55 protein-coding genes (1 of these 55 cut by a window edge) are annotated in these 56,856 nt (G+C 58.8%); 30 read left to right on the top strand and 25 right to left on the bottom strand.

Going from position 1 to position 56,856, the window contains the following annotated elements; translation table 11 throughout:
- The 4 genes from ACA055_RS24400 to ACA055_RS24385 form a co-directional block, all read right to left on the bottom strand.
- A protein-coding gene (locus tag ACA055_RS24400) for an NAD(P)/FAD-dependent oxidoreductase (protein ID WP_497680951.1) crosses the window boundary here: on the bottom strand, positions 1–613 show its 5' portion. Its footprint begins 515 nt before the window's first position; the window shows 613 of its 1,128 coding nt (coding positions 1–613); it begins with the start codon at positions 611–613; the stop codon falls past the left edge of the window.
- Positions 614–760: 147 nt separating this feature from the next.
- A complete protein-coding gene (locus ACA055_RS24395; RefSeq protein WP_497680950.1) occupies positions 761–1,708 on the bottom strand; it encodes an ornithine cyclodeaminase family protein in 948 nt (315 codons plus the stop codon).
- A gap of 126 nt (positions 1,709–1,834) precedes the next feature.
- A complete protein-coding gene (gene rhlB / locus ACA055_RS24390; RefSeq protein ID WP_497680949.1) occupies positions 1,835–3,322 on the bottom strand; it encodes an ATP-dependent RNA helicase RhlB in 1,488 nt (495 codons plus the stop codon).
- Between the two features lie 98 nt (positions 3,323–3,420).
- Positions 3,421–4,077, bottom strand: coding sequence for an alpha/beta hydrolase (locus ACA055_RS24385; RefSeq protein WP_497680948.1), 657 nt, complete (start codon positions 4,075–4,077; stop codon positions 3,421–3,423).
- Positions 4,078–4,544: 467 nt separating this feature from the next.
- Between ACA055_RS24385 and ACA055_RS24380 the strand changes: the two genes are divergently transcribed.
- From ACA055_RS24380 to ACA055_RS24365, 4 genes are all read left to right on the top strand, one after another.
- The gene (locus ACA055_RS24380; RefSeq protein WP_497680947.1) at positions 4,545–5,573 is read left to right on the top strand and encodes an amino acid ABC transporter substrate-binding protein; all 1,029 of its coding nucleotides are present in this window, start codon (positions 4,545–4,547) and stop codon (positions 5,571–5,573) included.
- Between the two features lie 65 nt (positions 5,574–5,638).
- A complete protein-coding gene (locus ACA055_RS24375; RefSeq protein ID WP_497680946.1) occupies positions 5,639–6,820 on the top strand; it encodes an amino acid ABC transporter permease in 1,182 nt (393 codons plus the stop codon).
- Between the two features lie 10 nt (positions 6,821–6,830).
- Positions 6,831–7,928, top strand: coding sequence for an amino acid ABC transporter permease (locus ACA055_RS24370; RefSeq protein ID WP_497680945.1), 1,098 nt, complete (start codon positions 6,831–6,833; stop codon positions 7,926–7,928).
- An 11-nt stretch (positions 7,929–7,939) separates the two neighbouring features.
- Positions 7,940–8,704, top strand: a complete 765-nt coding sequence (locus ACA055_RS24365) for an amino acid ABC transporter ATP-binding protein (protein WP_008053474.1) — start codon at positions 7,940–7,942, stop codon at positions 8,702–8,704.
- A 64-nt stretch (positions 8,705–8,768) separates the two neighbouring features.
- Here the strand turns inward: ACA055_RS24365 and ACA055_RS24360 are convergent, their stop codons facing one another.
- Positions 8,769–9,257, bottom strand: a complete 489-nt coding sequence (locus tag ACA055_RS24360) for a type II toxin-antitoxin system MqsA family antitoxin (protein WP_497680944.1) — start codon at positions 9,255–9,257, stop codon at positions 8,769–8,771.
- The gene (locus tag ACA055_RS24355; RefSeq protein WP_497680943.1) at positions 9,254–9,565 is read right to left on the bottom strand and encodes a type II toxin-antitoxin system MqsR family toxin; all 312 of its coding nucleotides are present in this window, start codon (positions 9,563–9,565) and stop codon (positions 9,254–9,256) included. Before ACA055_RS24355 ends, ACA055_RS24360 begins: the two co-directional genes overlap by 4 nt.
- Positions 9,566–9,732: 167 nt before the next feature.
- On the opposite strand from ACA055_RS24355, the gene ACA055_RS24350 reads away from it, so the two are divergent.
- The 5 genes from ACA055_RS24350 to ACA055_RS24330 all read left to right on the top strand — a co-directional run bounded on the left by ACA055_RS24350 (position 9,733) and on the right by ACA055_RS24330 (position 13,634).
- On the top strand, positions 9,733–10,392 hold the full coding sequence (locus ACA055_RS24350; protein WP_497680942.1) for a FadR/GntR family transcriptional regulator: 660 nt from the start codon (positions 9,733–9,735) through the stop codon (positions 10,390–10,392).
- Positions 10,382–11,689 carry a CynX/NimT family MFS transporter gene (locus ACA055_RS24345; protein WP_497680941.1) on the top strand — a complete coding sequence of 436 codons (1,308 nt, stop codon included), beginning with the start codon at positions 10,382–10,384 and terminating at the stop codon, positions 11,687–11,689. The genes ACA055_RS24350 and ACA055_RS24345 overlap by 11 nt, the downstream gene beginning before the upstream one ends.
- Positions 11,690–11,788: 99 nt before the next feature.
- Positions 11,789–12,259 carry a nuclear transport factor 2 family protein gene (locus ACA055_RS24340; RefSeq protein ID WP_497680940.1) on the top strand — a complete coding sequence of 157 codons (471 nt, stop codon included), beginning with the start codon at positions 11,789–11,791 and terminating at the stop codon, positions 12,257–12,259.
- Between the two features lie 39 nt (positions 12,260–12,298).
- Positions 12,299–12,610 (top strand): GIY-YIG nuclease family protein, encoded by a 312-nt coding sequence (locus tag ACA055_RS24335; protein WP_497684480.1) that lies wholly within the window; start codon positions 12,299–12,301, stop codon positions 12,608–12,610.
- An 88-nt stretch (positions 12,611–12,698) separates the two neighbouring features.
- Positions 12,699–13,634, top strand: a complete 936-nt coding sequence (locus tag ACA055_RS24330) for a glutathione S-transferase family protein (protein ID WP_497680939.1) — start codon at positions 12,699–12,701, stop codon at positions 13,632–13,634.
- A 99-nt stretch (positions 13,635–13,733) separates the two neighbouring features.
- On the opposite strand, the gene ACA055_RS24325 is transcribed toward ACA055_RS24330, so the two are convergent.
- Both ACA055_RS24325 and yejK read right to left on the bottom strand, forming a co-directional pair.
- Complete coding sequence (locus ACA055_RS24325) at positions 13,734–14,084, bottom strand: glutaredoxin family protein (protein WP_497680938.1); 351 nt, start codon at positions 14,082–14,084, stop codon at positions 13,734–13,736.
- Positions 14,084–15,088 carry a nucleoid-associated protein YejK gene (gene yejK / locus ACA055_RS24320; RefSeq protein ID WP_007905511.1) on the bottom strand — a complete coding sequence of 335 codons (1,005 nt, stop codon included), beginning with the start codon at positions 15,086–15,088 and terminating at the stop codon, positions 14,084–14,086. The genes ACA055_RS24325 and yejK overlap by 1 nt, the downstream gene beginning before the upstream one ends.
- A gap of 396 nt (positions 15,089–15,484) precedes the next feature.
- Here yejK and ACA055_RS24315 point away from each other — a divergent pair, with 396 nt between their 5' ends.
- Complete coding sequence (locus tag ACA055_RS24315) at positions 15,485–15,766, top strand: HU family DNA-binding protein (protein ID WP_007905514.1); 282 nt, start codon at positions 15,485–15,487, stop codon at positions 15,764–15,766.
- A gap of 145 nt (positions 15,767–15,911) precedes the next feature.
- Here the strand turns inward: ACA055_RS24315 and rlmF are convergent, their stop codons facing one another.
- From rlmF to ACA055_RS24290, 5 genes are all read right to left on the bottom strand, one after another.
- A complete protein-coding gene (rlmF, locus tag ACA055_RS24310; RefSeq protein ID WP_497680937.1) occupies positions 15,912–16,934 on the bottom strand; it encodes a 23S rRNA (adenine(1618)-N(6))-methyltransferase RlmF in 1,023 nt (340 codons plus the stop codon).
- Positions 16,935–17,201: 267 nt separating this feature from the next.
- On the bottom strand, positions 17,202–20,048 hold the full coding sequence (locus ACA055_RS24305) for a valine--tRNA ligase (protein ID WP_497680936.1): 2,847 nt from the start codon (positions 20,046–20,048) through the stop codon (positions 17,202–17,204).
- Positions 20,049–20,253: 205 nt separating this feature from the next.
- Positions 20,254–21,570 (bottom strand): MFS transporter, encoded by a 1,317-nt coding sequence (locus ACA055_RS24300; protein ID WP_497680935.1) that lies wholly within the window; start codon positions 21,568–21,570, stop codon positions 20,254–20,256.
- Between the two features lie 244 nt (positions 21,571–21,814).
- A complete protein-coding gene (locus tag ACA055_RS24295; RefSeq protein ID WP_497680934.1) occupies positions 21,815–23,059 on the bottom strand; it encodes a transporter associated domain-containing protein in 1,245 nt (414 codons plus the stop codon).
- 12 nt (positions 23,060–23,071) lie between these two features.
- On the bottom strand, positions 23,072–23,884 hold the full coding sequence (locus tag ACA055_RS24290) for a cytochrome C assembly family protein (protein ID WP_497680933.1): 813 nt from the start codon (positions 23,882–23,884) through the stop codon (positions 23,072–23,074).
- Positions 23,885–24,094: 210 nt separating this feature from the next.
- On the opposite strand from ACA055_RS24290, the gene ffh reads away from it, so the two are divergent.
- From ffh to ACA055_RS24235, 11 genes are all read left to right on the top strand, one after another.
- Complete coding sequence (gene ffh, locus ACA055_RS24285; RefSeq protein WP_497680932.1) at positions 24,095–25,471, top strand: signal recognition particle protein; 1,377 nt, start codon at positions 24,095–24,097, stop codon at positions 25,469–25,471.
- A gap of 250 nt (positions 25,472–25,721) precedes the next feature.
- Positions 25,722–25,973: a 30S ribosomal protein S16 gene (gene rpsP / locus ACA055_RS24280; RefSeq protein ID WP_007944872.1), complete on the top strand. Its 252-nt coding sequence runs from the start codon at positions 25,722–25,724 to the stop codon at positions 25,971–25,973.
- 5 nt (positions 25,974–25,978) lie between these two features.
- Positions 25,979–26,518, top strand: a complete 540-nt coding sequence (gene rimM, locus ACA055_RS24275; protein ID WP_497680931.1) for a ribosome maturation factor RimM — start codon at positions 25,979–25,981, stop codon at positions 26,516–26,518.
- 2 nt (positions 26,519–26,520) lie between these two features.
- Positions 26,521–27,273: a tRNA (guanosine(37)-N1)-methyltransferase TrmD gene (gene trmD, locus ACA055_RS24270; protein WP_149419047.1), complete on the top strand. Its 753-nt coding sequence runs from the start codon at positions 26,521–26,523 to the stop codon at positions 27,271–27,273.
- 45 nt (positions 27,274–27,318) lie between these two features.
- Positions 27,319–27,669 (top strand): 50S ribosomal protein L19, encoded by a 351-nt coding sequence (rplS, locus tag ACA055_RS24265; protein ID WP_003175895.1) that lies wholly within the window; start codon positions 27,319–27,321, stop codon positions 27,667–27,669.
- 169 nt (positions 27,670–27,838) lie between these two features.
- Complete coding sequence (gene xerD, locus ACA055_RS24260; protein ID WP_497680930.1) at positions 27,839–28,735, top strand: site-specific tyrosine recombinase XerD; 897 nt, start codon at positions 27,839–27,841, stop codon at positions 28,733–28,735.
- Positions 28,736–29,002: 267 nt separating this feature from the next.
- Positions 29,003–29,734: a bifunctional protein-disulfide isomerase/oxidoreductase DsbC gene (gene dsbC / locus ACA055_RS24255; protein WP_497680929.1), complete on the top strand. Its 732-nt coding sequence runs from the start codon at positions 29,003–29,005 to the stop codon at positions 29,732–29,734.
- Positions 29,735–29,868: 134 nt separating this feature from the next.
- Positions 29,869–31,173: a homoserine dehydrogenase gene (locus ACA055_RS24250; protein WP_497684479.1), complete on the top strand. Its 1,305-nt coding sequence runs from the start codon at positions 29,869–29,871 to the stop codon at positions 31,171–31,173.
- Positions 31,174–31,239: 66 nt separating this feature from the next.
- Positions 31,240–32,649, top strand: coding sequence for a threonine synthase (gene thrC, locus ACA055_RS24245; protein WP_497680928.1), 1,410 nt, complete (start codon positions 31,240–31,242; stop codon positions 32,647–32,649).
- A gap of 117 nt (positions 32,650–32,766) precedes the next feature.
- The gene (locus tag ACA055_RS24240) at positions 32,767–34,125 is read left to right on the top strand and encodes a transporter substrate-binding domain-containing protein (RefSeq protein WP_497680927.1); all 1,359 of its coding nucleotides are present in this window, start codon (positions 32,767–32,769) and stop codon (positions 34,123–34,125) included.
- A gap of 163 nt (positions 34,126–34,288) precedes the next feature.
- Positions 34,289–34,576 (top strand): DUF3509 domain-containing protein, encoded by a 288-nt coding sequence (locus ACA055_RS24235; RefSeq protein WP_497680926.1) that lies wholly within the window; start codon positions 34,289–34,291, stop codon positions 34,574–34,576.
- 170 nt (positions 34,577–34,746) lie between these two features.
- Here ACA055_RS24235 and ACA055_RS24230 read toward each other — a convergent pair whose 3' ends face one another.
- Both ACA055_RS24230 and ACA055_RS24225 read right to left on the bottom strand, forming a co-directional pair.
- Positions 34,747–35,715, bottom strand: a complete 969-nt coding sequence (locus ACA055_RS24230; protein WP_497680925.1) for a TIGR02285 family protein — start codon at positions 35,713–35,715, stop codon at positions 34,747–34,749.
- Positions 35,669–36,868: a CaiB/BaiF CoA transferase family protein gene (locus ACA055_RS24225; RefSeq protein WP_497680924.1), complete on the bottom strand. Its 1,200-nt coding sequence runs from the start codon at positions 36,866–36,868 to the stop codon at positions 35,669–35,671. The genes ACA055_RS24230 and ACA055_RS24225 overlap by 47 nt, the downstream gene beginning before the upstream one ends.
- Before the next feature lie 147 nt (positions 36,869–37,015).
- Here ACA055_RS24225 and ACA055_RS24220 point away from each other — a divergent pair, with 147 nt between their 5' ends.
- The 3 genes from ACA055_RS24220 (at position 37,016) to ACA055_RS24210 (ending at position 40,709) form a co-directional block, all read left to right on the top strand.
- On the top strand, positions 37,016–37,558 hold the full coding sequence (locus ACA055_RS24220; RefSeq protein ID WP_497680923.1) for a YaeQ family protein: 543 nt from the start codon (positions 37,016–37,018) through the stop codon (positions 37,556–37,558).
- Positions 37,559–37,624: 66 nt separating this feature from the next.
- Positions 37,625–39,334, top strand: a complete 1,710-nt coding sequence (gene recJ, locus ACA055_RS24215; protein ID WP_497680922.1) for a single-stranded-DNA-specific exonuclease RecJ — start codon at positions 37,625–37,627, stop codon at positions 39,332–39,334.
- A 268-nt stretch (positions 39,335–39,602) separates the two neighbouring features.
- Positions 39,603–40,709, top strand: coding sequence for an NADH:flavin oxidoreductase/NADH oxidase (locus tag ACA055_RS24210; RefSeq protein WP_497680921.1), 1,107 nt, complete (start codon positions 39,603–39,605; stop codon positions 40,707–40,709).
- Between the two features lie 66 nt (positions 40,710–40,775).
- Here ACA055_RS24210 and glpD read toward each other — a convergent pair whose 3' ends face one another.
- The 4 genes from glpD to ACA055_RS24190 form a co-directional block, all read right to left on the bottom strand.
- Entirely contained in the window at positions 40,776–42,314 is a 1,539-nt protein-coding gene (glpD, locus tag ACA055_RS24205; RefSeq protein ID WP_497680920.1) for a glycerol-3-phosphate dehydrogenase, read from the bottom strand.
- Positions 42,315–42,612: 298 nt separating this feature from the next.
- A complete protein-coding gene (locus tag ACA055_RS24200) occupies positions 42,613–43,368 on the bottom strand; it encodes a DeoR/GlpR family transcriptional regulator (protein WP_497680919.1) in 756 nt (251 codons plus the stop codon).
- A 95-nt stretch (positions 43,369–43,463) separates the two neighbouring features.
- Positions 43,464–44,969 (bottom strand): glycerol kinase GlpK, encoded by a 1,506-nt coding sequence (gene glpK, locus ACA055_RS24195; RefSeq protein ID WP_497680918.1) that lies wholly within the window; start codon positions 44,967–44,969, stop codon positions 43,464–43,466.
- 75 nt (positions 44,970–45,044) lie between these two features.
- Positions 45,045–45,896, bottom strand: coding sequence for an MIP/aquaporin family protein (locus tag ACA055_RS24190; protein ID WP_497680917.1), 852 nt, complete (start codon positions 45,894–45,896; stop codon positions 45,045–45,047).
- A 370-nt stretch (positions 45,897–46,266) separates the two neighbouring features.
- Between ACA055_RS24190 and ybaK the strand changes: the two genes are divergently transcribed.
- Positions 46,267–46,737, top strand: coding sequence for a Cys-tRNA(Pro) deacylase (ybaK, locus tag ACA055_RS24185; RefSeq protein WP_007971306.1), 471 nt, complete (start codon positions 46,267–46,269; stop codon positions 46,735–46,737).
- Between the two features lie 90 nt (positions 46,738–46,827).
- Entirely contained in the window at positions 46,828–47,610 is a 783-nt protein-coding gene (locus ACA055_RS24180) for a PhzF family phenazine biosynthesis protein (RefSeq protein WP_497680916.1), read from the top strand.
- Between the two features lie 111 nt (positions 47,611–47,721).
- Here ACA055_RS24180 and ACA055_RS24175 read toward each other — a convergent pair whose 3' ends face one another.
- Entirely contained in the window at positions 47,722–48,831 is a 1,110-nt protein-coding gene (locus ACA055_RS24175) for an ABC transporter ATP-binding protein (RefSeq protein ID WP_497680915.1), read from the bottom strand.
- Positions 48,828–49,748: an ornithine carbamoyltransferase gene (argF, locus tag ACA055_RS24170; protein ID WP_497680914.1), complete on the bottom strand. Its 921-nt coding sequence runs from the start codon at positions 49,746–49,748 to the stop codon at positions 48,828–48,830. Before argF ends, ACA055_RS24175 begins: the two co-directional genes overlap by 4 nt.
- Positions 49,749–50,165: 417 nt before the next feature.
- Here argF and plzR point away from each other — a divergent pair, with 417 nt between their 5' ends.
- The 3 genes from plzR (at position 50,166) to grxD (ending at position 53,138) form a co-directional block, all read left to right on the top strand.
- Positions 50,166–50,456, top strand: coding sequence for a PlzR type 4 pili assembly inhibitor (plzR, locus tag ACA055_RS24165; RefSeq protein WP_497680913.1), 291 nt, complete (start codon positions 50,166–50,168; stop codon positions 50,454–50,456).
- A gap of 134 nt (positions 50,457–50,590) precedes the next feature.
- Positions 50,591–52,699, top strand: a complete 2,109-nt coding sequence (locus tag ACA055_RS24160; RefSeq protein WP_497680912.1) for a molybdopterin oxidoreductase family protein — start codon at positions 50,591–50,593, stop codon at positions 52,697–52,699.
- A gap of 97 nt (positions 52,700–52,796) precedes the next feature.
- A complete protein-coding gene (gene grxD / locus ACA055_RS24155; protein ID WP_007943565.1) occupies positions 52,797–53,138 on the top strand; it encodes a Grx4 family monothiol glutaredoxin in 342 nt (113 codons plus the stop codon).
- 83 nt (positions 53,139–53,221) lie between these two features.
- Here grxD and bfr read toward each other — a convergent pair whose 3' ends face one another.
- Together bfr and ACA055_RS24145 are read right to left on the bottom strand one after the other, a co-directional pair.
- Positions 53,222–53,695: a bacterioferritin gene (gene bfr / locus ACA055_RS24150; protein WP_462021408.1), complete on the bottom strand. Its 474-nt coding sequence runs from the start codon at positions 53,693–53,695 to the stop codon at positions 53,222–53,224.
- Between the two features lie 199 nt (positions 53,696–53,894).
- Positions 53,895–54,113 (bottom strand): bacterioferritin-associated ferredoxin, encoded by a 219-nt coding sequence (locus ACA055_RS24145; protein ID WP_149419067.1) that lies wholly within the window; start codon positions 54,111–54,113, stop codon positions 53,895–53,897.
- A gap of 312 nt (positions 54,114–54,425) precedes the next feature.
- On the opposite strand from ACA055_RS24145, the gene ACA055_RS24140 reads away from it, so the two are divergent.
- Positions 54,426–55,028 carry a peroxiredoxin gene (locus ACA055_RS24140; RefSeq protein ID WP_461953428.1) on the top strand — a complete coding sequence of 201 codons (603 nt, stop codon included), beginning with the start codon at positions 54,426–54,428 and terminating at the stop codon, positions 55,026–55,028.
- A gap of 75 nt (positions 55,029–55,103) precedes the next feature.
- On the opposite strand, the gene rnt is transcribed toward ACA055_RS24140, so the two are convergent.
- A complete protein-coding gene (gene rnt, locus ACA055_RS24135; protein WP_497647070.1) occupies positions 55,104–55,781 on the bottom strand; it encodes a ribonuclease T in 678 nt (225 codons plus the stop codon).
- On the bottom strand, positions 55,778–56,824 hold the full coding sequence (pyrC, locus tag ACA055_RS24130) for a dihydroorotase (protein ID WP_497680911.1): 1,047 nt from the start codon (positions 56,822–56,824) through the stop codon (positions 55,778–55,780). The genes rnt and pyrC overlap by 4 nt, the downstream gene beginning before the upstream one ends.
- Positions 56,825–56,856: the final 32 nt, after the last annotated feature.

Genomic DNA, 56,856 nt, shown 5'->3' with positions numbered 1-56,856 from the left:
CGGCCCAGGCGCCGGCGGCATTAAGGATAATCGGCGCGCTGAAGGTCTGACCGTTGGTTTGTACTTGCCATACACCTTCGGCATCGCGTGTCAGGCCGAGGACTTCATGGTCGGTATGCACTTCGCCTTTATTGCGGCGGATGCCGCGCAGATAGCCCTGATGCAGGGCATCGGTGTCGATGTCGCTGGCGGTTGGGTCGTAGATCGCGCCGTGGACTTTTTCCCGACGCAGAATCGGCAGGCGCGCGCAGGCTTCATCCGCGGTGAGCAGTTGCATCTCCGGCACTGTGGCTTTGGCGCTCAGGTACTGATTGTTCAGTTCGGCCGGATCGCCAGTGAAATCCACGGTCATTTCGCCGCGCGGGGTCAGCAGCGGGTGTTCGCAGAAACCGGCCGGAGGGGCGTCGAAGAAGTCGCGGCTGGCCTGGGTCAGCGCCCGGACCTGCGGTGTGCCATAGGCGGCGGTGAACAATGCGGCCGAACGTCCCGTGGAGTGATAGGCCGGATGGGATTCGCGTTCGAGCACGATGACCCGGGCGTGCTGCGACAACCAGAAACCGGTGGAAGCGCCGGCAATCCCGCCGCCGATAATGATGAAATCTGCCTGGCTCATGAACGTCTCCTGTGGTGCGCATTTCCAGATTTTGTAGATGTCCCTTGTGGGAGCGGGCTTGCTCACGAATGGGATTTCACATTCAACAATGAGGTTGATTGCCAGTCCGCTTTCGCGAGCAAGCCCGCTCCCACAGGGATCGAGGTGTTAGGGCTGCAAGCGATACAGGGCATTGGCCAGCGCGATGTCTTCCAGGCCCAGGCCGATCGAGCGGAAGAACACATGACGGTCGTAGGCGGGGCGCTGCACCTTTTCGCTGAGTAAATCAGGCAGGTCGCCGATGATCGCGCTTTTGTCCCAACCATGCTGTTCACCGGCAAGCAGCATTTCGCCCGCCGAGCCCGGGGTGGTCAGACGATAGTCGCAGAACACCTGCATGTCATTGAGGCTCTGCGGCGGCACTTCGTGGGCACGCGGCGCATTGGTGCTGATGGAGGTGATCAGCGCCGGTTTGCTCAAACTGGACGGGTCGATCACCGGACCTGCGGACGAGGTGCAGAGCATGATCACGTCGGCGTCGTGGACGGCTGCTTCGCGACTGTCCGCGATAGTCAGGCGTGGGTGGAGGTTTTTGAGCTGTGCCAGTTCCTCGGGATTCTTTTCGCTCAGGCTTGGCGAATAGAGGCTGATGCTTTCCCAGTCTCGCAAATCCTTGACGTAATGCAGGTGCGCCTGGGCGACCTTGCCGCTACCAATGATTGCCAAACGCCGGGCTTCCAGCGGGGCGAGGGCATCGACCGCCACCGCTGTCGTGGCTGCGGTGCGCGCCGTGGTCAGTTCCCCGGCGTCGCAGAGCAACAGTGGCTGGCCTGTTTGCATCGACATCAACAGCGTCCACGCCGTGACCAGTGGGCCTTGCTCGCGCACGATGTAAGGCGAAGTCTTGACCCCATAGACGCCATCTTCGGCCAACACTCCCAGGTAGTTGATGAAGTCACCGGCACCCTGTGGGAATTCCACCAGTTGCTGCGCCGGTTGCACCGCTTGCCCGGCGGCCAGGTCACGAAACAGTTTGCGCAGGATCTGCGGCACGTCGACCTGCGCCAGCAGTTCGCGGGCCTGGGGTTGGGTGATCACATAAGGCGTACTGGACATGGTCGGCTCCGGGAGCTGGAAGTAAACTAATTTGTCCATTATGGACTTTTAGTTGTCTCCCGCAATATCCGGGCGAAAAAAAAGCGCAGTCCGTTTCCGGCTGCGCCTCTTTCCATGCGGCCCGTGTTACGGGCGCTTGCGCTCAACCGCCCGCAGTAGATGCGTCGGTGGCGTTTCACAGCTGATCTTGCGACCCAGCAGCGCCTCGATGGACGGTAGCTGGTAGGAATCGTCTTCGCCGGCAAAGCTGATGGACACACCATCGGCACCGGCACGACCGGTCCGACCGATGCGATGCACGTAATCGTCCGGGACTTCCGGCAGGGTGAAGTTGATCACGTGGCTGATGCCGTCGATGTGGATGCCGCGACCCGCAACGTCGGTGGCGACCAGTACGCGAATCTTGCCTTCGCGGAAACCTTCCAGGGTCTTGATGCGCTTGTGCTGTGGCACATCGCCGGACAGCTGCGCAGCGTTGACGCCATCGCGTACCAGGCGTTCTTCGATACGCCGCACTTCATCCTTGCGGTTGGCAAACACCATCACCCGCTCCCAACCGTTGTCGTTGACCAAGTTGTAGAGCAGTTTGTATTTGTCGGCACCGGCCACGGCGTAGATGTGCTGCTCGACGTTTTCGCTGGCCACGTTCTGCGACTCGATCTCGACGATCGACGGGTCGGTGGTCCATTGCTTGGCCAGGTTCATCACGTCTTCGGTGAAGGTCGCGGAGAACAGCAGCGTCTGACGCTCGTTCTTAGGTGGGGTCTGGCGAATGATCTGACGCACTTGTGGGATGAAACCCATGTCGAGCATGCGGTCGGCTTCGTCCAGGACCATGACTTCGACCATGTCCAGATGCACATCGCCACGCTGGTTGAAATCCAGCAAGCGGCCCGGGGTGGCTACGAGAATGTCGCAGTGACGGGCTTCGAGGTGCTTGAGCTGCTTGTCAAAGTCCATACCGCCCACAAACGTCATGACGTTGAGGCCGGTGTACTTGGTCAGGTCGGCTGCGTCCTTGGCGATCTGCACCACGAGTTCACGGGTTGGTGCAATGATCAGCGCCCGCGGCTCACCCATGTAACGCTCTTTCGGTGGCGGGGTTTGCAGCAGTTGGGTGATGATCGAAATCAGGAATGCAGCGGTTTTGCCGGTGCCGGTCTGGGCGCGACCGATGGCGTCTTTGCCCGCGAGGGTGAAGCCCAGCACCTGGGCCTGGATCGGCGTGCAATACGGGAAGCCCAGGTCCTGGATGGCGTGCATCAGTTCAGGGGCAAGCTTGAAATCGTGGAAGCGGGTTTTGCCTTCCAGGGGTTCGACGGCGAAGTCTTCGAGTTTCCAAGGAATCACCGGCGCTTTCGGCTTCGGTTCGCGACGCGGTTTTGCTGGTTTCGGAATTTCGCTGAGCGGTTGTTCAGAGGCTTGAGCCTCAACGGGTTGGACGGCCGGGGTGGGCATCGGCTCGTGCTTCGGTACCGCTACGGTTGCGGTCCGGCCAGACTGATTACCGTCGGTGCGGTGGCTGGGAATGTGAGACGGAGCGCTGGAGACTGGCGCGAGTTGCTCAGTCTCGCTTTTACCGAACATTTTCTTGAGTGCTTTGAGCACGGTCATCTCATCAATTGATTAAGGAATATACGCCGGCCAGTGTAATGCAAGAATCGGGCGCGGCGTAGTGGGATGGATCAATGGGCTGCTTTTCGCATAAACCGTTAACGCAAGCGCTCGGCGAGCCAGACGCCAATGTCGCGAATTTCCTCGGGTAACACTTCGTGGCCCATTGGGTATTCCTGCCATGTCACGGTGACACCATGCTGCTTTAAATACTCGTAGGCGGTCCGGCCCATGGAGTTTTGCACCACATCATCGTACTGACCGTGCAGAGACAACACGGGAATGCGCTGTTGGCTGGCGGAAAGCTCCAGTTCATCGCTGAACGTCGGTGCATAAGTAGAGAGGGCAAGTACGCCACCCAACGGCCCCTGCCATTTCAGAAAGGCGGTGTGCAACACCACGGCGCCACCTTGGGAAAAACCGGCCAGAAAAATCCGCGAGGCGTCTATTCCGCCAGCGCGCTGCTCTTCGATCAAATCAAAGACCCTCTGCGCAGACGCTTCCAGCTGCTCGCGGCTGATTGCGCGCGCCGGGCTCATGGCCAATATGTCGTACCAGCTCGGCATCTCGTAGCCACCATTAATAGTGACTGCGCGCGTTGGTGCCTGCGGAAGAACAAAGCGCGTGGTCAGCAGGATTTCCTGCAGCGCTTCGGCCACCGGCAGGAAGTCGTAACGGTCGGCGCCCAGGCCGTGCAGCCAGATAACGCAGGCGTCTGCGGGCTTGACGGGTTGAAGAATCAAGGGCTCGGTCATGGGTGCTCCATATTTGTGCGTGCGCTCTCAATGAGTGCGAGATCTGAGTGCGCGTCTGGTTGATCAGTTAAGAAGATGTCGCAAGGCTACAAGTTTTGCTATTGACCTGTCTCTGAATTGCTTTGGCGAGCGGTCTGGTACGGGCTTTGCTATGGGAAATCGGTGCAACCCATCTCGCGCCTTGCGGTAACACTATCAGTGTACTGCTGGCTGCGGGATAGCAAAGAATCCGGTGATGGATGTTCGCCAGTGGCCGCTACGGGCTTCGCGAACGTGAAAGGGCTACAGCCCGTTCGGCCGATTGGTGAGAAGTGAGTTGTCCATGATGTGGATTTTCTCCTACTAGACTCATAGCGCAGGTCCTACGTCGGTTGACCCTAAAAAAAGCCAACACGGGTCAACTACGCCTCATAAGGGTGCGACTGGACTCAAGCTCCGACACAACAAGAGCAAAACTGGAGGTTTGAATGAAGATGTTGAAATCCACCCTGGCCGTCGTGACTGCAGCCGCAGTGCTTGGCGTCAGTGGGTTCGCTCAGGCGGGTGCAACCCTGGATGCAGTGCAGAAGAAAGGTTTCGTACAGTGCGGTGTAAGTGACGGTCTGCCGGGCTTCTCGGTTCCAGACTCCACTGGCAAGATCATCGGCATCGATGCTGACGTCTGCCGCGCTGTGGCCGCTGCCGTATTCGGCGACGCGACCAAGGTCAAATTCAGCCAGTTGAACGCCAAAGAGCGCTTCACCGCGCTGCAGTCCGGCGAAATCGACGTGCTGTCGCGTAACACCACCTGGACCAGCTCCCGCGATTCGGGCATGGGCCTGGTGTTTGCCGGCGTGACTTACTACGACGGCATCGGCTTCCTGGTGAACAACAAGCTGGGCGTGAAAAGCGCTAAAGAGCTCGACGGCGCGACCATCTGCATTCAAGCCGGTACCACGACCGAGCTGAACGTTTCCGATTACTTCCGCGGTAACGGTCTGAAATACACCCCGATCACCTTCGACACCTCCGATGAAAGCGCCAAGTCGCTGGAATCCGGTCGTTGCGACGTGCTGACTTCCGACAAATCCCAGCTCTACGCACAACGCAGCAAGCTGGCGACCCCGACCGACTACGTCGTTCTGCCGGAAACCATCTCGAAGGAGCCTCTGGGCCCGGTCGTGCGTAAAGGCGACGAAGAGTGGTTCAGCATCGTCAAGTGGACTCTGTTCGCGATGGTCAACGCTGAAGAAATGGGTATCACCCAGAAAAACGTCGAAGCTGAAGCCAAAGCCACCAAGAACCCGGACGTTGCTCGTCTGCTGGGCGCTGACGGTGAATACGGCAAAGACCTGAAAGTGAAGAAGGACTGGGTCGTCCAGATCGTCAAGCAAGTGGGTAACTACGGTGAAGTGTTCGAGAAAAACCTCGGCAAGAGCACTCCACTGGCCATCGACCGCGGGCTGAACGCTCTGTGGAACAACGGCGGCATTCAATACGCACCACCAGTGCGCTGATGGTTCTATCACCCGGTGGGCCAACCGCCGGGTGATGTTCTGTTCCATTATTTGCGGGGCACTTCATGCAAAATTCAATCGGCGCACCAAAGCAGAGGCTCAGCCTCAGCGATCCAAAAGTGCGTGCGTGGCTATTTCAGATCATCACCATTGTGGCGGTGGTCTCGATGGGCTGGTATCTGTTCGATAACACTCAGACCAACCTTCAGCACCGGGGCATTACCTCTGGTTTCAGCTTTCTGGAGCGCAGTGCCGGGTTCGGCATCGCTCAACACCTGATCGACTACACCGAATCGGACAGCTATGCCCGGGTGTTTGTCATCGGCCTGCTCAACACACTGCTGGTGACGTTCATCGGCGTGATCCTGGCGACGATCCTCGGGTTCATCGTTGGTGTGTCACGGCTGTCGAAGAACTGGATCATTGCCAAGCTGGCGACGGTGTATGTGGAAGTTTTCCGTAACATTCCACCACTGCTGCAGATCCTGTTCTGGTACTTCGCGGTATTCCTGACCATGCCGGGGCCGCGCAACAGTCATAACTTCGGCGACACCTTCTTCGTCAGCAGCCGCGGCCTGAACATGCCCGCAGCGTTGGCGGCCGACGGTTTCTGGCCGTTTGTAGTCAGCGTCGTCGTGGCTATCGTCGCCATCGTGCTGATGAGCCGTTGGGCCAACAAACGCTTCGAAGCGACCGGTGTACCGTTCCATAAATTCTGGGTGGGTCTGGCGCTGTTCCTGGTGATCCCTGCGCTGTGCGCATTGATCTTCGGCGCGCCACTGCACTGGGAAATGCCGGAGCTCAAGGGCTTCAACTTCGTTGGTGGCTGGGTGCTGATCCCGGAACTGCTGGCGCTGACCTTGGCCTTGACGGTGTACACCGCGGCGTTCATCGCCGAGATCGTGCGTTCGGGCATCAAGTCGGTCAGCCACGGCCAGACCGAAGCGGCGCACTCGTTGGGTTTGCGCAACGGTCCGACCCTGCGCAAGGTGATCATCCCGCAAGCCCTGCGCGTGATCATTCCACCGCTCACCAGCCAATACCTGAACCTGGCGAAAAACTCCTCGCTGGCGGCCGGTATCGGTTATCCGGAAATGGTCTCGCTGTTTGCCGGTACGGTGCTGAACCAGACCGGGCAGGCGATCGAAGTCATTGCCATCACCATGAGCGTGTACCTGGCGATCAGTATCAGCATTTCCCTGCTGATGAACTGGTACAACAAGCGCATTGCGCTGATCGAGCGGTAAGGAAAAGCGCATGAGTACTCATACTTTCAAACCTGACATGCCACCCCCGAACCGCAGTATCGGTGTCGTGGCGTGGATGCGCGCCAACATGTTCTCCAGCTGGCTCAACACCCTGCTGACCTTGTTTGCGTTCTATCTGATTTACCTGGTGGTCCCGCCGATCCTGGGGTGGGCGATTATCGACGCCAACTGGGTCGGCACCAGCCAGGCCGACTGCACGAAGGAGGGCGCCTGCTGGGTGTTCATCCAGCAGCGCTTCGGCCAGTTCATGTACGGCTACTATCCGGTGGACCTGCGCTGGCGCGTGGACCTGACCGTGTGGCTGGCGGTTATCGGCGTGGCACCGCTGTTCATCTCGCGCTTCCCGCGTAAAGCGGTGTACGGGCTGAGCTTTCTGGTGGTGTATCCGATTGTTGCCTGGTGCCTGCTGCACGGCGGCGTGTTCGGCCTGAGCGCCGTGGCGACAAGTCAGTGGGGCGGCCTGATGCTGACCCTGGTGATCGCCACCGTCGGTATTGCCGGTGCGCTGCCGCTGGGTATTGTCCTGGCATTGGGCCGTCGTTCGAACATGCCGGCGATTCGTGTGGTCTGCGTGACCTTCATCGAATTCTGGCGCGGCGTGCCGTTGATCACGGTGCTGTTCATGTCCTCGGTGATGCTGCCGTTGTTCCTGCCTGAAGGCATGAACTTCGACAAGCTGCTGCGGGCGCTGATCGGCGTGATCCTGTTCCAGTCGGCCTACGTGGCCGAAGTGGTGCGCGGTGGTCTGCAAGCGATTCCCAAAGGTCAGTACGAAGCGGCTGCAGCGATGGGCCTCGGTTACTGGCGCAGCATGGGCCTGGTGATTCTGCCGCAAGCCCTGAAGATGGTAATCCCCGGCATCGTCAACACCTTCATTGCGCTGTTCAAGGACACAAGCCTGGTGATCATCATCGGCCTGTTCGACCTGCTCAACAGCGTCAAGCAAGCCGCCGCCGACCCGAAATGGCTGGGCATGGCCACTGAAGGCTATGTGTTCGCAGCCCTGGTGTTCTGGATTTTCTGTTTTGGTATGTCCCGCTACTCCATGCATTTGGAACGTAAGCTGGACACAGGCCACAAGCGTTAGGAGCGTAATTTATGAGTGAAGCGATCAAACAGCCTGTGAGCCCTGAAGGCATTATTCAGATGCAGGGCGTGAACAAGTGGTATGGCCAGTTCCACGTGTTGAAAGACATCAACCTGAACGTCAAGCAAGGCGAGCGTATCGTCCTGTGCGGCCCGTCGGGTTCCGGCAAATCCACCACCATCCGTTGCCTCAACCGTCTGGAAGAACACCAGCAGGGCCGCATCGTGGTCGATGGCGTGGAGCTGACCAACGACCTCAAGCAGATCGAAGCGATCCGCCGTGAAGTTGGCATGGTGTTCCAGCACTTCAACCTGTTCCCGCACCTGACCATTTTGCAGAACTGCACCCTGGCGCCGATGTGGGTGCGCAAGATGCCCAAGCGCAAGGCCGAAGAAATCGCCATGCATTACCTGGAGCGCGTACGCATTCCGGAGCAGGCGCATAAATACCCGGGGCAACTGTCCGGCGGTCAGCAACAGCGTGTGGCGATTGCTCGTGCCCTGTGCATGAAACCGAAAATCATGCTGTTCGACGAACCGACCTCGGCACTCGACCCGGAGATGGTGAAAGAAGTTCTGGACACCATGATCGGCCTGGCCGAAGACGGCATGACCATGCTTTGCGTGACACACGAAATGGGCTTCGCCCGCACCGTGGCTAATCGCGTGATCTTCATGGACAAGGGCGAAATCGTCGAACAGGCTGCGCCGAACGACTTCTTCGATAACCCGCAGAACGAGCGCACGAAGCTGTTCCTGAGCCAGATTCTGCATTGATCGGCACTTGGCAGTGAAATAAACCCGGACGTGTTCCGGGTTTATTTTTGTCTGATATTCGAGATCAGGATGCCTGCACCGTTTCCTGTTCCGGGAAGCGTGCGGCGAGTAGCCGCTTCAATTCAGTGCCTTCGTTCATCGCTTGTATTTCAGCGAGTAAGTGAGGATGACGATCCAACAGGCGCATTAGCGTGAACAAAGCTTGAGGTGGGGGAAGTTCCCCGCGCTCGTATCGTGAAAAGGCGTTGTGACCAGCGCCGGAAAGCAGCTTCACCGCTTCCTTCTGCGTGAGGTGCAGTTTGCGACGGATACGTTTCATCTCGGCGCCCATGATCTGAAAGCAATCTTCGAGTAGCTGATCGCCAGCGTCGGAGTAGCGCTCGGCGCTGTCAGTATCGTTATCGAAAATGATCTCACTGCAGACCTTGCACTCCCAGCCGGCAATATCATGCACCCATCGAGAAACGTTCTTGTAATCGACAGCGAGACTGCGACGTTCGAAATGTTGCATTGCGTCTTGAGCGCCACAACTCATGCATTGCCGCGTATTCATAAGTTCTTCTCCTTGAAAGAGATCACCGGAGGCCCGCCGTTGGGGCAATAGGTCACTTTGATGTAAAGCTCCAGGTCATGAAATGCAGTGTGATAAACGTCCTGCCAATTTCGGTGATCGGTATAGCAAGTCATCGACTTGTAGAGCATCCGGCGCTCCAGTGAGCAAACCGCTTGTTGCATGTCTTGAAGGTTCAGCCCCATGCGCTTGCCCGAACTCATTGCGCTTCCAGTAAAGGCTTTGGCTCCTCGCCTGATGACTTCTTCCTTAACGACCGACAAGTCGTAATGGGGTGTGTTCTTTTCCATAAGAAACCGTAAACCCTATCCCTTAAATTACCCTTAAAGGGTAATTTTGACTAATCGAAAATCCCGCCCAATTTCCCTCCCTATGACCGTAGGCGGTTGCCGTCCTACGTGAAGCTGACTAACATGTCAGAAAATTCATCCTATGATTGGATGAAAGGGCGAATCTTATGTCAGACATTTCTCCGTTAATTAAACGCTCCTTGGTCGACCAGGCCCTGGACCAGTTGCGCCTGCGCATCACCGAAGGTGTCTGGACAGTGGGCCAGCGCTTGCCCAGCGAACCTGAGCTTTCTGCGGAGCTAGGCATCAGCCGCAACACCGTTCGTGAAGCCATGCGCGTGCTGGCGTTCTCCGGATTGATCGAGATTCGTCAGGGTGACGGCAGTTACCTGCGGTCCGTGATCGATCCGCTGGATACCATGAAGGCATTGTCCCGTTGCACCCATGAGCAGGCTCGAGAGACCCGGCACATCCTTGAGGTCGAGGCCATTGGACTGGCCGCGCTGCGTCGCACTGACGAAGACCTGGCGGCGTTGCGCGAAGCGCTGGGCGTCAGTGGCAGCCACTACCACGGCGATCTCGACACCTACATCGCTTGCGACCTGGTGTTTCACCGTCGTCTGGTGGATGCCGCGCACAACCCGACACTCAGCGAGCTGTATCGCTATTTCTCCAGCATTGTCGGCGCGCATTTGCGCCAGACGCTGAACATCAACCCCCGACGCCAAGCGGTGTTTGACCTTCATATCGAATTGCTGGATGCCGTCGAGCAACGCGATCCGGAACGGGCCAAAGCCCTGTCGAGGCAGTTGATCAATGAACCTTGAAACCGAGAAAGCCATGTCCAGCAGCCACAACCACATCACCCCACCCAAGCGCACGGCAGAGCTCGAAGAGCTGCTGATCGACGCCGAGGCCGATGACGAACAGGTCCAGCAAAGTCACCCGCTCCTGCGGCGGCCTTGGCTGTTGTTGCTCGGTCTGATTCTGGTGGCGCTGAACCTGCGTCCGGCGTTGTCGAGCATGGCGCCGATGCTCAGTGAGGTTTCGAAAACCCTCGGTTTGTCGGCGGCCCAGGCCGGTTTGCTGACGACCTTGCCAGTACTCTGCCTGGGCTTGTTCGCGCCCTTGGCGCCGCTGCTGGCACGACGTTTCGGGGCTGAACGCGTGGTGCTGGGCATTTTGCTGATGCTGGCCGGTGGGATCATTTTGCGCAGTTCCTTTGGCGAGATCGGCCTGTTTGCCGGCAGCGTCCTGGCCGGTGCCAGCATCGGTGTGATCGGTGTTTTGTTGCCGGGCATCGTCAAGCGCGACTTCCCCAAACAGGCCGGAACCATGACCGGTGTCTACACCATGGCTCTTTGTCTGGGCGCTGCGATGGCGGCCGGCGCGACCGTGCCGCTGAGCGAGCATTTCGGCAAGAGCTGGGCGTTGGGCCTCGGCTTCTGGGTGGTTCCGGCGCTGGTCGCGGCGATTTTCTGGTTGCCGCAAGTCGGCCAGAAACACGGCGCACATCACGTTGCGTACCGCGTCCGCGGGCTGTTACGTGACCCGCTGGCCTGGCAAGTGACCTTGTACATGGGTCTGCAATCCTCGCTGGCTTACATTGTGTTTGGCTGGTTGCCGTCGATCCTGATCGGTCGCGGCCTGACGCCGACCCAGGCCGGCCTGGTGCTGTCGGGTTCGGTGCTCATTCAGTTGGCCAGTTCGTTGGCGGCGCCATGGCTGGCGACTCGCGGCAAGGATCAGCGCCTGGCGATCGTGATCGTCATGGCGCTGACTCTCGGTGGTTTGTTCGGTTGCCTCTACGCTCCGATCGAAGGTCTGTGGAGCTGGGCGATCTTGCTGGGGCTGGGGCAGGGCGGCACGTTCAGCCTCGCGTTGACCCTGATCGTCCTGCGCTCGCGGGACGCCCACGTAGCGGCGAACCTGTCGAGCATGGCCCAGGGTTTCGGTTACACCCTGGCGTCCATGGGGCCGTTCGCAGTCGGCATCGTGCATGACTGGACCGGTGGCTGGACCGCGCTGGGCTGGATCTTCGGCGTCATCGGCCTCGGCGCGATCCTCGCCGGTCTCGGCGCCGGGCGCTCGCTGTACGTTCAGGTGGAAAGCGAAAAGGTCTGACAACCGCGTACTCTCGGTATTCGGGCCACGAATGCCGATAGTTTTTCACGCCGTTGCAGACTATCGTTCAGGCATCTTTCAAACGATCGGAGCCTGTCCATGAGCGATGCCCACAACGCATTGATCACCCAGTTCTACCAAGCCTTCCAGCGGCTGGATGCCGAGGGCATGAGCGCCTGCTACACCGACGACGTGGTGTTCAGTGATCCTGCGTTTGGCGAACTGCGCGGCCGCGATGCCGGTGATATGTGGCGCATGCTCACCACCCGAGCCAAGGATTTCTCCCTGACGTTCGATGATGTGCGCAGCGATGAACGCACCGGCGGCGCTCACTGGGTGGCGACATACCTGTTCAGCCAGACCGGTAATACCGTGGTCAATGACATCCAGGCGCGTTTCGTGTTTCGCGACGGCAAGATCTGCGAACATCACGACAGCTTTGATATGTGGGCCTGGTCCCGGCAGGCGCTGGGTTTCAAGGGGCTGTTGCTGGGTTGGTCGCCAGCGGTCAGAAACGCCGTTCGCGCTCAGGCCTTGAAGGGGTTGAAGGCATTCCAGGCCAGTCGCTGATAAGATCGCGGCTTGTTTCCTTTCAAGCTTGATCGTCACGTGACCACCCTCAGCGAAATCCCCGTCGACGCCGATACTCCGGTGAGCAAACCCTGGTTCGTCTACCTCGTTCGTGCGGCCAACGGTTCGCTCTACTGCGGGATCAGCGACGATCCCGTTCGCCGATTCGCCACTCACCAGAGCGGCAAGGGCGCGCGCTTTTTTCTTTCCAGCCCCGCGGTAGCATTGGTTTACACCGAGATCTGCCGCGACAGAAGCGAAGCGTTGCGTCAGGAACGGCTGATCAAAAAACTCAAGAAAAGCGCTAAGGAATGTCTGGTGGCGAGTGCTGCCAAGGGCTTATCAATCTGACTGATCAGTTCCCATCAGGCAGACCCTGTAGGCTGCCTATGGATTGCGCGCTAAGCTGGGATTCCTAGTCCGTGCGGCGGAGCCGAGCATGTCAGAGTTGATTCTCCATCATTACCCGACGTCCCCTTTTGCTGAAAAAGCCCGCTTGCTGTTGGGTTTCAAAGGGTTGTCCTGGCGCTCGGTAAAGATTGCGCCGGTGATGCCAAAACCCGATCTGACCGCATTGACTGGCGGCTATCGCAAGACGCCGGTGTTGCAGGTTGGCGCGGATATCTATTGCGACACCGCGCTGATCGCTCGCCGTCTGGAGCAAGAGAAAGCCCTGCCAGCGTTCTTCCCGGAAGGTCAGGAAATGATCGCCGCGACCTTCGCCGCCTGGGCTGATTCGGTGGTATTCCAACATGCGGTCAGCCTGGTGTTTCAGCCGGAATCGATCGCCGTACGCTTCGGCAATCTGTCGCCGGAAACGATCAAGGCGTTCATTGCCGATCGCGCCGGGCTCTTCAGCGGTGGCAGCGCTACACGGTTGTCGGCCGAGCAAGCCCGGCATCAATGGCCGACCATCATGGCGCGTCTGGAGCAACAGCTTCAGCGTGAGCAGGGCGATTTCCTGTTCGGCGAGCCGTCGATTGCCGACTTTGCCCTGGCCCATCCGTTGTGGTTCCTCAAAGCGACACCTGTGACGTCACCGTTGGTCGATGCCTGGCCGGCGGTTTCGGCGTGGTTGGGTCGCGTGATGGGCTTCGGTCATGGTGCGTTCAGCGAGATGACGTCCGAGGAGGCGCTGGAGGTCGCGCGCAACGCCGTGCCAGCGGAATTGCCGGATGAGCAGTTCGACGAGCCAAATGGTTTTGAGGCGGGTCAGCAGGTGGTGATCGCGGCTACCGATTACGGTGTTGATCCGGTGGTCGGTGAGTTGCTGTTTGCGGGCAGCGAAGAATTGATTCTGCGGCGTGAGGACGAACGTGGCGTCGTGGTGCATGTGCACTTTCCGCGGTTGGGCTTCCGCATCGAGGCACGCTGACGGACAACTGTGGGAGCGGTCTTGCTCGCGAAGGCGGTGTGCCAGTCGGCATTATTGGTAACTGATACACCGATTTCGCGAGCAAGCCCGCTCCCACAGTTATTTCAATGCGGCAAGAATCGCGTCCGGGTCATACCCGCGAATCAGCGTCCCGTTCACATCAATGATCGGGATCCCGCCGCCGCCCAACGCCTCATAGGCCTGGCGCGCCTCGGCATCCTTCTCGATATCGAATTCCTTGTACGGAATGCCTTTCTGATCAAGAAAGCGCCGGGTCAATTTGCAGTAGCCACACCATTCAGTGGCGTAAAGCACAACGCTGGCCTTGGCCTGAGTCTGCTCGGACACAACTTGCGACGGGTTAAACACCCGCTCGATCTTGCCCCAGTTCTGATAGACCACGATCACCAGCAGGATCAGCAGACATTTCTTCAGGACGCCGCCGAGCATCAGTTGCGTCGCTTGAGCTGGTCGGTCAGCTGCGTCGGCAGGCCTTTGATGATCAGCGTGCCGGCTTCTTCGTCGTACTCGATCTTCGAACCCAGCAGGTGCGCTTCGAAGCTGATGGACAGGCCTTCGGCGCGACCGGTGAAGCGGCGGAACTGGTTCAGGGTGCGTTTATCCGCCGGGATCTCTGGCGACAGGCCGTAATCCTTGTTGCGGATGTGATCGTAGAACGCCTTCGGGCGCTCCTCATCGATCAGTCCGGAGAGTTCTTCCAGGCCCATGGGCTCGCCCATTTTTGCCTGGCTGCTCGCGTAATCCACCAGGGTCTTGGTTTTCTCGCGGGCGGACTCTTCCGGCAGGTCTTCGCTTTCGACGAAGTCGCTGAAGGCCTTGAGCAAGGTGCGGGTTTCACCGGGGCCGTCGACGCCTTCCTGACAGCCGATGAAGTCGCGGAAATACTCCGAGACCTTTTTGCCATTCTTGCCTTTGATGAACGAAATGTACTGTTTGGACTGTTTGTTGTTCTGCCACTCGGACACGTTGATCCGTGCCGCCAGGTGCAACTGGCCCAAGTCCAGGTGCCGGGACGGGGTCACGTCCAGTTGATCGGTCACTGCAACGCCTTCGCTGTGGTGCAGCAGGGCAATCGCCAGGTAATCGGTCATGCCCTGCTGATAATGCGCAAACAGCACGTGGCCGCCCACCGAGAGGTTCGATTCTTCCATCAGCTTTTGCAGATGTTCCACCGCCACCCGGCTGAACGCCGTGAAATCCTTGCCTCCATCGAGGTATTCCTTCAGCCAGCCGCTGAACGGATGCGCCCCGGACTCGGCGTGGAAGAAACCCCAGGCCTTGCCTTGTTTGGCGTTATAGCTCTCGTTGAGGTCGGCAAGCATGTACTCGATGGCACTCGACTCGGCCAATTCAGAGTCGCGGGCGTGGAGAACTGCAGGTGTGCCGTCGGGTTTTTTGTCGATCAGGTGGACGATGCAATGACGGATCGGCATGGGCTTCTCGGCTGATTGATGAGAGGAGGGCGTGCTCCCCCGAAAAAGCGCCCAGTGTACCGCAACCATTGGTTTTGGCGTGTTGCGAAGGGCAATTGGAGGGTGCGCGCTGGCGCTTATGCTGTTTTTTGCTGGTTTAGAGCAATAAAGCTGACCAAATGGGTAGCTAGAGGCGGATATTTCCCCGTCTCTGTGCTAGTTTTGCCCGGTCTTACGCGAAGTCACTGCGTTAAGCGTGCATTCAGCATTTGTCAGGTCGAACCAAACCCTGATTTCGGTATCTATAACCCCGATCCCGTGGTTATTTGGCCGAGGGTGCCAGATCCAAAAGATAGGGCTCGATGGCTGACACTGCACTCTGCAATCCATATGAATTTGATAGGGAAGGAACACTACATGGCTCTTACTAAAGACCAACTGATCGCCGACATCGCTGAAGCTATCGACGCGCCAAAAACCACCGCGCGTAACGCTCTGGACCAACTGGGCCAAATCGTTGCTGATCAGCTGGAAAACGGCGGCGAAATCACCCTGCCAGGTATCGGCAAACTGAAAGTGACCGAGCGCCCTGCCCGTACTGGCCGTAACCCTTCGACTGGCGCTGCCATCGAAATCGCTGCCAAGAAAGTTATCAAGCTGGTTGTGGCCAAAGGCCTGACCGACGCTGTTAACAAGTAAGACGCAGTAAAAAAACCGTGCTCCGGAGCAATCCGGGCACGGTTTTTTTGTGTCTGCGATTTGAGCGATTGACCCGCAAACACCGCTAAACCAATGTGGGAGCGAGCAAGCCCGCTCCCACATTTGATTTGCGTCGGTCAGTTACTCAGCTTTTCTTTACCCAACGCTCTCGCCAGGTCTGCTGCTCGGATTTGGTCTGGAAGGTCCAGGCGACAAAGCGGCTTTGCTTTTGCCCTTGTGACATCTCCACGACCTGGCTTTCCAGCACGCCGGCCTTTTTCAGCGCCGTCTGGATCGCAGGCAGGTTCGAAGCTTTCGAGACCAGGGTGCTGAACCACAGCACTTTGTGTTGAAAGTGCGCGCTCTCGGCGATTAGTTGCGTCACAAATCGTGCTTCGCCACCTTCACACCACAGTTCTGCCGATTGACCGCCGAAGTTCAGCACCGGCAGCTTGCGTTTCGGGTCGGCGCGGCCCAAGGCACGCCATTTACGTTCGCTGCCCTTGGTCGCTTCGTCCATCGAGGCGTGGAACGGCGGGTTGCACATGGTCAGGTCAAAGCGTTCGCCGGGTTCGAGCAAGCCCAGCAGAATGTGCTTGGGATTGTTTTGTTGGCGCAACTGGATGGCTTTGTTCAGTCCATTGGACTGCACGATGGCTTTGGCGGCGGCGACGGCCGTCGGGTCGATTTCCGAGCCGAGGAAGTGCCAGCGATAGTCGCTGTAGCCAATCAACGGATAGACACAGTTGGCTCCCATGCCGATATCGAGCACCTTGACCGGCGCGCCGCGAGGGATTTCCCCGTCGTTGACGCTGGCCAGCAGGTCGGCCAGGAAGTGCACGTAGTCGGCACGGCCGGGAACCGGTGGGCACAGGTAATCCGCCGGGATGTCCCAGTGGGCCACGCCGTAGAACGACTTGAGCAGCGCCCGGTTGAACACCCGCACTGCGTCCGGGCTGGCGAAGTCGATGCTTTCCTTGCCGTATGGATTGATGATCACGAACTTCGCCAGTTCTGGCGTGGTTTTGATCAGTGCCGGGAAGTCGTAGCGACCCTGATGGCGATTGCGCGGATGCAGGCTGGCCTTCTCGCGCGGTTCCACGGCTTTGGCCGGGGTCGCGGATTCAGGCTTTTTACGCGCAGGTCTTGGTGTGCGGGGGGCGTTCATGGGTGTGATCGATTCGGGTATGGCTGAAAGTGGCGGGTATTGTCCCACACTTGATCGGTGTTGCCTGCGATCGGGTGACCAATGCTGGGCCAATGTGGGAGCGGGCGTGCTCGCGAATGCGGTGTGACAGCCGACATTGATGGCGCATGTAATAAACCGCCTTCGCGAGCAAGCCCGCTCCCACAGGGGATTTGTGGTGTTTGGGGGAAGCGGCAGGCATAAAAAAGGGAGACCACTCGGATCTCCCTCTTTCATAGCGATTTGCCGTTACAGGCTGGCAATCCGCGCATGCTGCTCGGCCAACTTGCCCAAAGCCTGTTCGGCTTCAGCCAGTTTGGCGCGTTCTTTCTCGATGACTTCGGCCGGGGCCTTGTCGACGAAACCGGCGTTGGACAGCTTGCCACCGACCCGCTGAACTTCGCCCTGCAGACGCAGGATTTCCTTGTCCAGACGTGCAAGTTCGGCGTCTTTGTCGATCAGACCGGCCATCGGTACCAGCACTTCCATTTCGCCTACCAGCGCAGTGGCAGACAATGGCGCTTCTTCGCCAGCAGCCAGAACGGTGATCGACTCCAGACGCGCCAGTTTCTTCAACAGGGCTTCGTTCTCGGTGAGACGACGCTGATCTTCGGCGCTGACGTTTTTCAGGAACAGGTTCAGGGGCTTGCCCGGACCGATGTTCATTTCGCCACGGATATTGCGCGTGCCAAGCATCAGGCCCTTGAGCCATTCGATGTCGTTTTCGGCGGCTGGATCAATGCGCTCTTCATTGGCCACTGGCCAAGGTTGCAGCATGATCGTCTTGCCTTCGATACCGGCCAGCGGCGCGAGGCGCTGCCAGATTTCTTCGGTGATGAACGGCATGAACGGGTGCGCCAGGCGCAGAGCAACTTCAAGCACCCGAACCAGCGTGCGACGGGTGCCACGCTGACGTTCGACCGGCGCGTTTTCGTCCCACAGGACAGGCTTGGAAAGCTCCAGGTACCAGTCGCAATACTGGTTCCAGATGAACTCGTACAAGGCTTGGGCGGCCAGGTCGAAACGGAACTGGTCGAGTTGACGGGTCACTTCGGCTTCGGTGCGTTGCAGCTGCGAGATGATCCAGCGATCCGCCAGGGACAGCTCGTAGGCTTCGCCGTTCTGGCCGCAGTCCTCGCCCTTGTCCAGCACGTAGCGCGCGGCGTTCCAGATCTTGTTGCAGAAGTTGCGATAGCCTTCGACGCGGCCCATGTCGAACTTGATGTCACGACCGGTGGACGCGAGCGAGCAGAACGTGAAACGCAGGGCGTCGGTGCCGTAGCTGGCGATGCCGTCGGCGAACTCGTCGCGGGTCTGCTTCTCGATTTTCTTCGCCAGTTTCGGCTGCATCATGCCCGAGGTGCGTTTCTGCACCAGGTCTTCGAGTTCGATACCGTCGATGATGTCCAGCGGGTCAAGGACGTTGCCCTTGGACTTGGACATCTTCTGGCCCTGGCCATCGCGCACCAGACCGTGAACGTAAACGGTCTTGAACGGAACCTGCGGCGTGCCGTCTTCGTTCTTCACCAAATGCATGGTGAGCATGATCATCCGGGCAACCCAGAAGAAAATGATGTCGAAACCGGTCACCAGGACGTCGGTGGAGTGGAATTTCTTCAGGAACTCGGTCTGCTCCGGCCAGCCAAGCGTGGAGAATGTCCACAGGCCCGAACTGAACCAGGTATCGAGAACATCGTTGTCCTGTTGCAGCGCAACGTCCGGCCCGAGGTTGTTTTTGGCACGGACTTCGGCTTCGTCGCGACCCACGTAGACTTTGCCCGACTCGTCGTACCAAGCCGGAATCCGGTGGCCCCACCACAGCTGACGGCTGATGCACCAATCCTGGATGTCGCGCATCCACGAGAAATACATGTTTTCGTATTGCTTTGGCACGAACTGGATGCGGCCGTCTTCAACAGCAGCGATGGCCGGCTCGGCCAACGGCTTGGTGGAAACGTACCACTGGTCGGTCAGCCACGGCTCGATGATGGTGCCGGAGCGATCGCCTTTTGGCACTTTCAGGGCATGGTCGTCGACGCTGACCAGCAGGCCGGCGGCTTCGAATGCTGCCACGATCTGCTTGCGCGCCTCGAAACGGTCCAGGCCTGCGTATTCGGCTGGCAGTTTGCCGTCGACCTCGGTGTTCAGCGTGCCGTCCAGGTTAAACACCTGGGCCGCTGGCAGAACATTGGCGTTCTTGTCGAAGATGTTCAGCAGCGGCAGGTTGTGGCGCTTGCCGACTTCGTAGTCGTTGAAATCGTGGGCCGGGGTGATTTTCACGCAGCCGGTGCCGAACTCAGGATCGCAGTAATCGTCGGCAATAATCGGGATGCGGCGGCCGACCAGCGGCAGCTCGACAAATTTGCCGATCAGGGCTTTGTAGCGATCATCGTTCGGGTTCACAGCGACGGCGGCGTCGCCGAGCATGGTTTCCGGGCGAGTGGTCGCGACGATCAGGTAATCCTTGCCTTCAGCGGTCTTGGCGCCGTCGGCCAGCGGGTACTTCAGGTTCCATAGGAAACCTTTCTCGTCGTGGTTTTCCACTTCGAGGTCGGAAATCGCCGTGTGCAACTTGGTGTCCCAGTTGACCAGGCGCTTGCCGCGGTAGATCAGGCCGTCTTCGTGCAGACGCACGAAAGCTTCTTTAACCGCTTCCGAGAGGCCGTCGTCCATGGTGAAGCGCTCACGGCTCCAGTCGACGGACGAGCCGAGGCGACGGATCTGACGACTGATGTTGCCGCCGGACTGATCCTTCCATTCCCAGACTTTATCGAGGAATTTCTCGCGGCCCAGGTCGTGGCGATTCTGGCCCAGGGCTTCAAGTTGACGCTCCACCAGCATTTGCGTAGCGATACCGGCGTGGTCGGTACCCGGCTGCCACAGGGTGTTGCGACCCTGCATGCGGCGGAAACGGATCAGTGCGTCCATGATCGCGTTGTTGAAGCCGTGACCCATGTGCAGGCTGCCGGTGACGTTCGGCGGCGGGATCATGATGGTGTAGGACTCGCCCGCGCCTTGCGGGGCGAAGTAATTCTCTGACTCCCAGGTGTTGTACCAGGAAGTTTCAATGGCGTGCGGCTGGTAGGTCTTATCCATGCGCGGCGGGACCCTATTGGCATTTATTCAGGAAAAGCCGGCAAGTATAGCGGGGATGTTCCGATGCGCGTAGAGCGAGGTGACAACGGGTGGGAGAAAATTGGTGATCAATTGAGGGCACCAGGGCGATCAGCGCAAATCCTGTGGGAGCGGGCTTGCTCCCACTTGGATTTCGCTTAACTGAATGGCACGCGATAGCGATGTATCAGGCGATGCGATTCAAATCGTTATGGCGTGTCTCCTTCAGGCACAGCACCGCGATCAAGCTGAGCACCGCCGCCCCAGATACATACCCGCCGACATAACCCAAGCCACCCATCGCCACCAGTTTTTGTGCGAAGAACGGTGCCGCCGAGGCTCCGACAATACCGCCCAGGTTGTAGGCCGCCGATGCGCCGGTGTAGCGCACGTGGGTCGGAAACAGTTCTGGCAGCAACGCGCCCATCGGCGCAAACGTGATGCCCATCAGAAACAGTTCGATGCACAAGAACAGTGCCACGCCCCAGGTCGAGCCTTGGGTGAGCAGCGGTTCCATCAAGAATCCGGACAACATCGCCAACACACCGCCGATGATCAGCACCGGTTTGCGTCCGTAACGGTCACTGGCCCAGGCCGACAGCGGCGTGGCGGCGGCCATGAACAGCACCGCAAAGCACAACAGGCCGAGGAAGGTTTCGCGGCTGTAACCAAGGGTCGATACGCCATAACTCAGCGAAAACACCGTCGAGATATAGAACAGCGCGTAGCACACCACCATCGAGCCAGCACCCAGCAGCGTCGGCGCCCAATACTGGCTGAACAGCTCGACCAGCGGGATCTTCACCCGTTCCTGGCGGGCCATTGCGTTGGCAAATACCGGGGTTTCGTGGAGCTTGAGGCGTACGTACAAGCCCACCATCACCAGCGCTGCACTGAGCAGGAACGGAATCCGCCAGCCCCAGGAGCGGAACTGCTCGTCGTCGAGGGTCATGGCCAATGTCAGGAACAGACCGTTAGCCGCCAGGAAGCCGATTGACGGGCCGAGCTGCGGGAACATGCCGAACCAGGCGCGTTTGCCCTTGGGTGCATTCTCCGTCGCCAGCAATGCCGCGCCGCCCCATTCACCGCCCAGCCCAAGACCCTGGCCGAAGCGCAGCACGCAGAGGAGGATCGGCGCCCAGGCCCCGATGCTGTCGTAACCCGGTAGCACGCCGATCAGCGTGGTGCAGACACCCATCAGCAGCAGGGAAGCAACCAAGGTCGATTTACGGCCGATCCGGTCGCCGAAGTGGCCGAACAGCGCAGAACCCAGCGGTCGGGCGAGGAAAGCTATACCAAAGGTGAGGAACGCCGAGAGCATCTGGGCGGTGCCGGATGTCTGGGGGAAGAACACCGGACCGATCACCAATGCCGCCGCAGTGGCGTAGACATAGAAGTCGTAGAACTCGATCGCAGTACCGATAAAGCTTGCCGTGGCCACTCGAGTGGCGGAGTTCGTCGGTTGCGCAGGCGTGGTTTCGGTATAAGTCGTGCTGGTCGTCATGCGGTTATCCCTGACAGTCATGTGCCCCAGTGGAGCGAATTATTATGGTCTAACACCCAGGGATGTGGGCTGAAATACGTCGCTGTTCAAGGTAGGAACAGTCGTCGGTGTGATGCGGATATTGCCGATGGTCTGGCCGGAAGCTGCGGAGTGCGGGATAAGCACATGGTCCGGCGGGGCTTGGGTAAGCGGCTCGATTATAGGAAGGCAGCTATCTATCGAACAAGGAAGAGGTAAAAAAGAGCTAGCGGATGGGGGCGGCGGTGGGAACCGAGCTGTTATGCCATATCAAAACCCGGCTGACGCGATTGTCTTCTGTCTCCAGAATTTCCAGCCGATAACGCCCGATCTTCAGGCACACCGCACTTTCCGGAATCGTTTCCAGCGCTTCGGTCACCAGGCCATTGAGGGTTTTTGGCCCGTCACTGGGCAAGTGCCAGCCGAGGCTTTTGTTCAGGTCGCGTATGGAAGCGGCGCCATCGATTACCAGTCGTCCGTCGGCCTGCGGATGGATATGCGGATTGTCCAGGCTGTGCTGGCTTTCGAATTCGCCGACGATCTCTTCGAGAATGTCTTCCAGGGTCACGATGCCGAGTACTTCGCCATATTCGTCGACCACCATGCCCAGGCGCCGCTGCTGCTTGTGGAAGTTCAGCAGTTGCAGCTGCAGCGGGGTGCTTTCCGGCACGAAGTACGGTTCGTGACTGGCTGCCAGCAGTGCTTCCATGGTCAGGCTCGCATCGGCCAGCAAGTGGCGGATCTGGCGGGTGTTGAGCACCGCTTCGACCTGGTTGATGTCGCTGTGGAACACCGGCAGGCGCGTGCGCTTGTTGTTGCGCAGTTGCTCGATGATGTCCGGGAGGGAGTCGTCGAGGTTGATCCCGTCGACATCACTACGCGGCACCAGAATGTCGTTGACCGTGATGTTGTCCAGCGCGTGGATGCCCGACAGCGGGTGTGGGCGGCAAACGGTGTGTTCGTGATCGTTCTGTCGATCTATCGGTGCTTCGTCTTCGCTCTGTTGCACCACTTTGACTTTGCGGGCGAAAGGTCGCATCAACAACAGGCTGATGCCATTGAGCAGCCAGGCCGCCGGGTAAATGATTTTCAGCGGCGTGCGCAGCAAGGTATTGCCCAGGGCCAGGATCGCATCCGGATAGCGGACGGCGAGGGTGCGCGGCAGGTAATCGGCCAATACCAGTAGAACGGCCCCGGCCCCAAGGCAAGCAGCCCATGGACCGTTTTCCGCCCAGGTGAAAATCGCCAGTAAGGTGCAGATAACCACCACGAGCGCACGGCACAGGGTATTGCAGAAGATCAAACTGTTGAGCGCAAAGCTCAGCTTCGCCACCGGTTTGTCGCTGGAGCGCGAGGCGTTGCGCTGGGCCAGCAAGTGCTGTTGCGCAGCTTCGATGGCGGTAAACAGTGCCGACCATAAAATCAGCAGGGCCACTACTGCAAGCATCGGCCCTATGGGCAATTCGTCCATTAATGCCGCCCGTCAGATGTGCAGGATGTATTCACGGACCAGCTTGCTGCCGAAATACGCCAGCATCAGCAGGCAGAAACCGGCGAGGGTCCAGCGAATGGCCTTGTGTCCGCGCCAGCCGAGACGGTTACGGCCCCAGAGCAGCACGCTGAAGACGATCCAGGCCAGGCAGGCCAGCAAGGTTTTGTGTACCAGATGCTGGGCGAACAGGTTGTCGACGAACAGCCAGCCGGAAATGAGCGACAGCGACAGCAGGGTCCAGCCAGCCCAGAGGAAGCCGAACAGCAGGCTTTCCATGGTTTGCAGTGGCGGGAAATTCTTGATCAGCCCGGACGGGTGCTTGTGTTTGAGCTGATGGTCCTGAACCAGCAGCAGCAAAGCCTGGAACATCGCGATGGTGAACATGCCGTAGGCGAGGATCGACAAGAGGATGTGGGCGAGGATGCCCGGTTCTTCGTCGATGATCTGCACGGTGCCGGCGGGGGCGAACTGCGCCAGCAGCACGGTCGCGGCACCGAGCGGGAACAGTAATATAAGCAAGTTCTCCACCGGTATCCGCGAGCAGGCCAGCAGGGTCAGGGCGATGACCGCTGCGGCAATCAGGCTGGCGGCACTGAAGAAGTCCAGGCCAAGACCGATCGGCGTCAGCAGATGGGCGAACAGGCTGGCGCTGTGAGCCAGCACCGCCAGTGCGCCGAGCGTGACCAGCAGGCGCTTGTTCGCCTTGGCGCCAGTGGCCAGACGAGTGCCCTGATAGAGAGTCGCAGCGGCATATAAGCAGGCGGCGGCGAGGGTGGTAAGCAAGCTGGGTGACAAGGGGAGCATAAATCCTGTTAGGCAAGCCCGAAAGGCGCTGAGTTTGGCATAGAACCCACATCGCACGAAAGACCATGCAACCTGACAGCGAGGTGTCCGCCAGGCGCAGTCTTCGCTATAATCCGCGACCTGCCCACGCCGCAGGCTCGCCGAGCACATGTTGATTCCGGTCTGGGCCGCCATTATCCCGGTCTACACAGGGCCTGAAAGGATCGCGCAATGTTTGAAAACTTAACCGACCGTCTCTCGCAGACGCTGCGCCATGTCACCGGCAAGGCCAAGCTGACCGAGGACAATATCAAAGACACCCTGCGTGAAGTGCGCATGGCGTTGCTCGAAGCCGACGTCGCCCTGCCGGTGGTGAAGGACTTCGTCAATTCGGTCAAGGAACGCGCTGTCGGCACTGAGGTGTCGCGCAGCCTGACGCCGGGCCAGGCCTTCGTGAAGATCGTCCAGGCCGAGCTCGAAAGCCTGATGGGCGCGGCCAATGAAGACCTGAACCTGAGCGCCGTTCCTCCTGCCGTCGTGCTGATGGCCGGTTTGCAAGGCGCTGGTAAAACCACCACCGCCGGCAAACTCGCGCGCTTCCTTAAAGAGCGCAAGAAGAAGTCGGTGATGGTCGTGTCCGCGGACGTTTACCGTCCGGCGGCGATCAAGCAGCTGGAAATGCTTGCGGGTGAAGTCGGCGTTACCTTCTTCCCGTCCGACCTGAGCCAGAAGCCGGTCGACATCGCGCAAGCGGCTATTAAGGAAGCAAAACTCAAATTCATCGACGTGGTCATCGTCGATACCGCCGGTCGCCTGCACATCGATGAAGAGATGATGGGCGAGATCAAGGCGTTGCATGCCGCGATCAACCCGGTCGAAACCCTGTTCGTGGTCGACGCCATGACCGGCCAGGACGCCGCCAACACGGCCAAGGCCTTTGGCGATGCATTACCGCTGACCGGTGTGATCCTGACCAAGGTCGACGGCGACGCCCGTGGCGGTGCCGCACTGTCGGTCCGTGCGATCACCGGCAAGCCGATCAAATTCATCGGTATGGGCGAGAAGAGCGAAGCGCTCGAGCCGTTCCACCCTGAACGCATTGCTTCACGCATCCTCGGCATGGGCGATGTGCTCAGCCTGATCGAGCAGGCCGAACAGACCCTCGACAAGGACAAGGCCGACAAACTGGCCAAGAAGCTGAAGAAGGGCAAGGGCTTCGACCTCGAAGACTTCCGCGATCAGCTGCAACAGATGAAGAGCATGGGCGGCCTCGGCGGCCTGATGGACAAACTGCCGAACATCGGCGGCGTGAACCTGGCGCAGATGGGCAATGCCCAGGGCGCGGCAGAGAAGCAATTCAAGCAGATGGAAGCCATCATCAATTCCATGACCCCGGCCGAGCGCCGCGACCCTGAGCTGATCAGTGGTTCGCGCAAGCGCCGGATCGCCATGGGTTCCGGCACCCAGGTGCAGGACATCGGTCGCTTGATCAAGCAACACAAACAGATGCAGAAGATGATGAAGAAATTCTCCGCGAAAGGCGGAATGGCCAAAATGATGCGCGGCATGGGCGGTATGTTGCCCGGCGGCGGCATGCCCAAGATGTAAAGAATCCGCGCCGGCAGACATGTCGGCGCAGACCCACACGGAAGTGGGATCTCCAGCAAACCCGCACTTGGCGGGAGCTGACTGGCCGTTTTCAACGACGGCTCTATAGCAAATCTTGATGGCGGCCGAAAGACCGTCGGAAAAAGACATTTGCAAAAGTCCGGATATTCCTTAGAATATGCGGCCTTTCGGGCACCTATGCCCGCTGTGCCTTTAGATTTGCAGCACCGACTACAGGAACGATGTTCACATGCTAACAATCCGTCTTGCCCTTGGCGGCTCCAAAAAGCGCCCGTTTTACCACTTGACCGTAACCGACAGCCGCAACCCGCGCGACGGTTCGCACAAGGAACAGGTTGGTTTCTTCAACCCTGTTGCTCGTGGTCAAGAAGTTCGTCTGTCCGTGAACCAAGAGCGCGTAGCCTACTGGCTGAGCGTTGGTGCACAACCTTCTGAGCGTGTTGCTCAGTTGTTGAAGGACGCTGCTAAGGCTGCGGCCTGAGCAATATGAACGCGACGCCAGCCATTGCTGATGATTTGATCGTTATCGGCAAAATCTATTCGATTCACGGTGTTCGCGGCGAAGTGAAGGTCTTTTCCTTTACTGATCCAATTGGAAACCTGCTGGACTACAAAACTTGGACGCTCAAGCGTGACGGTAATGTAAAGCAGGTAGAGCTGGTCAGCGGCCGTGTACATAACGGCAAGTTTCTGGTCACAAAGCTCAAGGGTCTCGATGATCGTGAAGAAGCTCGTCTTTTGGCCGGTTATGAGATCTGCGTGCCGCGTAACCTGTTTCCAGATCTGACCGACGGCGAGTACTACTGGTACCAGCTGGAAGGTCTCAAGGTCATCGACCAACTCGGGCAACTGCTCGGGAAAATCGATCACCTGCTAGAGACTGGCTCGAACGATGTCATGGTAGTCAAGCCTTGCGCTGGCAGCCTGGATGATCGCGAACGCCTGTTGCCCTATACAGAGCAATGCGTGTTGGCCGTCGACCTGGCCGCAGGTGAGATGAAGGTGGATTGGGACGCGGACTTCTAAACGTGGCTAATTTGCGCGTAGAAGTGATCAGTTTGTTTCCCGAGATGTTTTCCGCCATCAGCGACTACGGCATCACTAGCCGAGCGGTGAAACAGGGGCTCTTGCAGCTGACCTGTTGGAATCCGCGAGACTACACAACGGATCGACATCACACTGTGGATGATCGCCCATTTGGCGGTGGCCCGGGCATGGTGATGAAGATCAAGCCCCTGGAAGATGCTCTGGTTCAGGCCAAGGCAGCAGCCGGGGAGGCGGCGAAGGTAATTTACCTGTCCCCCCAAGGCCGTCAACTGACTCAGTCGGCGGTACGCGAGTTGGCGAATCTGGATGCATTGATCCTGATTGCCGGCCGTTATGAAGGCATTGACGAGCGATTTATTGATGCTCATGTCGATGAAGAGTGGTCGATTGGCGACTATGTACTGTCTGGCGGCGAGCTGCCGGCGATGGTCCTGATCGATGCGGTTACACGACTGCTGCCTGGAGCTTTAGGGCATGCGGACTCCGCAGAGGAAGATTCCTTTACGGATGGTTTGCTGGATTGCCCGCACTACACCCGACCGGAGGTGTATGCGGATCAGCGTGTTCCCGACGTATTGCTAAGTGGCAATCACGCGCATATCCGGCGTTGGCGTTTACAGCAGTCCCTTGGTAGGACCTTTGAACGACGCGCCGATCTTCTGGAAAGCCGCTCGCTTTCTGGAGAAGAGAAGAAGCTGCTCGAGGAATACATCCGCGAGCGGGACGATAGTTAACAACGTATCGATGGTAGATCCGACGATTTACCTTAGGAGCACAGCATGACTAACAAAATCATCCTTGCACTCGAAGCAGAGCAGATGACCAAAGAGATCCCTACCTTTGCCCCGGGCGACACCATTGTCGTTCAGGTGAAAGTGAAGGAAGGCGACCGTTCGCGTCTGCAAGCGTTCGAAGGTGTTGTAATCGCCAAGCGTAACCGCGGCGTAAACAGTGCTTTCACCGTTCGTAAAATCTCCAACGGTGTTGGCGTAGAGCGTACTTTCCAGACCTACAGCCCGCAAATCGACAGCATGGCCGTTAAACGTCGCGGTGACGTACGTAAAGCCAAGCTGTACTACCTGCGTGACCTGTCCGGTAAAGCAGCTCGCATCAAGGAAAAACTGGCTTAAGTCCAGCTTCCGATGCAGAAAAAAGCAGCCTACGGGCTGCTTTTTTGTTGCCTGGAGTTTATTGCCCCTACCGTATTGCCCGGTTATGCAGCCCGAGGGCGCGTAATGGTTCCGCGAACGAGCGGGCTATGAAAGACTAGCCGTCAGTTTTCCAGTTGCTTGAGCCTTTATGCCCGCCATCGATCATCCTTTGATAGACCAATTCCTCGACGCCCTGTGGCTGGAAAAAGGCCTTTCCGATAACACTCGTGACGCCTATCGCAGTGATCTCGCCCTGTTCAACGGCTGGCTGCAGGAAAAAGGCCTGGAATTGATCAACGCCGGACGCGAGTTGATCCTCGATCACCTGGCCTGGCGTCTGGAGCAAAACTACAAACCCCGTTCTACTGCGCGATTTCTCTCCGGCGTGCGTGGCTTCTATCGCTATCTGCTGCGGGAAAAGCTGATTGCCGTCGATCCGACCCTGCGCGTCGATATGCCGCAGCTCGGTAGGCCGTTGCCCAAATCCTTGTCGGAAACTGATGTGGAGGCGCTACTGGCCGCACCCGACTTGAGCGAAGCCATCGGTCAGCGAGACCGCGCCATGCTCGAAGTGCTTTATGCCTGCGGCTTGCGGGTAACGGAGCTGATCAGCTTGACGCTGGAGCAGGTCAACCTGCGTCAAGGTGTGCTGCGAGTGATGGGCAAGGGCAGCAAGGAGCGGTTGGTGCCGATGGGCGAGGAGGCGATTGTCTGGATCGAGCGCTACATGCGTGATGCCCGTGGCGAGCTGCTCGGCGGGCGCCCCAGCGATGTGCTGTTTCCCAGCCAGCGTGGAGAGCAGATGACGCGCCAGACCTTCTGGCATCGCATCAAGCACCAGGCCAAGGTGGCAGGGATCGGTAAGTCGTTGTCGCCGCACACGCTGCGACATGCCTTTGCCACGCACCTGCTCAACCATGGCGCCGACTTGCGGGTGGTGCAAATGCTGCTCGGCCATAGCGACCTGTCGACCACCCAGATCTACACCCATGTCGCCCGCGCACGCTTGCAGGATCTGCACGCCAAACACCATCCGCGCGGTTAACCGATCTGCGCGTGATTTTATGTGGGGGCGGGCTTGCTCGCGAAGAGGCCCTGACATCCACCATTAATGCTGCCTGACACACCGCTTTCGCGAGCAAGCCCGCTCCCACATAAAACCCCAGCGTCTTCACGATGCCTTGCATCACCGAGAGTCGGCCCCACGGGCCTTATGTGGTAGGCTTTGCCGGTTTGCACGATGGGCGGTTATGACCCGGTGTTTCGGCACGGGCGTTCTGATCGTCCCATTTGTCCGCCTTCAGGAGTTCTCATGCGTCTGACCCAGATTTTCGCCGCCGCAGCCATTGCGTTGGTCAGCACCTTTGCCGTCGCCGATGACGCGGCCGACAAAGCCATTCGTAAAAGCCTGGAAAACCTCCAGCTCGAAGTTCCGGTAGAAAGCATTTCGGCCAGTCCATTGCCTGGTCTGTACGAAGTCAAGCTTCAAGGCAGTCGCGTGCTCTATGCCAGTGCCGATGGCCAGTACGTGGTCCAGGGCTATATGTTCCAGCTCAAGGACGGCAAGCCGGTCAACCTGACCGAGAAGACCGAACGCCTGGGCGTTTCCAAACTGGTCAACGCAATCCCGATCGCTGAAACCGTGGTTTACCCGGCGATCGGCGAAACCAAATCGCACATCACCGTGTTCACCGACACTACTTGCCCGTACTGCCACAAACTGCATGCCGAAGTGCCTGAGCTGAACAAGCGCGGCATCGAAGTGCGTTATGTAGCGTTCCCGCGCCAGGGCCTCGGCTCGCCGGGAGACGAACAACTGCAAGCGGTCTGGTGCTCGAAAGACAAAAAAGCGGCCATGGACAAAATGGTCGACGGTAAGGAAATCAAGGCCGCCAAGTGCGAAAATCCGGTTTCCAAGCAGTTCGCCCTCGGTCAGTCGATTGGCGTGAACGGTACACCGGCCATCGTTTTGGCTGATGGTCAGGTCATTCCGGGCTACCAGCCTGCGCCACAAGTCGCCAAACTGGCGCTGGACGCGAAATAAATTCGCATCGTCACGGTCAGCCTTTGACGATCATGGTTCGGCGGCATTGTTCGCCGGGCCATTAATAGAGAGCCGCGAGCATGCGGCTGTTACCACGGCCGGCCTTGAGTCGGCCGTTTTATGGGGAGTTCACAGTGAAACCGGTCAAAGTAGGCATCTGTGGGTTAGGGACCGTCGGTGGCGGTACCTTCAACGTACTTCAGCGTAACGCCGAGGAAATTGCTCGTCGTGCCGGGCGTGGAATCGAAGTGGCACAAATTGCCATGCGCACGCCAAAGCCTCAGTTCCAAACGACCGGTATTGCGATTACCACCGATGTCTTCGAAGTGGCCACGAACCCTGAGATCGACATCGTTATAGAGCTAGTGGGCGGCTACACCGTTGCCCGTGAGCTGGTACTCAAGGCCATCGAGAATGGCAAGCATGTGGTCACCGCGAACAAGGCACTGATCGCCGTTCACGGTAATGAAATTTTCGCCAAGGCTCGCGAGAAGGGCGTGATCGTTGCGTTCGAAGCGGCCGTGGCGGGTGGCATCCCGGTGATCAAGGCTATCCGCGAGGGCCTGTCTGCCAACCGCATCAACTGGGTCGCCGGTATCATCAACGGCACCGGTAACTTCATCCTCACCGAAATGCGCGAAAAGGGCCGGAACTTCGAAGATGTACTCGCCGAGGCGCAAGCCCTGGGTTACGCCGAAGCTGATCCGACCTTCGACGTCGAAGGAATCGATGCAGCACACAAGCTGACGATCCTGGCGTCCATCGCATTCGGCATCCCGCTGCAGTTCGACAAGGCTTACACCGAAGGCATCACCAAGCTGACCACCGCTGACGTGAACTACGCCGAAGCGCTGGGCTATCGCATCAAGCATTTGGGCGTGGCCCGCAGCACCTCCGCCGGTATCGAACTGCGCGTACACCCGACGCTGATCCCGGCCGATCGCCTGATCGCCAACGTCAACGGTGTGATGAACGCGGTGATGGTCAACGGTGATGCTGCCGGTTCGACCCTGTTCTACGGCGCTGGTGCCGGCATGGAGCCGACCGCGTCGTCGGTCATCGCCGATCTGGTCGATGTGGTTCGTGCGATGACGTCCGACCCGGAAAACCGCGTACCGCACCTGGCTTTCCAGCCGGATTCGCTGTCGGCTCACCCGATCCTGCCAATCGAAGCCTGCGAAAGCGCCTACTACTTGCGCATCCAGGCCAAGGATCATCCGGGTGTACTGGCTCAAGTGGCGAGCATCCTGTCGGAGCGCGGCATCAACATCGAATCGATCATGCAGAAGGAAGTCGAAGAACACGATGGCCTGGTGCCGATGATCCTGCTGACCCACCGCGTGCTGGAACAGCACATGAACGACGCGATCGCCGCCCTGGAAGCCTTGGCTGGCGTGGTCGGTCCGGTTGTACGGATCCGCGTCGAGCACCTGAACTAAGCCGTTATCGTTCACCGGGCTCGCGTGCGGGCCCGGGTTTGCGAACACTGTCTATTGGAGCCAGTCATGCGTTATATCAGTACCCGCGGCCAGGCACCGGCCCTGAATTTCGAAGACGTCCTGCTGGCAGGTTTAGCCACTGACGGCGGCCTGTACGTGCCGGAAAACCTGCCACGTTTTACCCAGGAAGAAATCGCTTCCTGGGCCGGCCTGCCATATCACGAGCTGGCCTTCCGGGTGATGCGCCCGTTCGTCACCGGCAGTATCCCTGATGCCGATTTCAAAAAGATTCTTGAAGAAACGTACGGCGTGTTTTCCCACAATGCCGTGGCACCATTGCGTCAGCTGAACGGCAACGAATGGGTGCTGGAGCTGTTCCACGGCCCGACCCTGGCGTTCAAGGACTTCGCCCTGCAACTGCTCGGTCGCTTGCTCGACTACGTGCTGGAAAAGCGCGGCGAGCGCGTGGTGATTGTCGGCGCCACCTCGGGTGACACCGGTTCGGCCGCCATCGAAGGCTGCAAGCACTGCGAAAACGTCGACATCTTCATCCTGCACCCGCACAACCGCGTGTCCGAAGTGCAGCGTCGCCAGATGACCACGATCTTCGGCGAGAACATCCACAACATCGCCATCGAAGGCAACTTCGATGACTGCCAGGAAATGGTCAAGGCGAGCTTCGCCGACCAGAGCTTCCTCAAGGGCACTCGCCTGGTTGCGGTGAACTCGATCAACTGGGCGCGGATCATGGCCCAGATCGTTTACTACTTCCATGCAGCCCTGCAGTTGGGCGGCCCGGCACGTTCGGTATCGTTCTCGGTGCCTACCGGCAACTTCGGCGATATTTTCGCCGGTTACCTGGCACGCAACATGGGCCTGCCGATCAACCAGTTGATCGTCGCTACCAACCGCAACGACATCCTGCACCGCTTCATGAGCGGCAACCAGTACGTCAAGGAAACCCTGCACGCCACGCTGTCGCCGTCCATGGACATCATGGTCTCGTCAAACTTCGAACGCCTGCTGTTCGACCTGCACGGTCGCAACGGCGCAGCGATTGCCGGGCTGATGGACAGCTTCAAGCAGGGCGGTGGTTTCAGCGTCGAAGAGGAGCGCTGGACCGAAGCCCGCAAGCTGTTCGACTCGTTGGCGGTGGATGACGCGCAAACCTGCGAAACCATCGCCGAAGTCTATGAGCAGACGGGCGAGTTGCTGGATCCGCACACTGCCATCGGCGTCAAGGCGGCACGGGAATGCCGTCGCAGCCTGGATATTCCAATGGTGATCCTGGGAACCGCTCACCCGGTCAAATTCCCGGATGCCGTGGAAAAAGCCGGTGTAGGAAAAGCACTCGAACTGCCTCTACATCTTTCTGATTTGTTTGAGCGAGATGAGCGTTGCACCGTGTTGCCGAATGACCTGAAAGCCGTGCAGGCCTTTGTCAGTCAGCATGGCAACCGCGGCAAGCCGCTGTAACCGGCAAAACCTGTCACATTTTGAAGCCCGTCTCCTGACGGGCTTTTTCATTTGCGCATGCCAAACTTGCCAGGTTTTCGCCCAAAGGACGGGCGAGTCGATCATCAAGGAAGTGGCATGCTGTTTTTCAGAGGGTTCAAGCCAGCCGCGTGCTGGATGTTTTTGGTCGGCGCTCTGCTGGGCTTTGCTCATTGGGCGGTGGCGGCGCACCTGGCGATTCCTGAAGCCCGGGGCGCAGTCGCAGGTGCAATGATCGAGCTGGACGCACAGGAGCGCCAATGGATTGCAGAGCACCCCCGAGTCATTGTCGCGTCGACGCAATATCCGCGGTACTTGTTCAAGGATGAGCACGGGCACTGGAACGGGTTGAACATCGATGTGCTCAATCGCATCAGCACCATGACCGGTTTGCGATTCGTGCATGAAGAGACGTTTTCCACCGACCAGTTGCTGGGGCGTCTGGAAAGCGGGTCGGCGGATATGAGCACGACGCTGGCCATGAATGATGAGCGCAAGGCCTTCCTGGATTTCAGCCATGCGTTCGGAGGCGCAGGCTGGGTGTTCGTCGGCCATGCAGATGCGCCGCAGGTGCAATCCCTGGCGCAGCTATCGAAACGCGTACTGGTACTGCCGGCCGGACATGCACTCGAGACGGTGATTCGCCGTGACTATCCGGCCATCGAATTGCGCTCGGTCAAAACCTACGCCGAGGCCCGGGCGCTGGTCGAAAGTGGCGAAGCCTATGCCACCATCGAAAACGAAATCGGGGCACAACTCTATCCGTTGGGGCAGCTCAAGGTGGGACACATGGTGGAGGGAAAGTGGGAGGCCGATCACCTGGCGGTCCGTGAAGGGCAGATGCAGTTGTTGAGCATCCTCAACAAGGCGCTTGAGGCCTTTCCTCCTGCCGAATTGCGGGCCATTCGCCTGAAATGGCTCAATGGAATTATCCCGGTGCAGGTGCCCACTGCCTGGCAACGGTTTATGCAGTGGGGTTGTTGGGGCGTGTTTATCGCGAGCGTATTCGCGGTGCTTTCCATGCTCTGGAATCGTCGGCTCGCCGCGCTGATCCAACAGCGGCTGAACGCCGAAAAGGATCTTCGTGATCAACTGGCGTTTCAGCATGCGTTGATGGACGCCATGCCCGATCCGATGTTTGTTCGTGATCTGGACGCGCGTTTGATCATGTGCAACAAAAGTTATGAGGAGGGTTTTTCGACCCGCTTCGATCAGATCCAGGGGCGGCAGTTGATCGAGCTTGATGTGTTGCCCAAAGAGACCGCCGCACGGCTGCATGCAGAGTTCCTGACCCAGCTTCATACACGCAAGCCCCGCTTCAGTGAACGTCAATTGCTGTTCAAGCACGGCGTCAGGGACATCTACCAGTGGACGGTGCCGTTTTACAGTGCCGACGGACAATTGCGCGGACTGTTGGGCGGATGGGTTGATATCGGCAAGCGTACGAGTGAGGTGTGAACTGACTGTTTTTTCCCTGTCATCTTTGCCGTGCATGCTCTATCGAGCAGCGACGCAGGGTTCTCCTGCCATTGATATCCAGAACTTTCTACTCGGACCAGTGGTCATTTAATCTAGACATGCCCCAGGCACTTTGTTTTCGGACTATTGAGTGGTGATCGAGATGGAAAGTATCAGTCTATTGCTCGGTGAGGCTCTGAGCCCGTATCAAGTGACGTTGACCCCGTCGGGAACCCATGGCGAATGCCTGGTGACACTGAAAAATGCGACCGGCGCCATCGTGGTCGAAAGGGAGTTCAATCAGGCCCAGTTGACCGATAAGCGTCTGCTGACGGATGTGGTCGACGGCTTGCATCGCGACGTGCTGATCGCCGAGGGACGCTTGGAGCCCTGCGTTATCGCGGCGTTACGCAATGCTGCCCAGGACAAGATCCTGCCCAGCCGAAATTGAATTGTTTTTTGTGGGAACCTTCCTGCACCAAGGTCAGTCAGACCATGTAACAGCAGGATCAAGCATTGTGCTCCGGTGCTTGTAGCTTGCTGCCACTGGTCTTTATGTAGGCCACGTTTAACCCCGAGTCGTCTCCCCACTTCTCGGGGTTTCTTTTTGCCTGCGATTTGTCATTGCCGAGCCTGCTGCTCGAAAAATACCCGGCTGGCTTCCAGGTAGTCGCTGCGACTTTCCGGGTCCAGCCACGCGGCGTAGGCCTCGCTCAAGTGATCGTGGGGCAGGTTGTGCAGTAGTTGGTTGATTTCGGTGATCGCCTGCCGGCCTTGAGGGGTGTCGGTACAGCCGATGTAGCCGGACAGGTATTTGCCTGTGCCGTGAATCGGGAAGAACTGCAATTCATCCTCGGCGATCCCTTGCTGTTGGGCCTGGTAGCGAATTTCCGAGCGATACCCCAACAGCATCCGCAAGCGGCCCAGCCGTTGCATTTGCAACAGGCTGCCCAAGGCGTCATTGCCGTAGTGGAGGGTCAGCGAGTTGGCCGGCGCTTGTTTGAGCAGCGCATCGAGATACTCGCCGTAATTGCGCTCGGCAATAATGCCCAGCTTCTCGTGGCCGCTGGCGAGCAGGGCCGCCAGGTCCACTTCACCGTCCTTGATAAAGGGCGTCAGTACTTCTCGATCAACGCGCCGCACCGCCAGACCATTACTCATGGCCCGAAAGACCGGAACGGAAAACGCGATCCAGGTAGCGCGTTCCTTGCTCCAGTTCAGCGCCGCATCGCATGTCAGGGATGGCTCGTGAAGCATTTGCAGTCCGCGAGCGCGATTGACCCTCAGCAGGCTGTGCTGGTACTGCGGCATGCCGGCGATCAATAGCGGCAGTAGTTGATCGATGACCCCCTGGCCCTTTTTCGAGCCTTCGAAAATCATCAGCGGCGGAAGATCGCGCAACAGCCAGATCAGGGTTTCCTTCGGTTGCGCCAACGTTGACGGAGCCTGGCCGGCGAGCAAGAGGAAAACCGCGAACGCGCACAATACTCGCCCACCGCGCGTCAGGCTGTGCTTGATGGGCCGCGCAAACAGGCGCCTCAGCTTAGATGGCCCCGTCTTCACGCAGCTTTGCGATCTGTTCCTTGTCATAGCCAAGATCGTTGAGTACCTGAGCATTGTGTTCGCCCAACTGCGGCCCGACCCATTCTGAAGTGCCAGGTGTCTCTGAGAGTTTCGGCACGATTCCCGGCATCTTGAAATCTTTGCCGTCCGGCAGCTTGGCTTTGAGGAACATTTCCCGGGCCAGGTACTGCGGATCGCTGAACATGTCTTCGGCGCTGAAGATCCGGCTGGCCGGTACTTCGGCCTGATTCAACTGCTCGATGATCGTGTCCAGTGGCAGCGAATTGACCCAGCGATCGATGACCCCGTAAATCTCGTCACGACGGCTGTCGCGGCCATCGTTGCTGGCCAGCACCGGGTCGTTGGCCAGATCCTCCCGGCCGATGATCAGCATGAAGCGTTTGAAGATCGCATCGCCATTGGCGCCGATCTGCACATGTTTGCCGTCGGCGCTGGTGTGGATCGAGGAGGGCGTAATGCCCGGCATGATGTTGCCGGTACGTTCGCGGATGAAACCGAATACGTCGAACTCCGGAACCATGCTTTCCATCATTGCGAAAATCGCTTCATACAGCGCCACATCTACTACTTGCCCCTGACCACCGTTGACCTCGCGATGACGCAAGGCCATCAACGCACCGATCACACCCCAGAGCGCGGCAATCGAGTCGCCGATGGAAATCCCGGTGCGCACCGGCGGACGATCCTCGAACCCGGTGATGTAGCGCAGGCCGCCCATGGATTCACCGACCGCGCCAAATCCGGGCTGATCTTTCATCGGTCCGGTCTGGCCGAAGCCCGAAAGACGCACCATCACCAGTTTCGGGTTCAGCGCGTGCAAGACTTCCCAGCCCAGACCGAGTTTTTCCAACACGCCAGGGCGAAAATTCTCGATCAGGATGTCCGCTTCGCTGAGCAGTTTTTTCAGGATCGCCAGGCCGTCCGGGTGTTTGAGGTTCAGTGTCAGGGACTTCTTGTTACGCGCCTGAACGAACCACCACAACGAGGTGCCTTCATACAGCTTGCGCCATTTGCGCAACGGATCGCCGCCGTCCGGGGATTCGACCTTGATCACGTCGGCACCGAACTCACCACAAATACGCGAGGCAAACGGGCCGGCGATCAAGGTGCCCAATTCGATGACTTTCAGACCTGAGAGTGGTTTGGCGGTGAACGGCATACTGGATCCTGTAGGACAAAGGCTGAGCGGGTAGAGGGTTTTAACATAGCCGAACGTCAGTCGCCCAAGGTTGATCGCCTTCAATTCGTTGATTGCCTGCCGCATCGGTTAGACTTGCGGCCTTTCCACGTATCAAGAAGCCCGTTCATGGCCCAGCCGTCCACGACCTACAAGTTTGAACTGAACCTCACCGACCTCGACCACAGCATCTACGAGACCGTGAAGCAGACCATCGCCCGTCACCCTTCGGAAACCGAAGAACGCATGACCGTGCGGCTGCTGGCCTACGCCTTCTGGTACAACGAGCAGCTGTCGTTTGGCCGCGGTCTGTCGGACGTGGATGAACCTGCCTTGTGGGAAAAGAGCCTGGACGACCGTGTCCTGCACTGGATCGAAGTCGGCCAGCCGGACGCCGATCGCCTGACCTGGTGCTCGCGCCGCACCGAGCGCACCAGCCTGCTGGCCTACGGCAGCCTGCGCGTCTGGGAAACCAAAGTGATCCCGGCGATCAAAAACCTGAAAAACGTGCATATCGCCGCGGTGCCGCAGGAAATCCTCGAGACCCTGGCCAAAGACATGCCTCGCGTTATCAAGTGGGACGTGATGATCAGCGAAGGGACGATTTTCGTTACCGACGACCGTGGTCAGCACGAAGTCCAGTTGCAGTGGTTGAGCGGCGAACGCGGCTGATTTTTCGCCGCTGGTTCGCGTCACCCGGTTTTATCCTACGTATTCAAGAGAAGCACCTGTCACCCCATGCGCATCGAACCTCGCCTGTTGCCCGACACCCTGCCATTCCTCGGTGATCTGCCGCCGCTACTGACCCGCCTGTATGCGGCGCGGGGCGTGCAGTCCGAAGCCGAACTGGACAAGAGCCTGGCGCGGCTGATCCCGTTCCAGCAGCTCAAAGGCATCGACGCCGCCGTGGATCTGCTGGTGGTGGCGCTGGAGCAGCGGCAGCGGATTCTGATCGTCGGCGACTTCGACGCCGATGGCGCGACGGCCAGTACCGTGGGCGTGTTGGGTTTGCGCCTGCTGGGCGCGGCGCACGTCGATTATCTGGTGCCCAACCGATTCGAGTATGGCTACGGCCTGACCCCGGAAATCGTCGAAGTGGCGCTGACCCGCACACCGCAGTTGCTGATTACCGTGGACAACGGCATCTCCAGCGTCGACGGCGTGGCAGCGGCGAAAAAGGCCGGACTCAAGGTTCTGGTCACCGATCACCATTTGCCCGGCGATGAACTGCCCTTGGCCGATGCCATCGTTAACCCGAACCAGCCAGGTTGCGAGTTTCCGAGCAAAGCGCTGGCCGGTGTCGGGGTTATTTTCTACGTACTGATGGCCTTGCGTGCGCGGTTGCGCAGCCTGGGATGGTACGAGAGCAAGCCACAGCCGAACATCGGCGAATTGCTGGATCTGGTCGCCTTGGGCAGCGTTGCCGACGTGGTGCCGCTGGATGCCAACAACCGGATTCTGGTGCATCAAGGGTTGGAGCGGATTCGCGCCGGCCGCGCCCGACCGGGGATCAAGGCGATCCTCGAAGTGGCCAAGCGTGATCATGCGCGCATCACCTCCACGGATCTGGGGTTCATCGTCGGCCCGCGCCTGAACGCGGCGGGACGGCTGGATGACATGAGCCTGGGCATCGAATGCCTGCTCACCGAAGACGCCGGTATGGCGCGTGAGATGGCGGTGCAACTGGATGGCATGAACCAGGACCGTAAATCCATCGAGCAGGGCATGCAGCGTGAAGCACTGGCTCAGCTCAAGGATTTGCCGGTGGATTCGATGCCGTTTGGTTTGTGCCTGTTCGATCCCGAGTGGCACCAGGGTGTCATCGGAATCCTCGCGTCGCGTATGAAAGAACGATATTTCCGCCCGACAATTGCCTTTGCCGATGCAGGAGATGGTTTGCTCAAGGGCTCGGGGCGTTCGGTCCAGGGCTTTCATATTCGCGATGCCTTGAGCGTGGTGGCAGCGCAGCATCCGAACCTGATCAGCAAGTACGGCGGCCATGCGATGGCGGCCGGCCTGACGCTGCCGGAAGCGAATTTTCCGCTGTTCGCCGAAGCCTTTGACGCTGAAGTGCGTAGGCAATTGCGCGAAGAAGACCTGACCGGGCGCCTGCTGTCGGACGGAACCCTGGCGGTCGAAGAGTTCCACCTCGAACTGGCTCGCGCCTTACGCCACGCCGGCCCTTGGGGGCAGCACTTCCCGGAGCCCTTGTTTCATGGGGTGTTTCAGTTGGTCGAGCAGCGCGTCGTCGGCGAGCGACACCTTAAAGTGGTGCTCAAAAGCGAATGTGGCTCGGTCAAACTCGATGGCATTGCCTTTGGTATCGACCGTGATATCTGGCCGAATCCGACTATCAAATGGGTGGAACTGGCCTACAAACTCGACCTCAACGAGTTTCGTGGAAATGAAACCGTTCAGTTGATGATTGCCCATATCGAACCGCGTTAAACCCTTCGCGGGCAAGCCTTGCTTCTACAGGTTTATGTGATCCGTAGGAGCGAGGGCTAGCCCGCGAAAGCGACTTCCGTCACGCCCAATCCATCTGAACCCTCCCGCATCCCTCGTTGTCGACTAGGCTCTAAGCACTGCTTGATTGGCCTTGTGACGTCTTGTCGAATCTTTTACCCGCGGGGGCGGGTGTTGCACCTTTTTCCTGTCACTCGTCGACTTTTCAAACAGAACCCTGGAGCCTGCCCACTGATTCGAGAGGTGCCCCATGAGTCTGCTGCTTGAACCCTATACCCTTCGCCAATTGACCCTGCTCAACCGCATTGCGGTATCGCCGATGTGCCAGTACTCCAGCGTCGATGGCCTGGCCAACGACTGGCACCTGGTCCACCTCGGCAGCCGCGCTGTCGGCGGGGCCGGGCTGGTGTTTACCGAAGCCACGGCGGTGACCGCCGACGGCCGCATCACTGCCGAGGATCTCGGCCTGTGGAACGATGAACAGATCGAACCGCTGCAGCGTATTACCCGCTTCATCGCCGCTCAGGGCGCCGTTGCCGGCATCCAGTTGGCCCACGCCGGGCGTAAGGCCAGCACCTATCGTCCGTGGCTTGGCAAGCATGGCAGCGTCAAGCCTGATGAGGGCGGCTGGGTCCCGGTCGGTCCTTCGCCGATCGCTTTCGACCCACAGCACACTCAACCCAAACAACTCGATGAAGGCCAGATCGCTGAAGTGATTCAGGCCTTCGTCGATTCGGCCAAACGGGCGCTGGTCGCCGGCTTCAAAGTAGTCGAAATACATGCCGCCCACGGTTACTTGCTGCACCAGTTCCTGTCCCCGCTGAGTAATCAGCGACGTGATCAATACGGCAGCTCGTTTGAGAATCGCATTCGGCTGGTCTTGCAAGTCACCGAAGCGGTGCGTGCAGTCTGGCCCGAAGAGTTACCGGTGTTTGTGCGCGTGTCGGCCACCGACTGGGTGGAAGATGGCTGGAACCCCGATGAAACCGTCGAGCTGGCGCGGCGCCTCAAAGATTTGGGTGTGGACCTGATCGATGTGTCGTCGGGCGGTACGGCGGTTAACGCCGAGATTCCCACAGGGCCTGGTTATCAGACGCGCTTCGCCGAGCGTGTGCGCAAGGAGTCAGGCATTGCCACCGGCACCGTAGGAATGATTACCGAACCGGCGCAGGCCGAGCACATTCTGCGAACCTGTCAGGCTGACATCATCTTCCTCGCTCGCGAGCTGTTGCGTGATCCGTACTGGCCGCTGCATGCCGATGATGACCTGGGAGGGCACAAGGCAATCTGGCCGGCGCAATACCAGCGGGCAACCCATCGGGATCAGCCCATACATGAGTCGGACTTGCGTGACTAAAATCTGCTGACATGAAAAAGCCCCTGAATCGCGAGATTCAGGGGCTTTCGTTTGAGCGGGTTTCGATCAGGCCGCTTCGATCTTGCTGCGGTTCTGTTCGACCCTGTTCAGGTAGTCCTTGAGTTTTTCCTGTTCCGCCGGGGTGGTGAACAACCCGAGTTTGCTGCGACGCCACAGAATGTCGTGCGCGCTGGTCGCCCACTCTTCGCTGCACAAGTAATCGACTTCGCGGGTGTAAAGACCGCCGCCGATGTGTTCACCCAGATCGCTCAGGTTCTGCACGCCTTCAAGCATGCGCCAGGTACGGCTGCCGTAGGTGGTGGCCCAGCGGCGCGAGATCTCTGTCGGCACCCAGTCGAACCTGTCGCGGATCAGCGAGCTCAGCGCCTGCGGGGTGGTCATGTCTTCGCCACCCGGCAGCGTAGCACTGGCCGTCCAGCTAGGCTTGATGTCCTTGAAGTACGGCGCCAGTTGCGCCAGCGCCGACTCGGCCAGTTTGCGGTAAGTGGTCAGCTTGCCGCCGAACACCGACAGCAGCGGTGCTTCTTCGCCACTGCCCGACAGCGCCAGGGTGTAGTCGCGGGTAACGGCCGACGGGTTGTCGGATTCGTCGTTGCACAGCGGACGAACACCGGAATAGCTGTGCAGGATATCGTCGCGGCTGATGCGTTTCTTGAAATGGGAGTTGACCACTTTGAGCAGGTAGTCGGTTTCGCCTTCGGTAATCGCCACTGCAGCCGGATCGCCGATGTACTCGCGGTCAGTGGTGCCGATCAGGGTGAAGTGGTTCAGGTACGGGATGGTGAACACGATGCGCTGATCTTCGTTTTGCAGAATGTGCGCGTGTTCGCCTTCATACAGTTTTGGCACGATCAGGTGGCTACCCTGGATCAGACGGATGCCGTAGGGCGATTCCATCTTCAGGTCGTCACGGATGAACTTGGCGACCCATGGGCCGGCCGCATTCACCAGCGCCTTGGCGCGGATCGAAAACAGGCTGCCATCGGCGCGTTCCAGATGCAGGTGCCACAGACCTTTGGTGCGACGAGCGCTGACGCAGCGCGTCTGGGTATGAACGTGGGCGCCTTTCTCGCGGGCGGCCATGGCGTTCAGCACCACCAGGCGAGCATCGTCGACCCAGCAATCGGAGTATTCGAAGCCTTTGGTGATTTCGCTTTTCAGCGGGCTGTCCGGGCCGAACTTCAGGCTTTTCGAACCTTCAAGTTTTTCCCGTTTGCCGAGGTGGTCATACAGGAACAGGCCGGCGCGGATCATCCATGCCGGACGCAAGTGCGGGCGGTGCGGCAACACGAAGCGCATCTGCTTGACGATATGCGGTGCCTTGGCCAACAGCACTTCGCGTTCGGCCAGGGCTTCACGCACCAGGCGGAATTCGTAATGTTCCAGGTAGCGCAGGCCACCGTGGATCAGCTTGCTGCTGGCCGAAGAAGTGTGGCTGGCCAGATCGTCCTTTTCGCAAAGGAATACCGAAAGGCCGCGGCCCGCGGCGTCCGCTGCGATCCCCACGCCATTGATCCCACCACCGATGACGGCGATATCGTAGACCTCGGCGAGAGGGGGCGTAGGCAAGGTAGAAGTGGGCATCGGCTGGCCTCGGTTTTTTTAGATTTCGATATTTGAATTCGAACATTAATGTTCATTTGCGAAAATGGTAGCCCATAAACGCGCGCACAGCCAGTCAACTTCGATTGAAAATACTGATCGAAGGGCGGTTAAAGGAAAATTTGCGAACATTCAGACGAGGGGTAGGGCGGGGGAGGTGCAGTGCGCGGGCGATTGTTTTCGCAAGCAAGCCCGCTCCCACAGGATTAGTGCATAACCTGTGGGAGCGGGCTTGCTCACGAAGGCGCCGGTACAGGCACCGCAAATGGCAGGGTTAGATTTACACCACTTCCAACCGAATCTTGTGCTGACTCAACAACTGCGCCAAGGCCGGCACAGGCTGCTGATCAGTCACCAGGCAATCAATCAGACTGATCGGCCCCAGACGAATCATAGCATTGCGCCCGAACTTGCTGGAGTCAGCGGCGAGGATCACTTTCCGGGCGTTGGCGATGATCGCCTGGGACACCCGCACTTCCTGATAATCGAAGTCCAGCAGACTGCCGTCTTCATCGATACCGCTGATGCCGACCAGGGCGAAGTCGACCTTGAACTGGTTGATGAAGTCGACACTGGCTTGACCGACCACACCGCCGTCACGCCGCACGTTGCCACCGGTCAGCAGAACGTCGAAGTCGTCCTTGGCACTGAGCATCGAGGCCACATGCAGGTTGTTGGTAATGATCTTCAGGTGGTTGTGATTGAGCAGCGCCCGGGCAATCGATTCGGTCGTTGTACCGATGTTGATGAACAGCGAGGCATGGTCGGGAATCTGGGCCGCAATGGCCTCGCCGATACGCTGCTTTTCATCGCGCATCTGATCGGCACGCATGGCGTAGGCGGTGTTTTCGACGCTGGAATCATAGGCTGCGCCGCCGTGGTAGCGACGCAACAAATTGGCTTCCGCCAGCTGATTGATATCGCGGCGGATGGTTTGCGGTGTAACGACGAACAGCTGAGCCATTTCCTCGATGCTGACATAGCCGCGTTCCCGGACCAGTTCGAGGATTTGTTGCTGACGGGGAGGCAGATTCATGGGGCTTCCTTTGGGCTGCCGTGCAAAATTTGCCCATGATGCCGCAGGAATCTGCTCCCGACCAGTTACATACGGATACGAGTCCTCAGCTTGGCTTATTCAGCGCCCTCATGAGGTTCCCAGTCGCGGGTTCGGCTGACGGCTTTTTTCCAGCCGGCGTAGAGTTTTTCCTTCGCGGTTTCGTCCAGGGCCGGTTCAAATTCGCGCTCGATCACTGCCTTGCCGCGCAATTCGTCCAGGCTGCCCCAGAAGCCACACGCCAGGCCAGCCAGGTAAGCCGCGCCAAGTGCTGTGGTTTCGCGCATTTGCGGACGCTCTACCTGAGTACCCAGGATGTCGGCCTGGAATTGCATCAGGAAGTTGTTGGCTACCGCGCCGCCGTCTACGCGCAGGGCTTTGAGGCGTTCGCCGGAGTCCTGCTGCATGGCGTCCAGAACGTCGCGGGTCTGGTAGGCAATCGACTCAAGTGCTGCACGAATAATGTGATCCACGCGTACGCCGCGAGTCAGGCCGAACAAAGCGCCACGGGCATACGGGTCCCAGTACGGAGCGCCCAGACCGGTGAAGGCCGGTACCAGGTAGACGCCGTTGCTGTCCTTGACCTTGTTGGCGAAGTATTCGGTGTCGTGGGCGTCGTTGATGATTTTCAACTCGTCACGCAGCCACTGAACGGTAGAGCCACCGTTGAATACCGCGCCTTCCAGCGCGTAGGACACTTCGCCACGCGGGCCGCACGCGATAGTAGTCAACATGCCGTGCTTTGATTTCACCGCTTTGTTACCGGTATTCATCAGCAGGAAGCAACCGGTGCCATAGGTGTTTTTCGCCTGGCCCGGCTCTACGCACATCTGGCCGAACAGGGCCGCTTGCTGGTCGCCGGCAATGCCGCCGATGGCGATGCCGCTTTTGGTGTGGCCGTAGATTTCCGACGACGATTTAACTTCCGGCAACATTTCACGCGGGATATCCAGCACCTCCAGCATCTTCGCATCCCACTCCAGGGTGTGGATGTTGAAGAGCATGGTGCGCGAGGCGTTGGTGTAGTCGGTGACGTGTACTTTGCCGCCGGTAAATTTCCAGATCAGCCAGCTGTCGATGGTGCCGAACAGCAGTTCGCCCTTGCGCGCTCGTTCACGGCTGCCTTCGACGTTGTCGAGGATCCACTTGAGTTTGGTGCCGGAGAAGTACGGGTCAGTGACCAGGCCTGTGGTTTCGCTGATGTATTGCTCGTGACCGTCGCGCTTGAGTTGCTGGCAGATCTCGGTGCTGCGTCGGCATTGCCAGACGATCGCGTTGTAGATCGGCCGGCCGGTGGTCTTGTCCCAGACCACAGTGGTTTCACGCTGGTTGGTGATGCCGATGGCTGCGACCTGGTCGTGATGCAGGCCGGCTTGAGCCAGGGCCTCGACCATCACGGCGCTTTGGGTAGCGAAGATTTCCATCGGGTCATGTTCGACCCAACCGGCTTGCGGGTAATGCTGGGCGAATTCACGTTGGGCGGTGCACACCACGTTCGCGTCGCGGTCGAAAATGATCGCGCGGGAGCTGGTCGTACCCTGATCGAGGGCAATGATGTAGTTCTTATTCTGAATGTCGGTCATGTCGATTGCCTTGGACGAAATAAGGGAGTGAGGTCAGGCGCGCGATCTTGTGGGCAGGATCTCGCGCCAACGGTATCAAGAAGTTCTTGGTTTGCCGTCAATGGCAGGTGTTGCATCCTTTGTAGCAGGTATGGCGCTGGGCAGATGACGGGCAATCAGCCCGCGATAAGCGGCAGCACCGAGGCAGGCACCGACAATCGGTGCAAAAATCGGAATCAGGAAATACGGGATGTCGCGTGCACCGGTGAAGGAAATTTCACCCCAGCCCGCAAAGAAAGTCATTAACTTGGGACCGAAATCACGCGCCGGGTTCATCGCAAAACCGGTCAGCGGGCCCATCGAGCTGCCAATCACCGCGATCAGCAAGCCGATCAGCAAGGGCGCCAGCGGCCCCTTTGGCAAACCGTTGTTGTCATCGGTCAGGGACATGATCACGCCCATCAGGATCGCCGTGATGATCACTTCAACGAGGAAGGCCTGGGCGGTGGACAGGGCGGGGTTGGGGAAGGTGGAGAACACCGACGCCAGTTCAAGGCTGGCCTGAGTGCCGCGAACCATATGATGTGTTTGTTCGTAATCGAAGAATAGATTGCTGTACAGCGTGTAAACCAACAACGCTCCGCAGAAAGCGCCAGCGATCTGGGCGAGAATGTAGAACGGCAATTTGCGCTTTTCGAAATCAGCGAAAATGCTCAGGGCGATGCTGACGGCAGGATTGAGGTGAGCCCCGGAAACACCGGCGGTCAGGTAGATCGCCATGCTCACGCCAACACCCCAGATGATGCTGATTTCCCACAGGCCAAAGCTGGCGCCCGCGACCTTGAGCGCAGCAACGCAACCCGTACCAAAAAAGATCAACAGCGCAGTACCCAGAAACTCGGCCATGCATTGGCTCGAGAGCGATGGTTGTTGTAGAGCAATTGTCATTGAAAACCTCGTTTTTGTTTTTGTCTGGCGCTTCTTTCATCATGGCCAAAGCGCGATTTCCACCGAGGCAGGATCCCCATCCTGTTCTCGGACTACGGCTGGGTGCTGCAGTGATACATTCGTACAGTATTCACATTCGAAAAAATATAGACAAGAAACACTGCTGTCAAAGGTCGAAAGTGAACGGTCGGTCACATTTAAACTATTACTCACGTGAATGATCGTATCGTTCACGAGTCGGGCAGAACCTGGACAGACGGCACACGGCGCCGCCAAGTCTTTGAAATAGCGCTGCAATAGAGCCTTTTCTGGATCAATGTCCTAGAATCCAGCGCAGTGTTTTTCATCTGCCGCCAAGCTTGGAGCTGCCATGACCCCCGCATTGGATTTGTTGAAAAAAGTTCGTGCCGAACATCGCGTGCACAGTTACGAACATGATCCAAAGGCAGCGTCCTATGGCCTGGAGGCCGCGGAGAAACTGGGGTTGGACCCGGCGCAGGTGTTCAAGACATTGCTGGCCGCCAGTGAGAAAGGTGAATTGTTGGTGGCCGTCGTGCCGGTCGTCGGAAGTCTCGATTTGAAGGGGCTGGCTCACGCAGCGGGAGTGAAAAAAGTCGAAATGGCCGACCCGGCCGCTGCGCAACGATCCACTGGTTACCTCCTGGGCGGGATCAGTCCGCTGGGGCAAAAGAAGCGCTTGCGCACATTCATCGATAATTCAGCCCAACCCTTTGCCAGCATTTTCGTCAGCGCCGGTCGACGCGGTCTGGAAGTCGAATTGGCCCCCGCCGTGCTGGCCGAACACACTCAGGCGAAATTCGCCGATATCGGCCGTGCTTGAGCCGCTGTATGGTGAAAATTAGCGTGCTCTGCTACTGGTGCAGCGTTGCTTGCAGCTTCATGCTCGGTGGTCGGACATAAGGAGATGGTCATGCAGCTTGAATTTCACCAGGTCGATGCGTTCAGTGATCGGCCATTCAGTGGCAACCCGGCAATGGTCTATCGGCTTGACGCCTGGCTCGCCGATGAGTTGATGCAAAAGATCGCCGCTGAGCACAACCTCGCCGAAACCGCCTTTGTGGTGCGCGAAGGGCAGGGCTGGCACATCCGTTGGTTCACGCCGACCACCGAAGTCCCGTTGTGCGGTCATGCGACCCTGGCCAGCGCTTATGTGTTGTTTGAGATCTATAAAGAGCCGGTTGAGCGATTGGACTTCATCTGCAAGTCCGGCCCGTTGAGTGTCAGTCGTGACGGCGAGCGGCTGTGGCTGGACTTCCCGGCCATCGTGCCGTCCGAAGTGGGCGTGACCCTGGATGTCGAGCGCGCGCTCGGTGTGGAAGCAGTCGATGTGCTGGGGTCAAATGAATTGTTCGTAGTGCTGGAGTCCGAGCAAGCCGTGCTCGATTGCCAGCCCGATATGGCGGCTCTGGCGAAACTGCCGTGGCTGGGCGCCATCGTGACTGCGCGGGGCAGCAAGCACGATTTCGTTTCCCGTTACTTCGCCCCGGCGATCGGCATCAACGAAGACCCGGTGACTGGCGCTACCCATTGCAGCTTGATTCCGTATTGGTCGAAACGCTTGGGTAAGTCGAGTCTGACGGCTTATCAGTGTTCGGCGCGGGGTGGGGAGTTGTTCTGCCGGCTGGAAGGGGAGCGGGTGAAGATCGGCGGGAATGCGACGCTCGTTGCAAGCGGAACGCTGATTCTCGGTTGACCATAATCCAATGCGGGAGCGGGCTTGCTCGCGAAGACGGTGTGTCAGTCAATGATGCTAACTGACAGCCTGCCTTCGCGAGTAAGCCCGCTCCCACATTGTCCGTGTGTATCAGCTGGCAGTGCTGTAGCGCCGAACGCCAGACTCGACCACCGGAATTTGCGCCGCCGTGCTGCCGGATGCCTGGAACAGCACCAGATGTTCAGCCGCGACGCGAATGCCAACTTCCGAACCGACCTGATGATCGGCATGACTCGGAAAAATCGACTCAAGCTGTGCGCCCGTCGGTAGCTGCAAGCGATACAAGGTCGATGCGCCCTGGAAAGACTTGCCGATAATCCGCGCCTTCAAACCGTTGTCCGGTGCATAGACGATATCGTCCGGGCGCAGCAAAACATCCACTGCACCACCAATCGGCCAGGTGTAGGCCCGATTGCCGCGCAATTCACCCAGCTCGGTCTGCACCGATTCCGGACTGGTCAACAGACCGCGAATGAAGTAGCCCTGGCCGATGAAACTGGCCACAAACGGCGTCAGCGGTTCGTGATACAGGTTGTAGGGCGTGTCCCACTGCTCAAGCCGACCCTCCTTGAACACGCCGACGTGATCGCTCACTGCGAAGGCTTCTTCCTGGTCGTGGGTCACCAGAATCGCGCTGGTGCCACGGGCCTTGAGAATGTCGCGTACCTCATGGCTGAGCTTGCGTCGCAGTTCGCCGTCGAGGTTGGAGAACGGTTCGTCGAGCAGCAGCAGTTGCGGTTCCGGTGCCAGGGCACGGGCCAGTGCGACACGTTGCTGCTGGCCACCGGACAGCTCGTGGGGGAAGCGCTTGCCGAGGTTCTTCAGGTTGACCAGTTCCAGCAACTCTTCGGTGACGCGATCCTTTTGCGGATGCTTGCGGATACCGAAGGCGATGTTCTCGGCCACGCTCAAGTGCGGAAACAGCGCGTAGTCCTGGAACACCATGCCGATCCGGCGTTTCTCCGGAGCGAGGGTGAACCCGGCGCGGGAAATCGTCTCGCCAGCCAGCTGGATTTCACCTTCGTGTACCGGTTCAAAACCGGCGATGGCGCGCAAAGTAGTGGTCTTGCCGCAACCCGAAGAGCCCAGCAGGCAACCAATATCACCGGCATTCAAATGCAGGTTGAGGTTCTGCACGACCCGTTGGTCTTGATAGCCGCAGGCGAGGTTGCGCAGATTAAGCAGTAATGGCTGGCTCATGCGTGGTGGTACGCCGGCTCGACGAGAAACTCGAGCAGGGCCTTTTGTGCGTGAAGACGGTTTTCGGCTTGATCCCAGGCAACAGAGCGGGTGTCGTCGAGCAAGTCGACGCTGATTTCTTCACCACGGTGGGCCGGCAGGCAGTGCATGAACAGCACGTCCGGGGCGGCCAGGTCGAGCAGGGCACGGTTGACCTGGAACGGCGCGAACAGCTTCAGGCGTTTGGCGGTTTCCTCTTCCTGGCCCATGGAGGTCCAGACGTCGGTGCTGACCAGGTGGGCGCCGCGAACGGCATCCTTCGGATCGCGGACGATGGTCACCCGATCACCGGCCTTGGCCACGAACTCGGGGTTGGGTTCGAAACCTTCCGGACAGGCGATGCGCAACTGGAAGTCGAATTGAATCGCCGCTTCTATATAGCTGTTGCACATGTTGTTGCCGTCGCCGATCCAGGCCACGGTCTTGCCCTGGATCGAACCGCGGTGTTCGAGGAACGTCTGCATGTCGGCCAGCAACTGGCACGGGTGCAGGTCGTCGGACAGGCCGTTGATCACGGGCACGCGGGAGTTGGCGGCAAATTCGGTCAGGGTGCTATGGGCAAAGGTACGGATCATCACCGCATCGAGCATGCTCGACATGACGATCGCGCAGTCGCCGATCGGCTCGCCACGGCCCAATTGGGTGTCGCGAGGCGAGAGGAAGATTGCCTGGCCGCCGAGCTGGATCATGCCGGCTTCGAACGAGATGCGGGTACGGGTCGAGGACTTCTCGAAAATCATCCCGAGCACGCGGTTTTTCAGAGGCTCGAACAGTACGCCGCGGTTACGCAGGTCTTTGAGCTCAACGCCTCGACGGATCACGCTGACCAGCTCTTCGGGCGTGCAATCCATCAGGGAGAGAAAGTGCCTTGCGCTCATCATTGACTACCTTTTTGCTACAAACCGCAGATGCTCAAAGCCTTGTTTAACGGAACAACGGGCGAGACCTGCGGCGTAAGCCGCACGGGGCGACGAAATAGGGGAAGGCGCGATCTTATAATTAAATGTCGCGTCTTACCAATAGGGCTACGGTTTTTAGGGGAGTTCAGAGGGGCTACGGGGTGACCGCAGTAGCGCTTTTGAAGCCTGTTTCCTGACAGCAGCCAACCATTTGTACACTGGGGCTGCGGGGGATTGCAATCAAACGGGGCGGGGATGGCACAGTGACAGTCGGTTTTTGACCTGTCATTCGGGGGGCTTTTCCGTCAGGCCACACAGAGGTGTCTGGTCTGAAACACTTGCTAATGCAAAGTGGTAGGTTATAACTAAGTCACGCCGACGCAGGAAGCCTCTGGAATGGAATCGAAAGAACAGCAGTTAATGGAGCTACTTGGCCTCACCGCCCGCTCTCTGACCCACCTCACCGCCTCAATGACCTCGATGTCTTTCGAATTGATGCGCAGTAACGACGAGGTTACCAAGGCCGCTGGCCGACGGATGATCGACCGAATGGCCACCATCAGTAGCGGGCTCGACGAGCACTGGCGACTGATCGGCGAACTCACAGGCGTGCACCTCGCCCAGGAGCAGGTCGAAACCGTTCAGGAGATTCAGCTGCAGGCGCCGCCCAGATTGCCAGTGAACTGATCCCGAGCGGCCATCGGCTGGCCTGATAGCCGCCGATTCACAAGACGAACGTCGCTGGCGCAGTAGCGGGTCACGCGCCATAGTTTTGTTCCCGCGGCTGATATTGCCCGCCCAGAACAAAATAGAGACTGGCCATGACCAAGACTCTCCATCACCGTGCCTGCCACCTGTGTGAAGCCATCTGCGGCCTGACCATCGAAACCACCGAGGTCGAAGGCGGCCATGTGCAGATCACCTCAATCAAGGGCGACCCCCAGGATACGTTCAGCCGCGGGCACATCTGCCCCAAAGCTGTCGCGCTGCAAGACATTCAGAGCGATCCGGATCGGCTGCGTCAGCCGATGCAGCGGGTGGGCAGCGAATGGCAGCCTATCGAGTGGGAAGACGCCTTCAACCTTGTAGCCGAACGCCTGGCGGCGATTCAGGCGCGTCACGGGCAAAACTCGGTGGCGGTCTATCAAGGCAACCCCAGCGTGCACAACTACGGGCTGATGACCCATAGCAATTACTTTCTCGGCCTGCTGAAAACCCGCAACCGGTTTTCTGCGACGTCGGTCGACCAGCTGCCCCATCACTTGACCAGCCATTTGATGTACGGCCATGGCTTGCTGTTGCCGATCCCGGACATCGATCACACCGACTTCATGCTGATCCTCGGCGGCAATCCGCTGGCCTCCAACGGCAGCATCATGACCGTGCCGGATGTGGAAAAACGCCTCAAGGCGATCCAGGCCCGGGGCGGCAAAGTGGTCGTGGTCGATCCGCGCCGCAGCGAAACAGCGGCGATTGCCGACCAGCATCTGTTTGTGCGCCCTGGTGGCGATGCTGCGTTGTTGTTCGGGTTGCTCAATACCTTGTTTGTTGAAGGCCTGACCCGCGACAGCCATCTGCCGGTGGACGGTCTGGATGAGGTGCGTGAGGCGGTCGCGGGTTTCACCGCCGAGGCCATGAGCCCGCTGTGCGCCGTGCCGGCCGGGCAGATCCGCCAACTCGCGCGGGACTTCGCCGCGGCGCCGACAGCGGTCTGCTACGGTCGCATGGGTGTGTCGACCCAGGCGTTCGGCACCCTGTGTCATTGGGTGGTGCAGTTGATCAATCTGGTCACCGGTAACCTCGACCGCGTGGGCGGGGCGCTGTGTACCGAGCCGGCGGTCGACCTGGTGGCGTCCACCTCGGGCGGGCATTTCAATCTGTGGCAGAGCCGGGTGTCCGGCCGTCCGGAATACGCGGGAGAACTGCCGGTATCGGCACTGGCCGAAGAAATGCTCACCGAAGGGGAAGGGCAGGTTCGCGCGCTCATCACCGTGGCGGGTAATCCGGTGCTCTCCACTCCGAATGGACGGCAACTGGAGCAGGCGCTCGATGGGCTGGAGTTCATGGTCAGTGTCGACCTGTACATCAACGAAACCACGCGTTATGCCGACCTGATCCTGCCGTCCACCTCGGCCATGGAAAACGATCATTACGACACCACATTCAATATGTTTGCAGTGCGTAACGTCACCCGGTTCAACCGGGCGATCCTGGCCAAGCCCGAAGGGGCATTGCACGACTGGGAAATCTTCGTGGGGCTGGCCAAGGCGTTTGCCGCGAAGACCGGCAAGGAGTTGAAACCTACGATTGCTCCCGCGCAGATGATTGATCGTGGTTTGCGGATGGGGCTGTACGGCGACGCTTCGGAACACAAACTGTCGCTGGCGACCTTGTTCGATCACCCCCATGGTGTCGATCTCGGGGCATTGAAGTCCAACCTTGCGCCACGGCTGAAAACCGCCAACCAGCGAATTCAGGCAGCGCCGGCAGCAATCCTCGCCGACCTGACGCGTTTCGCAGCCTTGCAGGCGCCGGCTGACGATGAATTGCTGATGATCGGCCGCCGTCATGTGCGCAGCAATAACTCGTGGATGCACAACTATCACCGTCTGGTGAAGGGCAAGCCGCGCCATCAATTGCTGATGAACCCGGACGATCTGGCCAGCCGTGGGCTCAGCGATGGGCAGCGCGTGCGGGTCAGTTCGCGGGTCGGCGTGATCGAAGTTGAAGTGCTTGGCAGTCTGGATATGATGAAAGGCGTGGTCAGCCTTCCTCACGGTTGGGGTCATGCGCGGCCGGGCGTGCAGATGACGATTGCCAGCGGCCAACCGGGTTCCAGTGCCAATGACCTGACCGACGAGTGTCAGCTCGATGAGTTGTCGGGAAATGCGGCGTTGAACGGTGTACCCGTGACCGTGGCGGCGGCTTGATCGAGTCTGTCCGGGAGACCGAGCATGGCGCTCGGCTTTCCGTTACAATGCGCCACCGTGCCGACCACTGAGTCGGAAAGTTCAGCCGAGGTGCTCCATGGATATCATCGAAACGATTAAAGAGCAGATTGCTAACAACACCATTCTGCTTTACATGAAAGGCTCGCCGAATGCCCCGCAGTGTGGCTTCTCCGCGAAAGCCGCACAGGCCGTGATGGCATGTGGTGAAAAGTTTGCGTACGTGGACATCCTGCAGAACCCGGAAATCCGCGCCAACCTGCCAAAATACGCCAACTGGCCAACCTTCCCGCAACTGTGGGTGGGTGGCGAGCTGGTTGGTGGTAGCGACATCATGACTGAGATGGCTGCAGACGGTTCGCTGCAAACCACCATCAAAGCCGCTGTTGAAGCTGCTGCTGCCAACAAGACTGAAGCCTGATCGGTTTCTGTAGGCATTAAAAAGCCCCGCCTCTTTAAAAGAGAGCGGGGCTTTTTATTGCCTCGAGTTTAGCGGGCGCTAACTTACTCTTCGCCCATCTGCGATTGCAGATAGTTCTCAAGACCGATTTTATCGATCAGGCCCAGTTGGGTTTCCAGCCAGTCGATATGTTCTTCTTCGGATTCAAGAATATCTTCGAGCAGTTCACGGCTACCAAAGTCGCCAACGGTTTCGCAATGCGCGATGGCCACTTTGAGATCGGCATGACCGGTGCGTTCGATACGCAGGTCGCACTCAATCATTTCCTGGGTGTGCTCGCCGATCTGCAGCTTGCCCAAGTCCTGGACGTTCGGCAGGCCTTCAAGGAACAGGATGCGCTTGATCAGCTTGTCCGCGTGCTTCATCTCGTCGATGGATTCGTGGTATTCGTGCTTGCCGAGCTTGTTCAGACCCCAATCTTCATACATGCGCGCATGCAGGAAATATTGATTGATCGCGACCAGCTCATTGGCAAGGATCTTGTTGAGATGCTGGATGACTGTAATGTCGCCTTTCATGATGGGGTCCTGCCCTGTATTAGCTGTCTATAAGGCAGAGTTTGAGCCGCGTAATTAAGGGTGTCAAACCTAAGTTATTGAAACTTAAGTGAAAATTAATCGGAATAAGAATGTTTGTGTTCCGCGTCTAGAGTGTAAGCGGTTGATTTTCAGACATAAAAAAACCGGACATCAAGTCCGGTTCTTTGAAATAGGGTATTTACGCGGCAGTAAATTCTACGGGATAGGGAATCGAAGCCTGGGCCGATTGCAGTTTGGTCAGGGTTTCGCGTACCACTTCCTTGGCAAGGCAGGCGCATTTACCGCATTGGCTGGCTACGCCGGTAGCCTGACGGACTTCCTTATAGCTGCAGCAACCTTCATAGATTGCATCGCGGATTTGTCCATCGGTGACGCCAGTGCAGAGGCAAACATACATAAGTGAAAACCGTCGCTGGTTGTGACTCAATTGCGATGGATCTTAATGTTAACGAGAATGATTGTCAAAGTGCTTTCCGAACGCTTTGCCTCATAAGGGCTTGTGGCTGACGAACGGTTTTATGAGGTGGCCTGAGCGAGGAACACAGCAGCGATCTTTTTACCATGCTCGAAAACCGCGGAGGACAGCTCAAAAAACGCGCTGTATGATGGCCGGTCCTTGCGAAGCGGGTTCGTGTCACAGGGCTGTCGCCTGAGGGTGGCAGGCTGACACAAACCCAGTTCTTCACGTTATTACTCCAGGAGAAACTCAATGAGCGTACTCGTAGGCAAACAAGCCCCAGACTTCACCGTACCGGCCGTACTCGGCAATGGCGAAATCGTAGACAGCTTCACCCTGTCCTCGGCCATCAAAGGCAAATACGGCCTGGTGTTCTTCTACCCTCTGGACTTCACCTTCGTTTGCCCGTCCGAGCTGATCGCTCTGGACAACCGCATGTCTGACTTCAAGGCACGCAACGTTGAAGTGGTCGCCGTGTCGATCGACTCGCACTTCACCCACAACGCCTGGCGTAACACCCCGGTCAACAATGGTGGCATCGGCGAAGTTCGCTACACCATGGCTGCCGACATGAAACACGAAATCGCCAAGGCCTACGACGTTGAGTCCGAAGGCGGCGTGGCTTTCCGTGGCGCGTTCCTGATCGACGACAAAGGCGTTGTCCGTTCGCAGATCATCAACGACCTGCCGCTGGGCCGTAACATTGAAGAGCTGATCCGTCTGGTCGACGCTCTGCAATTCCACGAAGAGCACGGCGAAGTTTGCCCTGCCAACTGGAAAAAAGGCGACAAAGGCATGACCGCTTCGACCGAAGGCGTCGCGGCTTACCTGACCGAGAACGCTGCCGCGCTGTAAGGCACGTTTGAGGCATAAAAAAACCGGCCGTTGAGGCCGGTTTTTTTATTGGCGGGATAAACCCAACGACAGGAATCAGTCGTTGAAGTCTTCCCAGCCGCCCATTTGTTTCCAGCGATTGACGATGCCGCAGAACAGCTCAGCCGTCTTCTCGGTGTCGTAACGAGCCGAATGGGCCTCGCGACCGTCGAAGTCGATGTCGGCTGCCTGACAGGCCTTGGCCAGCACGGTTTGACCGTAAGCCAGACCGGCAAGCGTTGCAGTGTCGAAACTGGAGAACGGGTGAAACGGGTTGCGCTTCATGTCCAGGCGCGCGACAGCGGCGTTGAGGAAACCCAAATCGAAACTGCTGTTGTGGCCGACCAGGATCGCCCGTTTGCAGCCATTGGCTTTCAACGCCTTGCGGATGCCACGGAAGATATCGGTCAGCGCAGCTTCTTCACTCACCGCCATGCGCAGCGGGTGGTCGAGTTTGATCCCGGTGAATTCCAGGGCGGCCGCTTCGATGTTCGCGCCTTCAAACGGCTCTACGCGAAAGAAGTAGGTGTGATCGGGGTATACAAACCCTTTTTCGTCCATGCCGATCGTGGTCGCGGCAATTTCCAGCAAGGCGTCAGTGGCAGAGTTGAAACCACCGGTTTCAACGTCGACAACGACTGGCAGGTATCCACGGAAGCGAGCAGCCATCGGGTGGCGCGAACCACCTCCGCCGCCTTGACCGTCCTGTTCGTCGTCGTAATGGTCTTCACTCACGCGTGTTCCTCCAGCAGGCGCCAGCGCAGTTTTTCACCGGCGCGCAGCGGGATTACGGTCAGCTCGCCAAATGGCAGGCTGGTTGGGGCGGTCCATTCTTCGCGGACCAGGGTAATGCGATCGGTGTTCACCGGCAGGCCATAGAAGCGCGGGCCGTTAAGGCTGGCGAAGGCTTCGAGCTTGTCCAGCGCGTTGCGTTGTTCGAACGCTTCGGCATACATCTCGATCGCCGCATAAGCGGTGTAGCAACCGGCACAACCGCACGCGGCTTCTTTGGCGTGCTGGGCGTGGGGCGCCGAGTCGGTGCCGAGGAAGAACTTGTCGCTGCCGCTGGTGGCGGCGTCGAGCAGGGCTTCCTGGTGGGTGTTGCGCTTGAGGATCGGCAGGCAGTAGAAGTGCGGCCGAATCCCGCCCACCAACATGTGGTTGCGGTTGTACAGCAAGTGGTGAGCGGTGATGGTCGCGCCGACATTGGCCGAAGCCGCGTTGACGAACTGCACGGCATCCGCGGTGGTGATGTGTTCGAACACCACTTTGAGCGTCGGGAAACGCTCGACCACACGACGCATATGCTCATCGATGAAGATTTTTTCGCGGTCGAACACGTCGACATCGCCACGGGTGACTTCACCGTGGACCAACAAAGGCATCCCGACTTCGGCCATGGCCTCAAGTGCAGGGAAGATCTTGTCGATGCTGGTGACGCCAGAGTCCGAGTTGGTGGTCGCGCCGGCGGGGTACAGCTTGGCGGCGTGGATGAAACCGCTGGCCTTGGCCTCGCGAATTTCTTCTGGCTGGGTGCGGTCGGTCAGGTACAGGACCATCAACGGTTCGAAACGGCTGCCGGCCGGGCGTGCAGCGAGAATCCGCTGGCGATAGCCGTCGGCTTCAGCCGCATTACGCACCGGAGGTACCAGGTTAGGCATGATGATGGCGCGACCAAAGGTGCGCGCGACATCCGCAACGGTATTGGGCAACACAGCACCATCGCGAAGATGAATATGCCAGTCGTCGGGACGCAGCAGGGTCAGGCGGTCGGACATGAGGGGATTCCAGGCGGGTCAAACTGAGGGGA

It is taken from the genome of Pseudomonas sp. LBUM1657, from assembly GCF_059716075.1.
The sequence above is the reverse complement of the archived record's forward strand: the minus strand, read 5'-3'. Positions and strand labels throughout refer to the sequence as shown.

Coding starts and splice junctions, on each gene's coding strand:
- ACA055_RS24290 (WP_497680933.1), bottom strand. CDS start 23,884: ATGCTCCCCTTGTCACCCAGCTTGCTTACCACCCTCGCCGCCGCCTGC.
- ACA055_RS24295 (WP_497680934.1), bottom strand. CDS start 23,059: ATGGACGAATTGCCCATAGGGCCGATGCTTGCAGTAGTGGCCCTGCTG.
- recJ (WP_497680922.1), top strand. CDS start 37,625: ATGCGCATCGAACCTCGCCTGTTGCCCGACACCCTGCCATTCCTCGGT.
- ACA055_RS24385 (WP_497680948.1), bottom strand. CDS start 4,077: ATGACCGAGCCCTTGATTCTTCAACCCGTCAAGCCCGCAGACGCCTGC.
- thrC (WP_497680928.1), top strand. CDS start 31,240: ATGCGTTATATCAGTACCCGCGGCCAGGCACCGGCCCTGAATTTCGAA.
- glpD (WP_497680920.1), bottom strand. CDS start 42,314: ATGCCCACTTCTACCTTGCCTACGCCCCCTCTCGCCGAGGTCTACGAT.
- ACA055_RS24235 (WP_497680926.1), top strand. CDS start 34,289: ATGGAAAGTATCAGTCTATTGCTCGGTGAGGCTCTGAGCCCGTATCAA.
- dsbC (WP_497680929.1), top strand. CDS start 29,003: ATGCGTCTGACCCAGATTTTCGCCGCCGCAGCCATTGCGTTGGTCAGC.
- argF (WP_497680914.1), bottom strand. CDS start 49,748: ATGAGCGCAAGGCACTTTCTCTCCCTGATGGATTGCACGCCCGAAGAG.
- ACA055_RS24240 (WP_497680927.1), top strand. CDS start 32,767: ATGCTGTTTTTCAGAGGGTTCAAGCCAGCCGCGTGCTGGATGTTTTTG.
- ACA055_RS24315 (WP_007905514.1), top strand. CDS start 15,485: ATGGCTCTTACTAAAGACCAACTGATCGCCGACATCGCTGAAGCTATC.
- ACA055_RS24375 (WP_497680946.1), top strand. CDS start 5,639: ATGCAAAATTCAATCGGCGCACCAAAGCAGAGGCTCAGCCTCAGCGAT.
- rlmF (WP_497680937.1), bottom strand. CDS start 16,934: ATGAACGCCCCCCGCACACCAAGACCTGCGCGTAAAAAGCCTGAATCC.
- ACA055_RS24380 (WP_497680947.1), top strand. CDS start 4,545: ATGAAGATGTTGAAATCCACCCTGGCCGTCGTGACTGCAGCCGCAGTG.
- ACA055_RS24160 (WP_497680912.1), top strand. CDS start 50,591: ATGACCAAGACTCTCCATCACCGTGCCTGCCACCTGTGTGAAGCCATC.
- rhlB (WP_497680949.1), bottom strand. CDS start 3,322: ATGACCGTGCTCAAAGCACTCAAGAAAATGTTCGGTAAAAGCGAGACT.
- ACA055_RS24360 (WP_497680944.1), bottom strand. CDS start 9,257: ATGAATACGCGGCAATGCATGAGTTGTGGCGCTCAAGACGCAATGCAA.
- ACA055_RS24355 (WP_497680943.1), bottom strand. CDS start 9,565: ATGGAAAAGAACACACCCCATTACGACTTGTCGGTCGTTAAGGAAGAA.
- ACA055_RS24220 (WP_497680923.1), top strand. CDS start 37,016: ATGGCCCAGCCGTCCACGACCTACAAGTTTGAACTGAACCTCACCGAC.
- bfr (WP_462021408.1), bottom strand. CDS start 53,695: ATGAAAGGCGACATTACAGTCATCCAGCATCTCAACAAGATCCTTGCC.
- pyrC (WP_497680911.1), bottom strand. CDS start 56,824: ATGTCCGACCGCCTGACCCTGCTGCGTCCCGACGACTGGCATATTCAT.
- ACA055_RS24345 (WP_497680941.1), top strand. CDS start 10,382: ATGAACCTTGAAACCGAGAAAGCCATGTCCAGCAGCCACAACCACATC.
- yejK (WP_007905511.1), bottom strand. CDS start 15,088: ATGCCGATCCGTCATTGCATCGTCCACCTGATCGACAAAAAACCCGAC.
- ACA055_RS24370 (WP_497680945.1), top strand. CDS start 6,831: ATGAGTACTCATACTTTCAAACCTGACATGCCACCCCCGAACCGCAGT.
- rpsP (WP_007944872.1), top strand. CDS start 25,722: ATGCTAACAATCCGTCTTGCCCTTGGCGGCTCCAAAAAGCGCCCGTTT.
- xerD (WP_497680930.1), top strand. CDS start 27,839: ATGCCCGCCATCGATCATCCTTTGATAGACCAATTCCTCGACGCCCTG.
- ACA055_RS24200 (WP_497680919.1), bottom strand. CDS start 43,368: ATGAATCTGCCTCCCCGTCAGCAACAAATCCTCGAACTGGTCCGGGAA.
- ACA055_RS24305 (WP_497680936.1), bottom strand. CDS start 20,048: ATGGATAAGACCTACCAGCCGCACGCCATTGAAACTTCCTGGTACAAC.
- ACA055_RS24145 (WP_149419067.1), bottom strand. CDS start 54,113: ATGTATGTTTGCCTCTGCACTGGCGTCACCGATGGACAAATCCGCGAT.
- ffh (WP_497680932.1), top strand. CDS start 24,095: ATGTTTGAAAACTTAACCGACCGTCTCTCGCAGACGCTGCGCCATGTC.
- ACA055_RS24225 (WP_497680924.1), bottom strand. CDS start 36,868: ATGCCGTTCACCGCCAAACCACTCTCAGGTCTGAAAGTCATCGAATTG.
- glpK (WP_497680918.1), bottom strand. CDS start 44,969: ATGACCGACATTCAGAATAAGAACTACATCATTGCCCTCGATCAGGGT.
- ybaK (WP_007971306.1), top strand. CDS start 46,267: ATGACCCCCGCATTGGATTTGTTGAAAAAAGTTCGTGCCGAACATCGC.
- rimM (WP_497680931.1), top strand. CDS start 25,979: ATGAACGCGACGCCAGCCATTGCTGATGATTTGATCGTTATCGGCAAA.
- ACA055_RS24330 (WP_497680939.1), top strand. CDS start 12,699: ATGTCAGAGTTGATTCTCCATCATTACCCGACGTCCCCTTTTGCTGAA.
- ACA055_RS24325 (WP_497680938.1), bottom strand. CDS start 14,084: ATGCTCGGCGGCGTCCTGAAGAAATGTCTGCTGATCCTGCTGGTGATC.
- ACA055_RS24190 (WP_497680917.1), bottom strand. CDS start 45,896: ATGACAATTGCTCTACAACAACCATCGCTCTCGAGCCAATGCATGGCC.
- rplS (WP_003175895.1), top strand. CDS start 27,319: ATGACTAACAAAATCATCCTTGCACTCGAAGCAGAGCAGATGACCAAA.
- ACA055_RS24365 (WP_008053474.1), top strand. CDS start 7,940: ATGAGTGAAGCGATCAAACAGCCTGTGAGCCCTGAAGGCATTATTCAG.
- ACA055_RS24175 (WP_497680915.1), bottom strand. CDS start 48,831: ATGAGCCAGCCATTACTGCTTAATCTGCGCAACCTCGCCTGCGGCTAT.
- ACA055_RS24210 (WP_497680921.1), top strand. CDS start 39,603: ATGAGTCTGCTGCTTGAACCCTATACCCTTCGCCAATTGACCCTGCTC.
- ACA055_RS24300 (WP_497680935.1), bottom strand. CDS start 21,570: ATGACGACCAGCACGACTTATACCGAAACCACGCCTGCGCAACCGACG.
- plzR (WP_497680913.1), top strand. CDS start 50,166: ATGGAATCGAAAGAACAGCAGTTAATGGAGCTACTTGGCCTCACCGCC.
- ACA055_RS24180 (WP_497680916.1), top strand. CDS start 46,828: ATGCAGCTTGAATTTCACCAGGTCGATGCGTTCAGTGATCGGCCATTC.
- ACA055_RS24140 (WP_461953428.1), top strand. CDS start 54,426: ATGAGCGTACTCGTAGGCAAACAAGCCCCAGACTTCACCGTACCGGCC.
- ACA055_RS24350 (WP_497680942.1), top strand. CDS start 9,733: ATGTCAGACATTTCTCCGTTAATTAAACGCTCCTTGGTCGACCAGGCC.
- ACA055_RS24230 (WP_497680925.1), bottom strand. CDS start 35,715: ATGACAAGGAACAGATCGCAAAGCTGCGTGAAGACGGGGCCATCTAAG.
- grxD (WP_007943565.1), top strand. CDS start 52,797: ATGGATATCATCGAAACGATTAAAGAGCAGATTGCTAACAACACCATT.
- ACA055_RS24340 (WP_497680940.1), top strand. CDS start 11,789: ATGAGCGATGCCCACAACGCATTGATCACCCAGTTCTACCAAGCCTTC.
- ACA055_RS24395 (WP_497680950.1), bottom strand. CDS start 1,708: ATGTCCAGTACGCCTTATGTGATCACCCAACCCCAGGCCCGCGAACTG.